At 62.0% G+C, this 53126-nt stretch carries 57 protein-coding genes and 1 pseudogene (1 of these 58 cut by a window edge); 26 read left to right on the top strand and 32 right to left on the bottom strand.

The features are described from left to right. Nucleotides 1-39 precede the first annotated feature (39 nt). A complete protein-coding gene (locus tag OE747_RS19150; protein ID WP_263830109.1) occupies nt 40-1359 on the top strand; it encodes a DEAD/DEAH box helicase in 1320 nt (439 codons plus the stop codon). A gap of 25 nt (nt 1360-1384) precedes the next feature. Here the strand turns inward: OE747_RS19150 and OE747_RS19145 are convergent, their stop codons facing one another. The 4 genes from OE747_RS19145 to OE747_RS19130 all read right to left on the bottom strand — a co-directional run bounded on the left by OE747_RS19145 (nt 1385) and on the right by OE747_RS19130 (nt 4392). Beyond that, a complete protein-coding gene (locus tag OE747_RS19145; protein ID WP_263830108.1) occupies nt 1385-2509 on the bottom strand; it encodes a Fic family protein in 1125 nt (374 codons plus the stop codon). A gap of 120 nt (nt 2510-2629) precedes the next feature. Continuing rightward, nucleotides 2630-2869 (bottom strand): hypothetical protein, encoded by a 240-nt coding sequence (locus OE747_RS19140; protein ID WP_263830107.1) that lies wholly within the window; start codon nt 2867-2869, stop codon nt 2630-2632. A gap of 160 nt (nt 2870-3029) precedes the next feature. Further along, nucleotides 3030-3662: a hypothetical protein gene (locus tag OE747_RS19135; protein WP_263830106.1), complete on the bottom strand. Its 633-nt coding sequence runs from the start codon at nt 3660-3662 to the stop codon at nt 3030-3032. A gap of 10 nt (nt 3663-3672) precedes the next feature. Beyond that, nucleotides 3673-4392, bottom strand: coding sequence for a nucleotide-binding protein (locus tag OE747_RS19130; RefSeq protein WP_263830105.1), 720 nt, complete (start codon nt 4390-4392; stop codon nt 3673-3675). Between the two features lie 552 nt (nt 4393-4944). On the opposite strand from OE747_RS19130, the gene OE747_RS19125 reads away from it, so the two are divergent. The 3 genes from OE747_RS19125 to OE747_RS19115 are packed head-to-tail and all read left to right on the top strand — an operon-like array spanning nt 4945 to nt 9815. Further along, nucleotides 4945-5532 carry a MobC family plasmid mobilization relaxosome protein gene (locus OE747_RS19125; protein ID WP_263830104.1) on the top strand — a complete coding sequence of 196 codons (588 nt, stop codon included), beginning with the start codon at nt 4945-4947 and terminating at the stop codon, nt 5530-5532. After that, the gene (locus OE747_RS19120; protein ID WP_263830103.1) at nt 5519-7867 is read left to right on the top strand and encodes a relaxase/mobilization nuclease domain-containing protein; all 2349 of its coding nucleotides are present in this window, start codon (nt 5519-5521) and stop codon (nt 7865-7867) included. Before OE747_RS19125 ends, OE747_RS19120 begins: the two co-directional genes overlap by 14 nt. Continuing rightward, on the top strand, nt 7860-9815 hold the full coding sequence (locus tag OE747_RS19115; RefSeq protein WP_263830102.1) for a type IV secretory system conjugative DNA transfer family protein: 1956 nt from the start codon (nt 7860-7862) through the stop codon (nt 9813-9815). The genes OE747_RS19120 and OE747_RS19115 overlap by 8 nt, the downstream gene beginning before the upstream one ends. A 171-nt stretch (nt 9816-9986) precedes the next feature. Here OE747_RS19115 and OE747_RS19110 read toward each other — a convergent pair whose 3' ends face one another. The 13 genes and pseudogenes from OE747_RS19110 to OE747_RS19050 all read right to left on the bottom strand — a co-directional run bounded on the left by OE747_RS19110 (nt 9987) and on the right by OE747_RS19050 (nt 17269). Beyond that, on the bottom strand, nt 9987-10697 hold the full coding sequence (locus OE747_RS19110) for an RNA polymerase sigma factor (protein WP_263830101.1): 711 nt from the start codon (nt 10695-10697) through the stop codon (nt 9987-9989). Then, nucleotides 10694-11224, bottom strand: a complete 531-nt coding sequence (locus OE747_RS19105) for a plastocyanin/azurin family copper-binding protein (protein ID WP_263830100.1) — start codon at nt 11222-11224, stop codon at nt 10694-10696. Before OE747_RS19105 ends, OE747_RS19110 begins: the two co-directional genes overlap by 4 nt. Next, nucleotides 11221-11640, bottom strand: coding sequence for a hypothetical protein (locus OE747_RS19100; protein WP_263830099.1), 420 nt, complete (start codon nt 11638-11640; stop codon nt 11221-11223). The genes OE747_RS19105 and OE747_RS19100 overlap by 4 nt, the downstream gene beginning before the upstream one ends. A 93-nt stretch (nt 11641-11733) precedes the next feature. Beyond that, a complete protein-coding gene (locus OE747_RS19095; RefSeq protein ID WP_263830098.1) occupies nt 11734-12060 on the bottom strand; it encodes a DUF6522 family protein in 327 nt (108 codons plus the stop codon). After that, nucleotides 12057-12359: a hexameric tyrosine-coordinated heme protein gene (locus tag OE747_RS19090; protein WP_318527324.1), complete on the bottom strand. Its 303-nt coding sequence runs from the start codon at nt 12357-12359 to the stop codon at nt 12057-12059. Before OE747_RS19090 ends, OE747_RS19095 begins: the two co-directional genes overlap by 4 nt. 22 nt (nt 12360-12381) lie before the next feature. Next, nucleotides 12382-12450, bottom strand: a pseudogene (gene ccoS, locus OE747_RS24600) (cbb3-type cytochrome oxidase assembly protein CcoS); the annotation flags it as partial. After that, nucleotides 12447-13241, bottom strand: coding sequence for a DUF2189 domain-containing protein (locus OE747_RS19080; RefSeq protein WP_263830095.1), 795 nt, complete (start codon nt 13239-13241; stop codon nt 12447-12449). The pseudogene ccoS and the gene OE747_RS19080, both read right to left, overlap by 4 nt. Nucleotides 13242-13254: 13 nt before the next feature. After that, nucleotides 13255-13413: a hypothetical protein gene (locus tag OE747_RS19075; protein ID WP_263830094.1), complete on the bottom strand. Its 159-nt coding sequence runs from the start codon at nt 13411-13413 to the stop codon at nt 13255-13257. After that, nucleotides 13410-14321, bottom strand: a complete 912-nt coding sequence (gene ccoP / locus OE747_RS19070) for a cytochrome-c oxidase, cbb3-type subunit III (RefSeq protein ID WP_263830093.1) — start codon at nt 14319-14321, stop codon at nt 13410-13412. The genes OE747_RS19075 and ccoP overlap by 4 nt, the downstream gene beginning before the upstream one ends. Beyond that, complete coding sequence (locus tag OE747_RS19065) at nt 14314-14478, bottom strand: cbb3-type cytochrome oxidase subunit 3 (RefSeq protein WP_263830092.1); 165 nt, start codon at nt 14476-14478, stop codon at nt 14314-14316. Before OE747_RS19065 ends, ccoP begins: the two co-directional genes overlap by 8 nt. Next, nucleotides 14475-15203, bottom strand: a complete 729-nt coding sequence (ccoO, locus tag OE747_RS19060; protein ID WP_263830091.1) for a cytochrome-c oxidase, cbb3-type subunit II — start codon at nt 15201-15203, stop codon at nt 14475-14477. Before ccoO ends, OE747_RS19065 begins: the two co-directional genes overlap by 4 nt. Nucleotides 15204-15207: 4 nt before the next feature. Next, the gene (ccoN, locus tag OE747_RS19055; protein ID WP_263830090.1) at nt 15208-16833 is read right to left on the bottom strand and encodes a cytochrome-c oxidase, cbb3-type subunit I; all 1626 of its coding nucleotides are present in this window, start codon (nt 16831-16833) and stop codon (nt 15208-15210) included. A gap of 19 nt (nt 16834-16852) precedes the next feature. Next, a complete protein-coding gene (locus tag OE747_RS19050; protein ID WP_263830112.1) occupies nt 16853-17269 on the bottom strand; it encodes an RrF2 family transcriptional regulator in 417 nt (138 codons plus the stop codon). Nucleotides 17270-17397: 128 nt separating this feature from the next. Here OE747_RS19050 and OE747_RS19045 point away from each other — a divergent pair, with 128 nt between their 5' ends. The 7 genes from OE747_RS19045 to OE747_RS19015 are packed head-to-tail and all read left to right on the top strand — an operon-like array spanning nt 17398 to nt 21977. Then, complete coding sequence (locus OE747_RS19045) at nt 17398-17799, top strand: group III truncated hemoglobin (RefSeq protein ID WP_263830089.1); 402 nt, start codon at nt 17398-17400, stop codon at nt 17797-17799. Between the two features lie 15 nt (nt 17800-17814). Further along, on the top strand, nt 17815-18300 hold the full coding sequence (locus tag OE747_RS19040; RefSeq protein ID WP_263830088.1) for a hemerythrin domain-containing protein: 486 nt from the start codon (nt 17815-17817) through the stop codon (nt 18298-18300). Continuing rightward, nucleotides 18293-18637, top strand: coding sequence for a carboxymuconolactone decarboxylase family protein (locus OE747_RS19035; protein ID WP_263830087.1), 345 nt, complete (start codon nt 18293-18295; stop codon nt 18635-18637). Before OE747_RS19040 ends, OE747_RS19035 begins: the two co-directional genes overlap by 8 nt. After that, a complete protein-coding gene (locus OE747_RS19030) occupies nt 18637-19053 on the top strand; it encodes a DUF488 domain-containing protein (protein WP_263830086.1) in 417 nt (138 codons plus the stop codon). Before OE747_RS19035 ends, OE747_RS19030 begins: the two co-directional genes overlap by 1 nt. Further along, nucleotides 19037-20077 carry an NAD(P)H-dependent flavin oxidoreductase gene (locus tag OE747_RS19025; RefSeq protein WP_263830085.1) on the top strand — a complete coding sequence of 347 codons (1041 nt, stop codon included), beginning with the start codon at nt 19037-19039 and terminating at the stop codon, nt 20075-20077. Before OE747_RS19030 ends, OE747_RS19025 begins: the two co-directional genes overlap by 17 nt. Continuing rightward, a complete protein-coding gene (locus tag OE747_RS19020) occupies nt 20074-20781 on the top strand; it encodes a 5-formyltetrahydrofolate cyclo-ligase (RefSeq protein ID WP_263830084.1) in 708 nt (235 codons plus the stop codon). Before OE747_RS19025 ends, OE747_RS19020 begins: the two co-directional genes overlap by 4 nt. After that, complete coding sequence (locus OE747_RS19015) at nt 20778-21977, top strand: NnrS family protein (protein WP_263830083.1); 1200 nt, start codon at nt 20778-20780, stop codon at nt 21975-21977. The genes OE747_RS19020 and OE747_RS19015 overlap by 4 nt, the downstream gene beginning before the upstream one ends. On the opposite strand, the gene OE747_RS19010 is transcribed toward OE747_RS19015, so the two are convergent. From OE747_RS19010 to OE747_RS18995, 4 genes are all read right to left on the bottom strand, one after another. Next, complete coding sequence (locus OE747_RS19010; protein WP_263830082.1) at nt 21978-22667, bottom strand: MOSC domain-containing protein; 690 nt, start codon at nt 22665-22667, stop codon at nt 21978-21980. After that, complete coding sequence (locus OE747_RS19005) at nt 22664-23128, bottom strand: TlpA disulfide reductase family protein (RefSeq protein WP_263830081.1); 465 nt, start codon at nt 23126-23128, stop codon at nt 22664-22666. Before OE747_RS19005 ends, OE747_RS19010 begins: the two co-directional genes overlap by 4 nt. A 53-nt stretch (nt 23129-23181) precedes the next feature. Then, a complete protein-coding gene (locus OE747_RS19000) occupies nt 23182-23922 on the bottom strand; it encodes a hypothetical protein (protein ID WP_263830080.1) in 741 nt (246 codons plus the stop codon). Between the two features lie 76 nt (nt 23923-23998). Then, entirely contained in the window at nt 23999-24622 is a 624-nt protein-coding gene (locus OE747_RS18995; protein WP_263830079.1) for a MarR family winged helix-turn-helix transcriptional regulator, read from the bottom strand. Between the two features lie 167 nt (nt 24623-24789). On the opposite strand from OE747_RS18995, the gene OE747_RS18990 reads away from it, so the two are divergent. From OE747_RS18990 to OE747_RS18970, 5 genes are read left to right on the top strand one after another with little or no spacing between them, the layout of a single operon-like run. Further along, nucleotides 24790-25407, top strand: a complete 618-nt coding sequence (locus OE747_RS18990) for a TetR/AcrR family transcriptional regulator (protein WP_263830078.1) — start codon at nt 24790-24792, stop codon at nt 25405-25407. After that, entirely contained in the window at nt 25404-26708 is a 1305-nt protein-coding gene (locus tag OE747_RS18985) for an efflux RND transporter periplasmic adaptor subunit (protein ID WP_263830077.1), read from the top strand. The genes OE747_RS18990 and OE747_RS18985 overlap by 4 nt, the downstream gene beginning before the upstream one ends. Further along, nucleotides 26705-29839 (top strand): efflux RND transporter permease subunit, encoded by a 3135-nt coding sequence (locus OE747_RS18980; protein WP_263830076.1) that lies wholly within the window; start codon nt 26705-26707, stop codon nt 29837-29839. Before OE747_RS18985 ends, OE747_RS18980 begins: the two co-directional genes overlap by 4 nt. Beyond that, a complete protein-coding gene (locus tag OE747_RS18975) occupies nt 29836-31464 on the top strand; it encodes a BCCT family transporter (protein WP_263830075.1) in 1629 nt (542 codons plus the stop codon). The genes OE747_RS18980 and OE747_RS18975 overlap by 4 nt, the downstream gene beginning before the upstream one ends. Next, nucleotides 31454-31927: a hypothetical protein gene (locus tag OE747_RS18970; RefSeq protein WP_263830074.1), complete on the top strand. Its 474-nt coding sequence runs from the start codon at nt 31454-31456 to the stop codon at nt 31925-31927. The genes OE747_RS18975 and OE747_RS18970 overlap by 11 nt, the downstream gene beginning before the upstream one ends. 126 nt (nt 31928-32053) lie before the next feature. Here OE747_RS18970 and OE747_RS18965 read toward each other — a convergent pair whose 3' ends face one another. The 4 genes from OE747_RS18965 to OE747_RS18950 all read right to left on the bottom strand — a co-directional run bounded on the left by OE747_RS18965 (nt 32054) and on the right by OE747_RS18950 (nt 35519). Then, nucleotides 32054-32521, bottom strand: coding sequence for a group III truncated hemoglobin (locus tag OE747_RS18965; RefSeq protein ID WP_263830073.1), 468 nt, complete (start codon nt 32519-32521; stop codon nt 32054-32056). A 143-nt stretch (nt 32522-32664) separates the two neighbouring features. Then, a complete protein-coding gene (locus tag OE747_RS18960; protein WP_263830072.1) occupies nt 32665-33153 on the bottom strand; it encodes a cytochrome c in 489 nt (162 codons plus the stop codon). A gap of 36 nt (nt 33154-33189) precedes the next feature. Beyond that, nucleotides 33190-33606, bottom strand: coding sequence for a hypothetical protein (locus tag OE747_RS18955; RefSeq protein WP_009573807.1), 417 nt, complete (start codon nt 33604-33606; stop codon nt 33190-33192). A gap of 38 nt (nt 33607-33644) precedes the next feature. After that, nucleotides 33645-35519 (bottom strand): PHA/PHB synthase family protein, encoded by a 1875-nt coding sequence (locus tag OE747_RS18950; protein ID WP_263830071.1) that lies wholly within the window; start codon nt 35517-35519, stop codon nt 33645-33647. Between the two features lie 173 nt (nt 35520-35692). On the opposite strand from OE747_RS18950, the gene OE747_RS18945 reads away from it, so the two are divergent. The 8 genes from OE747_RS18945 (at nt 35693) to OE747_RS18910 (ending at nt 45136) form a co-directional block, all read left to right on the top strand. Further along, nucleotides 35693-36100, top strand: coding sequence for a hypothetical protein (locus OE747_RS18945; protein ID WP_263830070.1), 408 nt, complete (start codon nt 35693-35695; stop codon nt 36098-36100). Beyond that, nucleotides 36097-36726: a TetR/AcrR family transcriptional regulator gene (locus OE747_RS18940; protein WP_263830069.1), complete on the top strand. Its 630-nt coding sequence runs from the start codon at nt 36097-36099 to the stop codon at nt 36724-36726. The genes OE747_RS18945 and OE747_RS18940 overlap by 4 nt, the downstream gene beginning before the upstream one ends. Then, nucleotides 36656-38143 carry an MBL fold metallo-hydrolase RNA specificity domain-containing protein gene (locus OE747_RS18935; RefSeq protein WP_263830068.1) on the top strand — a complete coding sequence of 496 codons (1488 nt, stop codon included), beginning with the start codon at nt 36656-36658 and terminating at the stop codon, nt 38141-38143. Before OE747_RS18940 ends, OE747_RS18935 begins: the two co-directional genes overlap by 71 nt. Next, nucleotides 38140-39030 (top strand): LOG family protein, encoded by an 891-nt coding sequence (locus OE747_RS18930; protein WP_263830067.1) that lies wholly within the window; start codon nt 38140-38142, stop codon nt 39028-39030. The genes OE747_RS18935 and OE747_RS18930 overlap by 4 nt, the downstream gene beginning before the upstream one ends. Before the next feature lie 2 nt (nt 39031-39032). Further along, a complete protein-coding gene (locus tag OE747_RS18925; RefSeq protein WP_263830066.1) occupies nt 39033-40079 on the top strand; it encodes an HlyD family secretion protein in 1047 nt (348 codons plus the stop codon). Continuing rightward, on the top strand, nt 40076-42841 hold the full coding sequence (gene rbbA, locus OE747_RS18920; protein WP_263830065.1) for a ribosome-associated ATPase/putative transporter RbbA: 2766 nt from the start codon (nt 40076-40078) through the stop codon (nt 42839-42841). Before OE747_RS18925 ends, rbbA begins: the two co-directional genes overlap by 4 nt. Nucleotides 42842-42843: 2 nt before the next feature. Further along, the gene (locus OE747_RS18915; protein WP_263830064.1) at nt 42844-43968 is read left to right on the top strand and encodes an ABC transporter permease; all 1125 of its coding nucleotides are present in this window, start codon (nt 42844-42846) and stop codon (nt 43966-43968) included. A gap of 97 nt (nt 43969-44065) precedes the next feature. Further along, nucleotides 44066-45136 (top strand): alpha/beta hydrolase, encoded by a 1071-nt coding sequence (locus tag OE747_RS18910; protein WP_263830063.1) that lies wholly within the window; start codon nt 44066-44068, stop codon nt 45134-45136. Nucleotides 45137-45304: 168 nt separating this feature from the next. On the opposite strand, the gene OE747_RS18905 is transcribed toward OE747_RS18910, so the two are convergent. The 7 genes from OE747_RS18905 to OE747_RS18875 form a co-directional block, all read right to left on the bottom strand. Beyond that, entirely contained in the window at nt 45305-46264 is a 960-nt protein-coding gene (locus OE747_RS18905; protein ID WP_263830111.1) for an FAD:protein FMN transferase, read from the bottom strand. Beyond that, nucleotides 46245-48452 carry a PepSY domain-containing protein gene (locus tag OE747_RS18900; RefSeq protein WP_263830062.1) on the bottom strand — a complete coding sequence of 736 codons (2208 nt, stop codon included), beginning with the start codon at nt 48450-48452 and terminating at the stop codon, nt 46245-46247. The genes OE747_RS18905 and OE747_RS18900 overlap by 20 nt, the downstream gene beginning before the upstream one ends. 11 nt (nt 48453-48463) lie before the next feature. Beyond that, the gene (locus tag OE747_RS18895) at nt 48464-48934 is read right to left on the bottom strand and encodes a DUF2271 domain-containing protein (RefSeq protein WP_263830061.1); all 471 of its coding nucleotides are present in this window, start codon (nt 48932-48934) and stop codon (nt 48464-48466) included. A 63-nt stretch (nt 48935-48997) separates the two neighbouring features. After that, entirely contained in the window at nt 48998-49372 is a 375-nt protein-coding gene (locus OE747_RS18890) for a PepSY domain-containing protein (RefSeq protein ID WP_263830060.1), read from the bottom strand. 148 nt (nt 49373-49520) lie between these two features. Next, a complete protein-coding gene (locus OE747_RS18885; RefSeq protein ID WP_263830059.1) occupies nt 49521-50027 on the bottom strand; it encodes a hypothetical protein in 507 nt (168 codons plus the stop codon). Nucleotides 50028-50194: 167 nt separating this feature from the next. After that, nucleotides 50195-50860, bottom strand: a complete 666-nt coding sequence (locus OE747_RS18880; protein WP_263830058.1) for a cytochrome b/b6 domain-containing protein — start codon at nt 50858-50860, stop codon at nt 50195-50197. Beyond that, entirely contained in the window at nt 50853-51179 is a 327-nt protein-coding gene (locus OE747_RS18875) for a PepSY domain-containing protein (RefSeq protein WP_263830057.1), read from the bottom strand. The genes OE747_RS18880 and OE747_RS18875 overlap by 8 nt, the downstream gene beginning before the upstream one ends. Nucleotides 51180-51324: 145 nt before the next feature. Here OE747_RS18875 and OE747_RS18870 point away from each other — a divergent pair, with 145 nt between their 5' ends. Further along, entirely contained in the window at nt 51325-51984 is a 660-nt protein-coding gene (locus OE747_RS18870) for a response regulator transcription factor (RefSeq protein WP_263830056.1), read from the top strand. Next, a protein-coding gene (locus tag OE747_RS18865; RefSeq protein ID WP_263830055.1) for an ATP-binding protein crosses the window boundary here: on the top strand, nt 51981-53126 show its 5' portion. The gene runs 213 nt beyond the window's last position; 1146 of the gene's 1359 nt are visible here — the first part of the coding sequence; it begins with the start codon at nt 51981-51983; its stop codon lies beyond the right edge, outside the window. The genes OE747_RS18870 and OE747_RS18865 overlap by 4 nt, the downstream gene beginning before the upstream one ends.

The following is a 53126-nucleotide window of genomic DNA, read 5'->3' as shown; positions in this document are numbered from 1 at the left end:
TACGCAAGCTTGAACGCTGACGAAAAAGCAGCCTAATCATTGAACCACAAACTCTCCGGTAAACCCGGGGCGGTTCAGTTTGACGGCGGAGAGAAGGACTATGCTCGCTTCACGGCGGGAAAATATGAGCATGTCATTTTCAATCTTGGTCTCCAGGAAGGCTGGGATGATCCCGCTTGCTGCTTTGCCTACATCGACAAGGAAATGGCTTCGGCGCGGCAAATCACTCAGGTAATAGGCCGGGTTCTGCGCCAGCCAGGGGCTGTACACTACAACGATCCAATCCTGAACACGGCGCACTTCCATATCCGAACGGATGAGAAGGGGGTCTTTGACGACATTCTGAGGGATATCCGCAAAGACTTGGCCTCTGAGCACCCCTCTATCGCGCTGGTGGTCAAGGATGAAAAGACGCGCGGTAAGCGCGATCGGATAGACCCCCAACCTCCGCGAACCATTCCTACGGTTGGAATCGAGAGCAGTCGCGCTCTGGACCCAATTTCGCGCATCGTCAAATCAATCATGGACTTTCGTTCGGACGCGCAAAATACTGTGGGTCAAGGAAGCCGGATGCAGGTGCTCCAAAAGGTAGGGGAAGAATCCGACGCTCAATTTGAGTGGGTTGATGTCGAGCATTCAAACCGCGTCACGGCACGCTCTGTCTTCCGGCGAGAGATTCTGCGGAGCTATCCTGGCGGCCTTCGAAGGGCAGGGGGTCCTGTGAACCTCGTGGATATCGAGGAGCCAAAGTTCGATGCGATGATTGAGCTGAGCAGTCCTGCGGCGGATCATCTGCGAACCAAAGCTCAAGAAGTAGTTGCCGCTTATATCCAGCACTCAGTCATCTTCCAGAACGATGTAGATAGTCCCTATTCTGTTGGCCCGGTGGCTATCGATCCAAACTCCAATGAGGAGTTCAAGCGCTCACTCCACGGAAAGTATTCGGGCTTGAACCCGCTTGAAGCAAAGTTCGCGCGCGCTCTTGATCGAACGCAGCGGGTTTGGGCGCGAAACCCGGTTGGCAGCGGCTACTCTCTTCCCCTTCTTCACGAGGGCAAGGCCTATTGGCCGGATTTCCTTGTATGGGTTGATAAGGCTGTAGTCGTAATAGACACCAAGGGAGACCACTTGCTTGTAGAGGCTTCAGCTTCGAAACTTTTTGAGATTGATGGAGCGGAAGCTGGAAAGCGTGTGGTGCTCCGGCTCGTGTCTGAGGGGCACGTCGAAATACAGAATGGTACCGTGCATAAGCGGGCCAAGACTGGCTTTACAGTTTGGGCATGGCGAAATGGACGGCTTCAACCCACGCATTGTGAGACCGAGAAAGAGGCGGTAGAGGCGGTACTCGTTGTTGATTGAACGGTAGCTCCATAATCTCCAGGTATCATTTCTTGAACAGACCTTCAGATCTTAGCTTCAGCCAGTACCTCGTATGCCGTCGATCTCCGGTTCGGCTGAGCGCACCTTTCTCGACTAGATCCTGCAGATCGCGGGTTGCAGTTGCGCGTGAAGTTCCGGTGATCTTGAGATAGTTGTCGGCGCTGAGGCCGCCTTTGAAACCGCCAGGGCCTTCCCGAAACATTCTAGCGATGGCCTTGGCCTGGCGTTCGTTCAATTGGTCTCTGTGACGATCGTAGAAGTGTGCCTTGCTGATGAAGAAGCCGACGCGGTCGAGTGTGACCTGTTGGGCCTTCAAGACAACTTCCGCGAACCAGACTAGCCAATCGGTCACGTCGAGCGTTTTTTGATGCTGCTCGAGTTGGTCATAGTAAGCCTTGCGCTCCTTCTCGATGGTAAAGGCGAGCGAGATGAGGGTCGGCTGACCGATGTTTTGCGCCAGCGACTTTTCAGCGAGGGCGCGACCCAATCGGCCGTTGCCGTCCTCGAATGGGTGGATGCTCTCGAAATAGAGGTAGCTTAGCCCTGCGCGCGTCAGCGCTGGAAGCGGCTTTGCTCCTCCCGGCCCGGTCTTGTTGAACCAATCCGCGTATCGCTCCATCTCAGGCATGACCCGCTCCGAGGACGGCGCTTCGAAATGGATCGTGGGCCGGTCAAGGCGGCCGGAAACGATTTGCATCGCCTCGGCGTGTTGTCGGTAGGCCCCGATGGTTTCCAATCGACGGTCATGGGACAGGAGCATCCGATGCCAGCGGTACAATGTCTCATGGGTCAGCGGCTCTGCAAAACTGGAATAGACGTCGACCATCATTTCCGCGATGCCCTGTTCGCGCGGTTTGGCAGGGTAGCTGTCCGGATCGAGGCCCAGATGGCGGCGCAGCGAAGATTGCACACTGAGCCTATCGAGGATTTCACCCTCGATGGCGCTCGTCTGCATCGCTTCCTCGCTGAGCAGTTCGATCCGGAGTTGCTCGCGTTCCGGCTGGCTGACATGATGGACCGCGCCGAGGATTTCTCCGGACGACAGCAGGAACGTCTGCTCAAACGGCTCCAGAGCGGAGGCGTCATACCGGAAATCCGGCCAATCAGGCAGCGTCCAGTTCCAAGCCATGAGTTATAGGCATCCTTTCTATAACTCATATCTAGACCACTTCTGAGGCATAGAAGTCAACTCTATCGCTCAAAGGACCTGCGGGATGGGGTGACCCACAAACCGACGCGAGGCCTTGAGCTATGCCTTTTCAAGGTGCGTCAGACCTTGCTGACGCGGTCTGGGGGCCTTCGGATCGGCGGGGTTTTGTTCCGGCGCTTGAATGAATGGTTCATAGCGAACGTCCGCTATGGCGCCGTCGAACCAGGCAGGCTGCACGTCACCATTGTTCCATTGGTAAAGGTAGCCAACCAGATTCTCAGATGTCTTGCAGAGGATGCGCATGATCGGTTCGCCAGTCAGGCGGGGCTTCATATTCATAATGCGTTCCTCCTAAATGGACCTCGCAACTCGTCACTACTGAGGTCTGAAATTCCTGTTAGCTGGTGTTAGGACTAGGTTTCTGCAACTGCAAGATGAACCGTTCCGGGTGGGCGAAAATCCACCGGCGAAATGCAAGTTATCTTTTCAGATAGGTAACTTACGGTTCATGCGGCGATGCAGCGCGAACCACAATTTCTTCCAAGATTTTGTCGATCTCGCCCCATATGCGTGGTTCCACTTGGCCGCGGATCAGAGCCCATTTACTCAAGACGTCGAGGGGGTCGTGGTCCCGGAGGAGGACACCCAGGCTGGCCGCATCGACTGCCAGAGATGTACGGGCCTGCCACTGCGTGTTTCGAGTGCGCCGCTCCTCAGCAATTGGCGCAAAGACCGGCGACAGTTGCCAGCCTTTGACTGCACGGCGCAGGGCGGCACGCACCACATGTGCTGGGTCAACACCACAAGTTTCTAGCGCAGCTTCCTGTCGTTCGAGTGCGTTGACCCTGATGTCGATCTTCCGGGTCGGGCTCAATGCGCGCGCCGATACGGGAGCTCTCAGGCTGGTATGCGGGTCAGAGCTTTCCGCGGTGACTTGGTGCGGCGCCACGGTACCTCCCGGCACAAGCTCTGACTCGTGCCGATCAGCGTCAACGTCAGTGGCTGGGGTGCCTGTCTTTGTTGCTGTGACCTGTGCCTCATCTTCCTTCCCGGGAATCTCGCGGTCACCCTGTTGCAGGGTGGCGGCGTAGGCTGGGTCTGGCCTAGTGATGGTCGGGATCTTCTTGCGCAATCGACTGTCCTCACGCAGCAAGAATATTGTTGAGGATGTCCGTCGCCTCCTCGAGCGCCTCGACGACATGACGTACATGTGGACGCATCAGAGGGTTTGGATCAGATTGCTTTTCCAGCGCCAAGGCGTGGAGAAGCCCCTTCTGATCCATTTCCTTGTAAGTGTTTCGTCGCATCATGACGGTCTCAATCACCGGAAAACGGGTGAGCGCTTCTTCAATCAGGGCGGCGTCAGCACGGGTCGTTTTCGGGTCGACCATGTTGAGGACGACGTGGTGGCGCGGAAGGCTGGAGGGGTCGTCAACACGGGATTTCAGTTTCTCAAACCAATCAGAAGTCTGCGCTCCGACATCGAAATCAGACGTTGACAGCATGACGGGCGTCACAATGTGGTCCGCAAGCACCGCGATGCCGTCTGACCATTCGGCACCGACCCCTGCGGTATCGATGAAGATGAAGTCTGCTGTGCCTGCCATGTAGACCTGATCGATCTGGTCCTCGACACCCGCCACGGCTTCGACGGTGGCCGAGCAGAGAAGCGGCGAACTCAGCCCACCGGCTTCCGCCCGAGCATGCCATGCCCCGAGTACTCTCGTGCTGTCGGTGTCGATCAACATCGCTCTGCGTCCGGCGGCGATCGCGGCGCTGATCAAGGCGCGCGAAAGCGTCGTTTTTCCACTGCCCCCTTTCCGGGCCATCGCTGCGATCACCACAAGATTTTCGTTCGGCATTCTGATCCTCCGCAAAAATAGTGAATCGCAACGATAATACTAAAATGCCGCTAAACGTATGAGGCGGAGGGGTCAAGCAGAAGTCGGGATGCGACCCGCGTTTGGCATGCAGCGGGCGGCGTTGTGCGATGACCGTGCGACGTCTGCCGTGGCGCCTTCAGCATTCGTCGCGGGGCACGACACACCATCCAAATGTCGGGATGCGCTCGGCGATGTACTGCGGACGGAATGCAGGTGACGGATAGCGCGCTCCAGACGACGGGAGGCAGTCTCGCGTATGTCGTTCTGCGGGTGACGCGAGACGGTCAGCACGAAGCAAAACCCGTCTTGCGGGGTGCAAGAGACGGGGCGCGAAAGACGCGATGCGCGATGCGGAGACCGCATCGCGGGGTGCAATGAGCGCGACGCGCCATCCATTTGACAAAGGACGGGAAATCGCCTCTGCAGGGCGATTTTCTACATTGAGTACAAGCCCTTATGGCCGACTCCACTTGCGTTGGGAGTCGGCGGGCTTGTACGAAGTTGGCAAGAAATAGGAACGTTAACTTCAAAATGCCCCGCCGTCGTAGACTGTCAGAGATTGAGCGATCGACCATCGCCCAGGACCGCCGGAACGGCGTCTCCGCGGCGTCATTGGCCGCGCGCTACGATGTCAGCCTGAAGACGATCTACAACGTGGTGAACCACCGGGATGAGCGTCAGACAGCGAACGGCAGCCGATCGCGGGTTGTGGGGATCCGGGTCTCGGACGACGACCTGCGCCGGTTCGACGCGGCGCTGTCGCGGCGTGGGATTGCGCACCGCTCGGATGCAATGCGCCGCCTGATGCTGGCGGCCGAAGGTGTCTTCCTGCCTGACGACGAGATGTGTGACGAGTTGCGCAGCCTCGGCGCCGCGCTCAACCGGGTCGGCAACAACGTGAACCAGATCGCGCGACGTCTGAACGAGGCCAAGGTGCGGGGCGAGAGACTGTCCTACCCGGCCTCAAGTCACCGTGACGTCCGCGCCCTTGCGGGTCTGGTCTTCGATCTGGCCGACCAGGTCCAGGAGATGTCGCGTGCGCGGCGCAGCCTGCTGGACCTTGAGATCAGCTCTGCCCTGGCGGGCCTCGCCGAGAGGGATGAGAATGGCGCGGAGTGACCGGGTCCGTGGCATCGACCCGGCGCTATTTGACCGAGGCTGGAGCCGAGTTTCGGGATCCTGGCAGGGGCTTTCCAAGGGCGCGCAGATGGTTCGGGCCGCGCGCGGCTATTCGCCAGCGATCTTCAAGGCTATCTCGAAAGGGGGCTGCCACACCGGGGCGCAGCTACGGGCGCAGCTCACATATCTCACAACAAAGTCGACCCATATCCTCGACAGTCGCGGCACCCATGACGGGAAGAAGCAACTCTCGGAAGCCGAGATCAACCGAGTGGCGCGGCGGTTCGAGAACCAGTGGAACGAGCGCTACAGCCCCAAGCTTGGCCATACGTCGCATCTGCTGATGGCATTCCCGGTTGGGACCAGTGGTGAAGAGGTGCGCGATATCACCCAGGCCGTCTGCGAGAAGTTCTTTCAAGGTGAGGGCTCGCAATTCGACTATATTGCTGCAATACACCAAGATCGCGCGCATCCACATGCGCATATCGTTCTGAACCGCCGCAGCAAGGATGGCGAAATGTTCTTTCTCGGGAAGGATCATCACTTCAACTATGACGCCTTTCGCGAGGCGATGGTCGAAGCGGCCAGAGGACACGGGATCCGGCTCGAGGCAACGCGTCGTCTGGATCGCGGCGTCACGACCTACCGCGCCGAGATCGATGAAATCTACAAGGCCCGCGACGAGGGCCGTCCCCCAGTTGAGCGCCAGAGAACCGGCGCTGACCTGGCGGCCGCTCTGGAAACCGTCAGGCACAACGCGTTGATCTACCGCGGGCTTGCGGCGGAGGCGTCACTCTCGAATTTCGACGACGTGGCCGAAGCTCTCGAGAAGGCCAGCACCATCCTTGCGAGCGGCGGTCAGATTCAATCTGACGGAGCCATCTACATGTCCCAAGACGAAGCAGCGTTCGACACGCTGATCACCGAGTTTTCTCAGAACATTCGCCAGATCGAGGCGGCGATCGACAGGGCGCCGGCGGCCGAGAGGCCGGTGATCGAGCGCAAGCTGACCGACGTATTGGCCTCGGTCGCGCATTTGAACCCACTCGGGGATCGCTCCGCCGCCTTGATCGATGCCCCGTCGCGGGACGGCATCTATGCAAGGCCGAACTTAAGTGAAGGTCACCTCGCGCGCCTTGACGATGGAGAGGTTGCACCAAAACTGGCCGAGGCGTTGAAAGGCACTGGCATTGAAGCCGGAGCTGTGGCCGCGCGCCTCCGGGAAGGGGCAGGAAATGCCGCATTGGAACGCCAGTGGCTGGCACAGGATCTTCAGGCGATTGCCAAAGAAGGTGGCCTCGATCTGGAGAAATCTGCGGACCGGGAAGAAGCGCTCGACCGGCTGGAAGCCGTGCATGTTCGGTTGGGCGATGGTTTGACCGATGTACGCGTCCTGCGTGCGCCAACCGAGGTCGACGAGGTGGATGACGCTGAGGCAGCGCTTGGTGAGCGGTTGACGACACCTGGGAGTGATCTCGCGCAAGATGGGTCCGACATTTTTGCCCCATCGGAGCGGCAGGCGTTCAGGGCGCTGGTGGCGCAGTTCCGCCGGACGGATTTCGATCATCCGTTCTCCGACGACCCGTCTGTAAGGCGGGCCGGCGCCGTGGAGGTTGAAGAGGCCCGCGTCGCGTTCGGCGCCTATGCGCAGAGATCTCCGCAGCATGCCGAATTGGCCTCGATGGCTTGGGAACAGATGACTGACAGTCGAATGCCGCCGCAATATGCGGTATCGGAGCAGGACCGCACGCTTCATGCTGGCGACATGGACCTCGCCTTGCGGGATCCTTCGGATCATTTCGGTCCGATTACCGAAGAGCTCCGCACCCTCGCCCGCTATCGCACGGAGATGCCGGATGATGAATTCGGGCAGGCCGTTAGGGGCGAAATCAACCACCTTCGTTCGCTCGGCGCGTCGCGTGCCTATATCAGCGAACGCAGTTTCGAGATCGAGGACCAGGCGCGACAAGACTACGCCGAGCGCCGGTATCTGGAAGAGACAGCGCCAACCGTCATGGCCTTTGTGCGAAACGCCGACGTCGAGGGCCCGCTCTCCGAGTCAGAGCAGCAGGACATCGTCCGGCAGATAAACGAGCGACTAAGCCCCGGCGCAATCGACGCGCTGCGGGCCGGTAACGCGGACGTCCTGGACACATTCACCGAGGATCCGCTGCGGCAGCTGGAACTCGCCAGGACCTATCTCCAGAGCAGCGAGGTCACCGCGCATGGCCCGGCCATGGAGCGCGTTCTCGATGCTCTGGCCGAAGAGCAGATCGAGGCGCAGCGCGCGCGCCACGCCGCGGCACATGGTGAGAAGGGGATCACCCATGGATAAAGGCAAGATTGCCTTAGGAGTGTTGAGCCTCGTGCTGGTCGGTCTCGCCATGGGCTATGTCGTGGCGACCGGCTTTGTCATGTTCCGCTATGGGATTTCTCCTACGCGTTTCGACGTCACCCTGCTTGCCCGCGAATATCGGGGTCTGTCTCAGTCCGCACCAAAAGACTTCCTCTGGGTGAACCTCATCCTTGGCGGCTTCGGCCTGGCATCGCTGATGCTGAGCGTCACGCTTCTGGGGGATGCATTGACCCGCTTCGGGACGACGCATTGGCAGACGCGCAGCGAGATGAAGAGGAACGGTTTCTTTGCCAAGCCCGGCGGCGGCTTCCTTCTGGGCAAGCTCGGCTCCCCGAAATCCAAGCGCCCGTTCCTAGTCTCAAAAACCTTCCCCCACGCGCTGATCGTGGCGCCTACAGGTCGGGGCAAGGGCGTGGGGTTCGTGATCCCGAACCTGCTGACCTACAAGGGCTCCGCCGTGGTGCTCGACGTGAAAGGTGAGAACTTCCGCGAGACCTCGCGCTTCCGCGCCAGCATGGGGGACAAGGTTTTCCGCTTCGCGCCGACCGACTGGGACCGACCGACACATCGCTATAATCCGCTGGCGCGCATTGCTGCCATGACCAACCCCGACCGGCAGCAGATGGAGCTTAAACTCACCGCGAAGCTCTTTCTGCAGACCGACAATGAAAAGCTGAGCGGGCTTTTGGCCGGGGGTATCGACCTCTTCGTGGCGGCCGGTCTTCTGGCCTTCGAGCGCGGCGTTCCGACCATCGGCGAGATTTACCGCATCACAGCCTCGGGGGGCGACAAGCAGAAGGAATACCTGAAGCGTTCGCAGGAGGTGAAGAACAAGTCGGCCAAACTGATCTTCGAGCGTATGGCATCGACCAACAACGACACCCTCACTTCCTACCTCTCCCTCCTGATGACATCGGGTCTCGACACTTGGGACAACCGCGCGATCGACGCGGCCACCGCGACCTCTGACTTCTCATTCCGGGATATCCGCCGCCGCCCACATGCGATCTATCTTGTGGTCGAATCCGAGATGATCCGACCGCTTGCCCCGCTGATCCGCCTCTTTTTTTCGGACCTGATTGCCTCGCTGCAAGTACAGGAACCCGGCGATGAAGAGCCCTGGCCGGTGATGATCATGCTCGACGAGTTTGACCGGCTCGGGAAGATGCCAATCGTCGCCGAGAGCATCAAGACGCTGCGCTCCTTCGGCGGCAACCTCGCCATCGTCACCCAGACTATTCCGGCGCTGGACGAGATCTATGGTGAGAACACCCGCAGATCGCTGCAGGGCGGCGCCGGCGTGAAGCTCTACCTCACCCCGTCCGAGCAGAAGACCATCGAGGAATTGAGCCAGGCTGTGGGCAAGACAACCAAGCGCGTGGTGACCCGCTCCCGCGCGGTTGGGCGCAATCCGTTTGAGGGGCGCAGCGTCTCGGAGAGGACCGAGGACACCCCGCTCCTGACAGAGGATGAAGCCCGGCGCATGGACCTCGACGAGGTCATTCTCGTGATCGACGCGCAGATGCCTATTCGCGCACGAAGGGTGAAGTATTTCGAGGACCCGGCTTTGAAGGTGCTGCACGCCGGGCAGTCTGGGAGTTTCCCGTATCCGGACGAGGACGGGCTGCGGCGGGATCGGCAGATGACCGAGACCCGGGAGACAGTGGAGAAGCTGAAGCAGGAGCTGCAGGAGGTGCGGGCGGCTGCGGGACCGCGGGAAGTCGGCCCGAAAGCTCCTAATGCGGCAAAAACTGACCCTGTCAGCGCAGCGAAGGCCCGCGGCCGCGCGGCTCGGGCTGCTGCGAGTAGCGGTGGCCAGGGTCAACTGGCGCTGAATTTTGAAGGATTGGGGATCACGAGAGCGGACCGAACGATGCTGGCTTCGGCAGTTCAGACGACAAGGGCGATTATTGCCGAGCACGCATGAGTTTCGCAGAAGTAAACGTTTATGTTCCGCACGGCGAATGCTGCTGAAGAGTCCACTTAGGAAGCGCCTAGGTATTGCTGAGTGCGCTCACAGCGCGAGAAATGCTGTGACTGTGGAAACCTCGGAGCTGTAATGCCGAGCGGAAACCGGCTAATCAAATGGGCGTATTCCCTAAAGAAACCCCTGCTTGCTCAAATCCAGCACAACACGTTCGGCCATATTTGCACAACGGACGCCGTCGAAGGGAAAGATGGCGTCAAATCCGCCCTTTACCCGGCGCTCCAAATCAGTTCGCAACCATCGGCGCGCCCGGAACAACCGCGTCTTGACGGTGATCGGGTTGAGTTCCAGGTCGCGCGCGATCTCCTTGTTTGTCATGCCTTCTGTTTCGCTCAATACAAAAACGAGGCGCAACTCGGGTGGCAACCCGTGCACCACCTCCTCCAGAATCCGTCTGAGCTGATTTCGCCCAAGCTGTGACTCGGTGGTTTCCGGCAACTGCCCGGGGAAAGGCAGGACGGATGTGTCGTCGCTCTCACTCACGGTATCGTACTCCTCCAGCGGGTATTTTCGGCGCTGGTGCATCAAGGCGTTGTTGATCGCGATGCGTGTTATCCAGGTCGAGAAGGCGGAGGCGCCGCGGAAACTGTCCAGACGCTGGAACGCCGCAAGATAGGTTTCTTGCACCACATCCTCGGCTTCGGCATCCGTCGAAACGATTCCTCTCGCGACCCTGAACAGACGAGGGTTGTTGCGCCGGATGAGTTCCCGCACAGCGGGTTCTGAACGTGCCACCGCGGCCGCAACCAGGTCGCCTTCGCTGGTCGTTCGGTCGATGATCGGATGCAGTTCATCGGCTTTTTGTCGGTATCGGGAACTCATTCGTGTTCCTCCTGAGCGATCCGGCCCTGGGCAAGGATATCCTCTACCGACGGAAACCCCGCGAGGGCTTCGGGTTCCAGATCTCCGCTGTCGCCTGCCGGGCCCTCCCATCCCCGAGTTCCGGGTTGTCCCACCACGATCCGGCCAACCATACCGGCCATTTCATGCGGGACGCAGTAGTAGTCATAGACGCCGGGGACGGTTAGCGTGACCTCGAAGCTCCCGTCTGGCAACAAGAAATCGCTGTCCCACGGCGCGGCCTTTGCCGGTATGCGGCGATGTCGGCTAAAAATGTCGGGGTGATAGGCCGTGGCCGTATGACTGTTGCCCGGATCACGGTTGATGAAGCGCAAGGCCGTGCCCGGCTCGACGGCCAGACCGATTGGAGCGAACCAGACATGTTCGCCCCGCGCGGTTCCCTTCATCTCAATGATTTCAACCCGGCCCGCCGACACTGCGCGCGGGAACCCGAGGGTGGCGATCACGCCACCCCCGACCATCAGAAACTCTCGGCGTCCCCGTATCATTCGGCGAGCCTCGATTTGGCGTCCTCGTCATGGAACAGCACGACATGAGCATGCGGCTTGTCCACGCCGGGGTGTCCGGCATTGTAGTAGATTTCGACGCCGGACACCGTGTGATTGCCGATCCCCAGACCGTCATAGGCGGTCCCGTTCTGCAGTTCTTCGAGCGGGGTCATGTAGACGGTTGCCGAGAGTTTGCCGTCATGATCATAGGCCAGGAACGGGCCGGCCGGCAGCGTGCCGGGGTCCACGAAGAGCGTCCCGAGGCCAGGAATGAACGCCGGCAGGGGCAGGACATCGCTGATCTGGATATAGGGTTCTCCAGGGGGCGACATCTGCAGCGCTTCCTCGTCATGAGCAAATACATTGCCCGCAGAGGAGATGAGCGCGATCGCGGCGAAAGTGAAAGCAGATTTCATGTTGCGTCCTTTCAAGTTCTGTGGCGCCACAGCCGTGGCCACCTGTCTCTTTGATGCGCCAGAGCCAGAAGGGTTCGCAGAAAAGTTCTGCCGTCAGGTTTTGTCGCGCTTGGTTGGCGCGGGTTCTTCGGGTGTCGCCGGTGATCTTGTTCGGGTCGCTATGTTCGGGTGACCGACTGGAAACGTGCTCGTGCTCAGAATTGCGCCCTGCGTATCAACGATCACCCGCAAGGCGCGGCCTTGGTGCCGGAAGGTCAATCGCCAGCGGTTCGCATCCTCGCCTTCGCCTGCCTCGCAAAGCGACTTGATCTGTCCGTCCTTCATGCGGATACGTGTTTCCTCGGCGGACAGGTCAAACGCTTTCGCAATCATCTGCGCGTCCACGATGAATTGGTCCCCGTTTCGCTCGACGCGGCTCATGCCTTGCCTCGCCAGTAGTCATTTGCCGCGGCGACAGTGGCGAAATGCGTCGCGACAACCTGGCTGACAGCAATCAGAGCATCGGCGTCTTCAGCGTATTCGGGTCGCAACCGGTCGCGCACCTCTGCGTCGGGTTGGGTCAGCTTCACGGCAACGCGTGCAAGTTTAACCGCGAGTTCATAGCCCTCTTCGGGCGTTGCCGTCTTGAGTGTCGGGAGCCAGCTTGTCATCGGGTTTTCCTTCCATTTCGAGTGGGTGATGAGGGGGGATGATGCGCCACGCGGCACCATCAGGGTCATCGAACTGTCCGTTCTTGAGCGCCCAAAAGAAGGCGCAAAGACCGATCAGACCGAGTCCGATCGAAAGAGGTATGAGCAGTAGGAGGCTCATTGCCCATCGGCTATCGCCTGACAGGCATGCCAGGTGCCATGACCGAGAACCGGAAAAAGGACGATCAGCCCAACGAGGCCGGTAACCGCCGACAGACCTATTCCGAAGACGACGACCACACCCCAGGCCAACATGGGGCGCAGGTTCTGCACGGTCATGACAAAGCTCAGCCCCATCGCGGTCAGCGCATCGGACTTACGCGAGACCAGCATAGGAATGGAGAAGGCGCTGATCGCAAAGGCGAAGGCTGCGAACAGCCCGCCCACCAGCGTGCCTGTTGCGATCAGCGCCCATCCCCGGGGCGTCGTCAACACATTGGTCAACGCCTCCTCCGCGCCGGGGAACGGGATAAGGCCAAAAAACAGTGCATAGAGAAGATCTGCCGCCCGGAGCCAGAACAGGATGAGAAGGCCAAGCAGCAGTCCGGCATAGGCCAATTGCCCTCCTGACGGCGGCCGGAATGCCAGCATATCGGAAAACGCTACCTGTTGACCCTGCGCCTGCCTGCGGCTCTTTTCGTAGAGCCCGATCGCCAGGAACGGACCGACAATCAGGAACCCTGAGATCGCGGGCAGCGCGAGATACAAAAGATGGCTTACGTGAAGCGCCCAGAGGACCGCGTAGGACACCAATGTCAGGAATAGCCCATAGGCAAGGCTTGACCAAGGCGCCTGCCGGACATCACGCCATCCTGCCTGCAACCAGTCCGCCGCCGAAGATGCTGGCAGGTCGCGCGCATAGGGTGAGGCAGACCGGTCCGGATTGCGAAGGGTCGGTAGTGGTTCCAGCATCCCGTTCTCCTTTTCAGCAGGACCGCCTGGCCGGCATCGCTCCGGCGGTTTCGCGACAGTCCGGCTGTGATTGCAGGGCTACGGCCAGCAGATGCGCATTCGCACCGAGAAAAAGCAGAACTGCGGCCAGAGCGGCGCTGATCGCCAGCCGTTTTTGTACGGCCGGCTTCATTGCCCGCCCCCTGCTGGCTGGCCAAGCCGGGCCACGTAAAGCGCCAGAAGGTTGATTTCGGCCTCTGACAGTCGGCCATTCCAGGCCGGCATCACCCCGTGGCGGCCGCGTCGGAGCGTTTGCATCACCGTTCCCGGGTTCTGTCCATAGATCACAGCCTCATCCGTGAGGGACGGTGCGCCGATTTCGAGACCGCCTGCCCCTGTCGAACCGTGGCACGAACTGCAATTCTCTGCGAAGACCGTGCCCACGGAGCTTTCGAAATCGACAGCTCCACCGGGCATCTCGGAAACGAATTCGGCCAAGGCTAACCGATCAGACCGCTCCATCCAGTCAAAGGCCGGCATTTCGGCATAGCGGGTGTCAGGATCTTCGGTATTGATGCCGTGGCGAATGGTCGTGGCGATTTCTTCCGTGTCGTCACCCCACAGCCATGTTTCGTCCGACAGGACCGGAAAGCCCGGCCCTCCCTGCCCGTTCGTGCCGTGGCAGGCCGCGCAGTTGTCGGCGAACAGGCGCGCGGCGGCGGGCATTGCGGTCGCCATCAGTGTCGCGTCGGATTGCAGAGCGACGAAATTCTCGCCCTCGAAGCGCGACAGCCAGTCCTGCCGCACCTCGGAAAGATCACGAAAGTCAGAGACCGCTTCTTCACCCTGATTCAGCCCGAGTAAGCCGCGTGTGTAGTCACGTCCGGTCGGCCAGGCGGGTAAGAGAATCCAGGCGATCACCGAATAGAGGAACGTCAGCACCAGCGCCCAGATCACGACCTTCGGGAACGCGGTATTGAGCTCGGTGATTCCGCCCCAGTCGTGCCCAGTCGTGTCATAGCCGGTGACCGGATCGATCTTGCGATTGCCCGTATGCGGATCGGCGCCCAGCAATTGCCTCGGATCGGTCGGGTTACTCATCTCCGCCCTCCTTTGAAGGCAGCACAGAACGGGCGGCGGCGTCATAGGCCTTGCGCCGGGACGGGCTGTAGGCGCGGATGAGGACAATCAGGAAAAATCCCATCAGCCAGATCAGGCCAACGGTCTTGGACAGATAGACCAGGATGTCATGGGTCATTGGTTGCCCTCCGCGAGGGTTCGATAGGGCGCATCGGTCAAGGTGCCCAAAGACTGGAGATAGGCGACGAGAGCATCCATCTCTGTCAGGCGAGACGGATCACCATCGAAGACACGGGCCGCAGGCCGCTCGCCGTAGCGCTCCAGAAATCCGTCCATCGCGTCGCTGTCGGGGCGGCTTTGCGCCAGCGCATCGGCTTCCGCTGCTGCGATCATGTCCTCGTCATAGGGTACGCCAAGCCGGGCCAGCGTGGCCAGCGAATCCGACAACAATCCGGTATCGAGTGGGTCCGTCAGCCAAGGATAGGATGGCATAATCGAGGCCGGTACCACGCTGCGCGGGTCGATCAGGTGTGCCACATGCCAGTCATCGGAGTATTTGCCGCCCAGTCGGGCCAGGTCCGGGCCGGTCCGCTTCGATCCCCAGAGCATCGGGTGATCATAGGCACTTTCCGCAGCCAGCGAATAGGGGCCGTAGCGGTCCAGTTCATCGGCCAGGCTGCGCACCATCTGGCTGTGGCAGGCATAGCAACCCTCGCGGATGTAGATCTCGCGCCCGGCCAGTTCCAGCGGGGTGTACGGGCGAAGGTCGTCGGGCATTTCGACGGTTTCGTCGATGGTGAACAGCGGCGCGATTTCCACGATACCGCCGATCGAGGCCGCCACGATGATTGCAGCCACCAGCCCCATCGAGATCTTTTCGAGATTGTAGTGCAGTTTCAGCATCGGGTCACTCCGCCGGCTGCGCGACAAGAGGCCGGTCGGCGGCATGACCTGCTGCTCCGCGCATCGTCGCACGGCAGTTCCAGGCGCAGACCGCCGCTCCGGTCAGGAACAACCCGCCTCCGATGGTGCGCAACAGGTAATAAGGGGCCATCGCCTCGACCGACTGGACAAAGCTGTAGGACAGCGCGCCATTCTCGTCATAGGCGCGCCACATCAGCCCTTGCGTGATGCCGGCGTTCCACATCGACACGACGTAGACGAGCGTGCCCGTGACGGCGAGCCAGAAGTGCCATTCGACGGCGCGCAGTGATGCCATCTCCGTCTTGCCATTGAGTTGCGGCACCAGCGTATAGATCGCGCCGAAGACGATCATGGCGACCCAGCCAAGCGTGCCGGAATGAACGTGGCCCACGGTCCAGTCGGTATAGTGCGACAGTGAGTTGACGGGGCGAATGGCGAGAAACGATCCTTCGAAGGTCGACAGCCCGTAGAACACCGCAGCCACGAACATGAAACGCAGCGTGGCGTCATCGCGCACCTTGTGCCAGGCGCCGTTCAGCGTGGCGATGGCGTTGCCCGCCGAGGCCCAGCTCGGCACCAGTAGCATCACCGAAAAGGTCATGCCCAGCGTCTGCGCCCAATAGGGCAGCGCCGTATAGTGCAGGTGGTGCGACCCCACCCAGATGTAGAAGAAGGTGATGCCCCAGAAACTGACGATGGACAGGCGATAGGACCAGATCGGCCGCCCCGACCGCACCGGCAGGAAGTAGTATAGCATTCCGAGGAACCCGGCGGTCAGGAAGAAGGCGACCGCGTTGTGGCCGTACCACCATTGCACCATCGCATCCTGCACCCCCGACCAGACCGGAAAGCTTTCCGCTGCCGTCCAGCGCACCGGCAACGCGAGATTGTTGACGATATGCAGCATCGCCACAACCAGGATGAAGGCCAGATAATACCAGTTGGCGACGTATATGTGTGGCTCGTTCCGGCGGGCGAGTGTTCGAATGTAGAGTGCGAAATACGTCACCCAGATCACCACCAGCCAAAGGTCCGCGTACCATTCGGCTTCGGCATATTCCTTGGATTGGGTCGAGCCCATCAGATAGCCGGTGACGGCCCAAGCGCAAAACAGGTTGTAGCCGATGAGCACGACCCAGGGACTGACAGAGTCGGCCAGGCGAGCGCGGGAGGTGCGTTGCAAGACGTGGAAAGACGTGGCGATCAGCGCGTTGCCGCCAAAGCCGAAGATAATCCCGGTGGTGTGCACGGGACGCAGTCGACCGAAGCTGGTAGCCGGCCAGGGTGGCGTTGCATCGGGCCAGTAGAGCAATGCAGCAACCCATACACCGATACCCATTCCGATTATCGCCCAGATCAGAGTCATCACGATTCCGAACCGGGTTGGCGCATCGTAGTATCGGCGCAGGCGATCCGTCGGAGGCTCCGGGTCATAGAGTGCGCCAGCAAGCAGGAAAGCCAGTCCGATTCCGAGCCCGAGCGCCATGAAGCCATGTGTAGACATGACCCCGTGACGAGCTGCTGCCGCCATAACGAGCCCCATCAGGGCTAGCAGAACCGATAGAACCACGCCGATCCTGCGTTCGGAAATGGACAGCGTTTCGGTCATCTTGGTCTGCCTTTCTTCGTCATGCTGTTGCGTGTTGCGGAAGGGCAATATCGGCAAGTGTCGATCTGTTCAGATCCTCGATGAACCGAGCCTCGGCCTGCCGAAGCCGGGACTTCAGACGGCAGCAGCCTTCTATCGTGCACCCTCCTGCGGCCGGCCCGAAACACTCGACCAGCGCCTGCCCCTGTTCGAGCAGCCGCACGACGTCGCCAAGCCGGATCTTGGCGGGGTTGGACCGCAAGACGGCGCCACCGTTCACCCCGCGCCGGGTCTCGACGATACCGCCCTGTGCGAGCCGCTGCATGATCTTTGTCAGGTGGTTGCGGGACAACTCGAACTCCTCGGCCAGGTCAGCCGTCGAGAAGGCCTGACCGGGCGCGCTTGCCATCCGCATCAGCATTCGGAGCCCATAATCTGTAAAGGAGGTGAGGTTCATGTCGTCTCGCATTCATTAAATTGGTATTTACAATACCTATTTAACAGAGATAGCATCAGACTCAAGCTCAAATTCTTGAGGATTCCATGTCATCTGCCGATCCCCAGATCATTTCCGTCCGCCCACAAATGACCGCCGAGATCATGGCGCGGACCGGGCTGGACGAAGACAAGCTGACCGAACTGGTGCATCGCTTCTATGACAAGGTGCGCACCGACGCCGTTCTCGGGCCGATCTTCGCGGCCCGTATTACCGACTGGGGCCCGCACCTGGAACGCATGGTGGATTTCTGGTCCTCGGTCGCGCTGATGACCGGCCGCTATCACGGGGCACCTGTGCCGGCCCATGTCGGCCTGCCCGTGGACTGGGATCATTTCGCCCGCTGGCTGACGCTGTTCCGCGAAACCGCGACCGAAACCTGCCCGCCCGAAGGCGCGGCGCATGTCATCGAACGCGCCGAGCGTATCGCGCGCTCGCTGCATATGGCGGTCGAGGATGCGAAGCCCCGGACAATTCCATCACTGCTCTGACCCGAGGATACGAACATGACAAAACCACTGCCCCCGCAAGACCCGAGCGAGCTGACCAGTTTCATCGAGACCGAGTATCACGCAAAACACCGTGCCCAGCTTCCCGAACTGGCAACCCTGTCGGAAAAGGTCGAAGCGGTCCATGCCGGGCAAACGGATGTTCCCGCGGGATTGGCCGACCTTTTGCACCGGATGATCGGTGATCTGGAAGTTCACATGAAGAAAGAGGAACTGATCCTGTTCCCCGCCATTCGCAACGCGGCGGCGGGGCTGGATGCGCCGATTGCGGCGATGCGCACGGATCATGACAACCACGAAGCCGAAGTCGGCCAAATCCGGCACCTGACCAACAACCTGACATTGCCGGACGGCGCCTGCCGAAGCTGGACGCGGCTTTATACCGGGGTCGGTGAATTCCTTGACGACCTCGAAGAGCATATCCGGCTGGAAAACGATGTGCTGTTTCCGCAATTCGAAACGCGGGAGACAGGCCATGTCTGAGCTACACCTCCCAAAACCCACCAGGGACCTTGTCGACCGGCGTCATGCCCTGGCACCCGATACCGAAGACGCATTCCGCGCGTTCTCGAAAGCGGTGTTCGCCCAAGGGGCGCTCGATACACGCACCAAGCAGCTCATCGCGGTGGCCGTGGCGCATGTGACCCAATGCCCGTGGTGCATCGAGGGCCATGTCAAGGCGGCCAAACGTGAGGGGGCCTCGGGCGAACAGATCATGGAAGCCATTTGGGTTGCGTCCGAAATGCGCGCCGGGGCGGCCTGGGCACATGCGCTCAAGGCGGTAGATCTGATCGACGACGCGGGCCAAAGGGACAGCTGATGCCGCCCCGACCGTCCGTCTCCGACACCCCCGCCGGGCGCATCCGCATCAAGCGGATTTATCGCGCGGCGCGGGTCTCGGACGGCAAGCGGATTCTGGTCGATCGTCTTTGGCCACGCGGCGTGGCGAAGGACCGCGCCCGGTTGTTCGACTGGTGCAAGGACATCGCGCCGAGCGATGCGTTGCGGCTCTGGTTTCATGCCAATCCCGATCAGTGGCAGGACTTCATCACGCGCTACCGGGCGGAACTCGCCACGCGCGAAGATTTGGTGTGCGAGCTTGCCGGATACGCGCAGAGCGATGTCGTCACGCTGCTGTATGCTTCGAAGGACGAAGACCACAATAACGCCATCGTGCTGCGGGACTACCTGCGCCAATGGTTGGAAAGGGAGGGGAAAAATGACGGGCCAACATAGTAACGAGCCTCTACGAACGCCGCTTTGCGATCTGCTTGGATGCGAGGTGCCCATTCTGCTGGCGGGCATGGGCGGCGTTTCCCGATGGGAACTGGCGGCGGCGGTGGCCAATGCGGGCGGCTACGGGATGTTGGGGATGGTGCGCGAACCCACCGACCTGATCACACGGGAAGTCACCGCGATGCAGGCGGCAACGGACCGGCCCTTTGCCGTCAATATAATCCCGGCGGCGACCGACCCGCAGTTGCTTGAGGCACAGATCGCCTGTTGCCTCGATCTTGGCGTGACGGCCTTCTGCTTTTTCTGGGATGTGATGCCGGATGTAGTGGCGCGGGTGAAAAACGCGGGATGTCTCGTATTGCATCAGGTCGGCACGGAGGCCGCCGCGCGACTGGCCGAAAAGGCCGGGGCGGATGTGATCATCGCACAGGGGATCGAGGCGGGCGGCCATGTGCACGGGCGAAGTCCGGCCTTCGGGCTGGCGGAACGGATACTGGCCGGGACGGCCCTGCCGGTCGTCGTCTCGGGCGGGATCGCGACGGGTGAAGGGCTTGCCGCCGCGTTGGCGATCGGGGCCAGCGGTGTGCAATGCGGAACGGCCTTTCTGGCGACCGACGAATCCTTTGCGCATTCCTATCACAAATCCCGCATCGTCGAGGCCAAGGGCGAGGATACGGTGCTGACCGATGTGTTCGTTCTGAACTGGCCCAAGGGCGCCGCCGTGCGGGTGATCGGCAACAGCGTGACGGAGGGTCTCAAGGGACATTACCTGGGCCACGACCCGGACAGCCTGCCGCGCGAGACCATCGCCCATGACGACGATCAGCCCCGCCTGCGCTTCAGCACGGATTCGCCATTGCGCACCACAACCGGCGATCTGGAAGCGATGGCGCTCTATGCCGGTCAGGGCGCGGGAAATATCCCCGATATCGTCCCTGCGGCCGCACGTCTGAACGCCATGGTCGCGCAGGCCCGGCATATCTTGAAGGGCACGGTGCGAAACGGTTTCAAGGCGATGTCATGAGCGACGAATTCAAGAGCTTCCGCTGCCAAAGCGGCTTTTCCTCACCGCCCTGCTATGTCGCCGAGGTCGCACCGGAGTATTTCGATCCGCTGGCTGTCGATCCCGAGCAGGCACGTGATGTCGCGCATTGGCGCAAGGCCGAACGCACCCGCCTGCGCGCCGCCCGTCTGGCACTGTCGGTTGGTGAACGCAAGGAGATCGGCGAGGCGCTGGCCGGGCATCTGCGACAGGTGTTGAAAGACCGCTTCGGCGGGGCACCGGGCAAGGTCTTTTCCGCCTATTGGCCGATCAAGGGCGAACCCGACCTGCGCCCGCTGATGGCCGAACTTCACCAGGCCGGTATATCCGTCGCCCTGCCACTGGTCGAAACCAGGGCGGCCCCGCTCATCTTCCGCCATTGGACGCCCGAGACACGCATGCAGCGCGGCGACTGGAATATTCCCGTCCCGCCCCCGGACGCACACGTCGTCACACCCGACATCGCACTTGCCCCGCTCGTCGGCTGGACGACGGATGGCTATCGCCTCGGCTATGGCGGGGGCTATTTCGACCGGACGCTGGCGGCGCTGACCCCGAAACCTTTTGTCATCGGCATCGGTTTCCAGGCGGCACAGCTCAAAACCATTTATCCGCAACCCCACGACATCCCGCTCGATCTCATCCTGACCGAGAACGGGGTGCAAGCGGAAGAGAAAGCGATATGAGCACCACGGCGGAGCGGATGCGCGCTTGGCGCGGCCCGGCGATCCTCAGCTTCGGGTTCCGTCCCTTCTTCCTCGGGGCTGCTATCTGGGCCGCGGTTGCCATGGCGCTCTGGATTCCGGCCCTCACCGGAGCCCTCGACCTGCCTACCCGGTTCGACGCGGCAAGCTGGCATGCGCATGAGTTTCTGTTCGGCTATCTGTCGGCGGTCATCGCCGGATTCCTGCTGACAGCTGTTCCCAACTGGACCGGGCAACTGCCGATTGTCGGCTGGCCGCTTGGCGGGCTTTTCGTGCTCTGGGTCGGCGGGCGTGCAGGAGTCCTCTTGTCGCATGGTCTGCCGTCCCTTGCCGTGGCGCTTGTCGATCTTGCCATGCCGGTGGCACTGACCGGGTTCCTTGCACGCGAAATCATTGTTGGGAAGAACTGGCGGAACCTGATCGTACTCACGATGCTCGGCATCTTCACGATCTCCAATGCAATCTTCCACTGGGAAGCGGCGCGTGGCGACTATGCGGCGCAGGGTTATGGTCTGCGGGCTGGCCTCGGTGCGGCGCTGATGATGATTGCGGTCATCGGCGGACGGATCGTGCCGTCCTTCACCCGCAACTGGCTGGCGCGTCAGGGTCCGGGGCGTTTGCCCGTGCCACCGATGCAGCGCTTCGACAAGATCGCGCTCCTGACGCTTCTCGCCGCGCTTTTTGCCTGGATTGCGGCGCCGGAAGCGCAGGCCTTGGCGCCGCTCCTCCTGGCTGCCGGGGCGCTGCATTTGGTGCGGCTCGCAAGGTGGGCCGGGGACCGGACACTGGCAGAGCCGCTTCTGTGGATCCTGCACTTGGGCTATCTCTTCCTTCCGCTCGGCGCCATCGCGCTTGGCGTCTCCATCTTCGTGCCCGGTCTCTTCGGCGGGGCGTCGGCACAGCATCTCTGGATGGCCGGTGCGGTAGGCTTGATGACCCTGGCCGTGATGACCCGTGCCACGCTTGGCCATACCGGACAGGAACTGAAAGCGGGCCGAGGCACCCTAGCGCTCTATCTCGGGCTGCTGACGGCGATCCTCGCGCGTCTCGCCGCAGGCCTCTGGCCCGATCAGGCACCGCTTTTGCACATTCTGTCGGGTCTTGCGTGGATCGCTGCTTTCGGTGGTTTCGCTATGCTCTATGGCCCGGCGATGATGCGACGGCGGGTCCGAAAGTGATCAGCCCGGCGTTTCGAGGCGCGGTCGCCAGTCCTCGACCGTTCCCCGCGCCAGCCGCGCATCCACCATACGCCGCCAGTTTTCCGGCAAGCCCGGAAGCGCGGCGAAGGCGGTCAGTGCGTCATGGTCCGAAATGTCGCGGTAAAGCAGCTGCCAGACACGGGTGAGTGGCCAGTTCGGGCAGGGTCGTGCGATCAGTTCCGCCCGGTCGCCGGCCGTGATGAGTCCTTCCGAGACGACGCGGAAATACCAGCCGGTGCGGCCCGTTTGCTGCACCCGCGCCGCCATGTCACGCAAATCGAAGCGCAGGTTGAGCCGCCAGCAGGGTTGGCGGGTCTGGCTGACCTCGACCATCGCGCCACCCAGCCGGTAGCGGTCAAAAAGGCAGCAATCGTCCTCCGTCGCACCCTCGATCACAAGGTTCTCGCCAAAGGCGCCGGGACCGAACTGCGCCGCGTGTTCGGGCAGATCGTTTGCCCAGGCCGGATAGTGCGCTACGGGATAGGCATGAAGGGCCTTGTCTGCGCCGCCGTGATGACGGGTATCCCCCTGTTCGTCGCCCTCAAACCCTTTGCCCCGGGCCATGAGCGGCCCGGCGACAGCCGCCTTGTCGATGCCGGAGGGAACGGCATTCGGGCCGAGCGGCCGGACCTTGCCAATGCGCAGTTCGGCAATCCGGAATGCCCTCATCCCGCTTCTCCCTCTCCGATCAGCCCCATCACCTGGGCACCAAGCGCCATGTCCGCGACCTGCCCGAAATGGCGCGCCCGCATCCTGCCCGTTCGGTCGAAGAGGACGAGGCTCGGTGTGCCTTGCAGGCCCCAGGCCCCCATCGTTCGGGGCAACGGACCCTCTCCCTGCATGTCGATAGCGACGGGGAAGGGGATGCGCCACTCATGCAGGAAGGCGGCCAAGCTTTCGCGGCTGTTGCCTTGGTGATGCTCGAACACGCTGTGCAGGCCGATCACGGCGAGGTCCTTTTCGTCGAAGGTCTGCGCCAGGCGCTGCGCCTGCGGCAGGCCGTTCAGCACGCAGCCGGGGCAGAGCATTTGAAAGACCTCGACGGCCAGCACCCGGCTGGGGAAATCTTCCAATGTCAGCGGGCGGTCTGTGTTGAGCCAATGGGCGGCGTGGAAGGGAATGTCGTCCATGCGATGCTGCCTTTGCGTTGGAGGGCGCGGGCACCAGCCCGCGCCCCGATCTGTCATTCTCCGACCTTGCCTGGCAGGCTCAGATCGCCCGAGGCGACGTCGAACACGTCCGTCACGCAAAGCAGCGGCGCATGGACATTGGCGTTGACCCGCAAGGCCGCTGTCACGCCGTCGAAGCGCGCCGCGTCCACCGCACCAATATCGGCGAACGGCACTGTCACGCTCAATGTCGGCCCGGCAAAGACCGGCGACCAACCGGGAGAATCGATCAGGATCGGCAGGCCCGGCCAGGTCAGGGGCAGCGCCGGTGAGGCCCCTTCGGGGATGTCGATGACCTTGAGCGCGCCGGGCCCGCAGGCCTCATCGGGGCCAAGCACGACCCAATGGCTGTGCCAGGCGCCGCCATCGCCGTCCGTCGTGCCGGAGCCGGTTTCGTCGAACAGAGGGGTGTCGTCGAAATCGGGGTGGATCGTGACGGCGAAGGCGAGGATGCCCGCGCCAGCCTCGAAGCCCACCTCGGCGGGGTCAAGCGTCGTCGGCCAGACATAGGAGAAGACCGGCGCGCCGCCGAGAGCGCCGACGGGGTCCGGCATATCTTCGCCCGGCGTGCCCGCGACCGACATGGTGAAGACCGCGTTGCGGCCCTCAGTGGTGATATTCGCGGCGACGATGTCGAAGGCGGTGCGTTCTGCGTTGCCCGTTGCCCCCGGCAATTCATGCCCGCTCGCTACGCCGGCGGCAAGCGCGACACAGGCTGCGGTGGCATGGTAAAGTCTTCGGTTTCGTGTAATCATGGGAAGCTTCCTTTCGTGACAGAGGGGTTGCATTCGGGGCGTCCGGGCCGTTGCAGCGGTTATCCGGGCGCCCCACTCACCCCACGGCAGACAGGCGCGCCCGATTGCGGGCGGCCTCCTCCTCCGTGGCGGTCTCGTGATCCGCACAATCGAGCCTCAGGCCGCCATCGCCGAAAGCGGCGTCGACGAAGCGGCAATGGTGCGGTCGTGCCGGGTCGGAATGGACATGCGGGCGGAAATGGCGGCAGGTGAGACACATCCGCTGCACCGGGATCGCCTCTGCCTCCTGAAGCGAGCGGATGATCAATGACAGGCAGCGCAGCAGCCCTGCCCGATCCTCCTCGGCAAGCCCGGCGATCGCATCTCGCATCGCCGCGGGGGCATCCGGCATCCGCTCGGCCAGGGATGTGCCCGCCCGCGTCGCCTCGATCGTCCGTGCGCGCCCATCGTCGGGATCGCGTCGGCGCCGTACAAGCCCCTTGCGATCAAGAGCCGCGATGCTGTCGCTCAGGCTGGCCTGCGAGATTCCAAACGCATCCGCCAGAACGATCGCTCGTTCTGGCTTCGCCGCCACGCGCGTCAGGACTTCGCATTGGGTCGGGTTCAGGGCGAAATCCTTGGCCACGAGCCACTGGTTCGCGCGCCAGAACATCGCAAGTCGTTGCAATGCCGTGATAATGTGCTTCGAGTCTGAATCCATTTCGATCCTCCAAGCATATTAAATAGGACTCCTACGTATTAGGCAACTGCATTTTCATCCTGCTCGTACCGCTCACCAGTTTCGAACCCGTTTTGTTGTCGTTTCTAAACGCTATTGCATCTGGGCAAATAAGATAGTAATTAATCACTATCTTTAGAGGTAACCAGATGACCACTGCCAGGAAACCAGCGGCTGAGCGTCAACAGGAAATCGTGGAAATGACCCTTCGTCTGCTGTCCGAATTGGGTGAAGGTGGTTTGTCCGCTCAGACGATTGCCGATCATATTGGCATCACCCAAGCCGGCCTCTTCCGGCACTTCCCCACCAAGAATGATCTCTGGATTGCAGTTCTGACGGAAATCGAGCGACTTGCCCGCCACTCCTGGGAACGTGCGAGTCAGGAAGGCGACCCGGCAGTCGTCCGAGTCCGCAAGACTCTGTTGGCACAACTTAAGCTGATCGAAGATTATCCGGCGATCCCGACACTGCTGTTTTCAACCGGACGTCTCGCCGCCGAAGAAGTCGTCCATCCGATACATGTCCGTATCATGACGGCGCTCCGATTGCGCATCACGGAAGAACTCTCCGCAGCGGCGCAGGAATGCGGCCGCCTCCTTCAGATCGATACACTCGATATGGAGTCCTTACTACTCGGAGTGGTTCAGGATTGCGTATTGCGCTGGTCGCTGACCGGACGCGGTTTCGATCTGGTGGCAGAAGGTGATCGGCTGATCGGGCTGCAGCTTCGCCTGTCCGGACTGGAAGCCGGGGGAGACAGATCGTGAAAATTCCAAGCCTATTGAAACTCGCACCACCGGTCGCCATCGGCGTCGGCGCCGCTGCATGGCTTATCTCAACGGCGGAACCTCCGGCGCGGATAGACCAATCCGAGCGCAGCGTCGTTGCCCGCATTGTGATCGCTGAGATGACGCGTGTGCGGACCACCGTGCGGGGGTACGGCAATGTGCAGGCGGCGCGAAACTGGGAAGCGGTGGCCGAGGTTGCAGGAACGATCGTCTGGCGTCATCCCGATCTGGAGACCGGCAATGTTATCGGTGAAGGGACAAAGGTTCTCCGGATCGACCCAACGGGTTACGAACTGGCCATTGCTCAGGCCGAGGCCGATCTGGCCGCATTGGAAGCGGACACCGCGCAACTGGGCGTTGACGAGGGAAACACCAGCCGTCTTCTGGCCCTGGAAGAAGACCGGCTGACGCTGGCAGAGGCCGAACTGGCGCGGGTGCGCGACCTGTCTGAGCGTGGAGTCGCAGCCCAGTCTACGCTCGACGCCCAGGAACGCACCACCTTGCAGGTGCGTCGGGGTGTGGAGGAGTTGCGCAATGCCAATGCGCTGATTCCCTCACGCCGCGCACGACTTGAGGCCCAGGTTGCGCGGACGAGAACCATTCTGGCCCGCGCAGCGCGTGACCTCGACAAGACTGATATCTCGGCACCATTCGATCTCCGGATCAGTGAGGTGCATGTCGAGCACCACCAGTTCGTGAGCGCCGGTCAGTCTCTGGTCGCGGCCGACGACATCGGCCAGGCCGAGATCACGGCACAGATTCCGGTAGACTCGTTCCGCCGTCTGCTGAGCGGCGCGACCGGAAACGGCCCAATGACGATTTCGGATCTTTCCGAACGGTTCGCAGACATTGTCGCTGAGGTGCGTCTTGTGTCCGACCCATCCCAAACATGGACGGGCCGGTTGGTGCGGGTGGAAAGCGCACTCGATCCGCAGGCCCGGTCGGTTCCCGCTGTCATCGCTGTGGATAATCCCTATGCCGGGGCGAACCCGCCGCTGCGCCTGCCACTGGTGCCGAACATGTATGTCGAGGTCATCCTCACCGGGCCCGAAGAACCGGCGCGCATCACTCTGCCCGATGGTGCAATCCATGAGGGCGACGTGGTTTATCTTCGAAACGAAGAAGGCCGCCTAGAGGAGCGCACGGTATCGGTAGACTGGCGGCAGTCGGGCATTGTGGTGCTGGATGGTGGCATCGCAGCGGGCGAAGACGTTATAGTCGATGATCTGATGCCGGCGATCCCGGGCATGATCGTCGAACCGGCGGAGGGCTCGGAATGATCCGCTGGTTCGCCGGGCACCCCACGGCCGCCAACCTGTTACTCGTGCTTATTTTCGCGGCCGGTCTGATGGCTGCGCCAACGCTGAAGCGTGAGACCTTTCCTGATTTCCGTCCTGTCGAGGCGGAGATCAGCGTGGTCTATCGCGGCGCCACGGCCGAAGAGGTCGAGGACGCCATCTGCCGACGGATCTGGGATGCGGTCGAAAGCGTCGAGAATCTGGACGAATTGACCTGCACCGCGCAGGGCGGCGTTGGGCGAGCCATCGCCACGATGGCCCCGTCAGGCGACAGTGCCAGATTCGTGAATGATCTGCGCACCGAGGTGACGGCGATCGACGATTTTCCCGACCAAGCCGACCCGGCAATCGTGCGCGAGCTTCACCGCACCGACAACGTTACCTCGGTTGCCGTGGCGGGCGATTTGCCGGCCGCGCATCTGGAACGTTACGCTGCTGGTCTTCAGGACAAATTGTCGATCCTCCCCGGGGTGGCGAAGGTCACGATGTCCGGCTTCGGAACGCGCCAGTTCCGGATAACAGTGCCTCGGGCGGTGCTGGAACAACACGGCCTCACCGTCACGCAACTTGCAGGAACAATCGGCGCACAGAGCCTCGACCGCCCCCTCGGTACGCTTGAGACCGCCGACCGTGAGATCAGCCTCCGTTTCACCGATGAGCGGCGCAGCGCGGCCGGCCTCGCCGGCCTTGTCGTTCTGTCCCGGCCGAACGGCGCCGAGCTTACCCTCGGACAGATCGCGTCGATCTCCGAGCACTATTCGCCAGAGGAGGAACGCGCCTATCTCGACGGGCAACGCGCAGTCTACCTGCAAGTGGACAAGGCGCTTGGAGCCGACGCGCTGGAAGTGTTCAGCAGCGTCGAGAAGCTCGTAGCTTCTGAGCGTCTGGCCCTACCCGACACGCTGCGGTTGGACGTCGTCAAGGACATGACCAGCATCGTGCGCGACCGGCTGACGATGCTTGTGGAAAACGGTGTTTTGGGACTGATCCTGGTCGTCGCGGTGATGAGCCTCTTCTTTCGCCCCGGCTTCGCGATTTGGGCGGCCATGGGCCTTCCGGTGGCATTCATGGGTGCGTTCGCCGCGATGGCGCTTCAGGGGCTGTCGCTAAACATGATGACACTGGTGGCTTTGTTGATGGCTATCGGGATCGTGATGGACGATTCGATCGTCATTTCCGACGCCATCGCCGAGGCCGCGGCGGACGGCGCCTCGCGCACCGCGGCAGCAGTGAAAGGCACTATGGCGGTGATGCCGGGGGTGCTCTCGTCCTTTGCCACCACCATCGCGGTCTTCGGCCCGCTGGCCTTCCTGGTGGGCGAACTGGGCGCCATCCTCGAGGTGATCCCCATGGTGCTGATCGCGGCACTGGCGGCAAGCCTGGCCGAGGCTTTCTGGGTGCTGCCGCATCACCTGAGCCACGGATTGAAGGGGGCGGAAAAGCCGCCATCGCGGTTCCGCGCGGGATTCGATGCACGTTTCGAACGGTTTCGCGAGAAGCGGATCGGCGCCATGGCGGACATGGCAATTCGGAGAAGATACCTCGTTACCGGCGCGACGATCGCGGCCCTGATCGTCACCTTCGGGCTTCTCGGTGGCGGGTATCTCAAGCGCGAGGCGATCCCGGCCATCGACGGCGACGTGCTGGAGGCACGCATACTCATGCCGCAGGGCACGCCGTTTGCGCGCACCGCAGAGGTGGCCGACCGGGTGAGCGCCGCATTGGGCCGGGTGGATGCCGCCTTTGCGCCCGATCAGCCGGGCGGCGCGGCACTGGTGAAGTCCGTCCAGACGCGCTTCAACTACAATCCCACCGCCGGCGAATCCGGCCCGCATGTTGCCACGATCAGCGCCGATCTGCTGGGCGCCGAGACACGCACCGTTACGCTGGATGAGATCGTAACGCTTTGGCGCGAGGAGATCGGAGATGTGCCCGGTGCCCTGACGATCCTGCTGATGGAACCGAGCATCGGTCCACAGGGGATCGCCATTGAGATCCGGCTGTCGGCACCGGATCTGGAGAAACTGGCCAGGGCCGGCAATAGCCTTCTTGCCGAGGTCCAGACCTATTCCGGAGTATTCAATGCCACCCATGACCTGCGCCCCGGCAAGCCGGAACTCCGGTTGCGTCTCGCCGAGGGTGCGACCGGGCTGGGACTGACCGCACGCGACGTGGCCGATCAGATCGGCGCCGCCTATCTGGGTCGGGTGATAACGACCGTGCAGCAAGGCGATATCGCCCACGAAATCGAGCTTGAGCAGGCTGAGGAAGATCGCGACTCCCACGATGATCTGCGTGATTTCACCATCGCCCTACCGGACAGCCACACAGTGCCTCTCTCAACCGTTGCGGTGGTCGACGAGGCGCGGGGCTGGTCCTCCATTACCCATGTAGACGGGCAGCGCACCGTGACGGTGCAGGCCGATGTCGATACGCGCATCGGCAATGCCGACGCGATCGTATCCGAATTGTCGAACAGCTTTCTGCCACGGCTCGCTGCTGAGTTCCCGGGTCTTGGTTTCGAGGTTGCCGGGCAGAGCGCCAATTCGGCGGAAACCGTCGCGTCGATCCTGCGTGGTTTCCTCATAGGATTGATCGGTATCTACGTGGTTTTGTCCTTCCAGTTCCGCAGCTATGTGGAACCCGTAATCGTCATGCTGTCGATCCCGTTGGCCTTCATCGGCGTGGTGCTGGGGCACCTGATCATGGGCTACAACATCTCGATGCCATCGCTGATCGGCGCCGCGTCGCTGGCCGGCATCGTGGTCAACAATGCTATCCTGCTGGTGCAGGTCATCAAGGCGCGCGCCGCGGAGGGCATGGACCTGGCCCGCGCCGCGGGACAGGCCAGTCGCGCGCGGTTTCGCCCGATCCTGATGTCGGTCTCGACGACGATGATGGGGCTTGTGCCACTGCTGCTTGAAACCAGCACTCAGGCCCAGACGCTGAAACCACTGGTGATCTCGGTCGTCTTTGGCCTGCTTTCGGCCACCGTCCTTGTTCTGATCGTCCTGCCAGCCTTCTACGCCATTCTCGGCGACCTCGGGCTGGCGCGGGCGAAGAATGACGAGAACCCGATTGCGTCAGACGAGAAGGAGGCGACGTCCCCATGATTGAGACATCGCCGGTCCGGCGCCCGCATGTCTTTCCAAAAGGACCGTTTCGAGGGTTGAACACTCGCGCGACCACCGCGGCCACGGGACTGGTCGGGCTTTGGGTCATGCTGGGAACGTGGCGCCCGGATCTGGTTGCAGAGGCTCTGTCCGATGTCCGATCCGCAACCGGGCCCACGCTCGGATGGTACTATGTACTGCTCGTCACGGTCATCCTGGTAATCGTTCTATGGCTCGGTCTAGGGCGTTACAGAAACGTGCGCCTGGGTAAGGATAACGAGCGTCCCGAATTCGGGATGGTATCATGGATCGCGATGCTTTTCGCGGCCGGCACCGGGGTTGGGCTGCTGTTCTGGAGCATCGCCGAACCCATCAGCCATTTTCAGGGCAATCCGTTCAGCGGCAAACCCGGAACAGCGGAAGCAGCGGTGGACGCCGCGCGGCTGACGTTGTTCCACTGGGGCCTGCACGGTTGGTCCATCTTCGCCCTGATGGGCGCAATGCTGGCTTATTTCAGCTATCGCGGAAACCTACCGCTGACAACGCGGTCTGCTCTCTATCCGTTGATCGGCGAACGTATCTACGGCTGGCGCGGGGATCTGGTGGATACCTTCGCCGTCGTCAGTACGGTTTTTGGAATCGCCACGACGCTTGGGCTAGGAGCCGCGCAAATGAATGCTGGACTCCACTGGCTGATTGGCATCGACAATTCGGTTGGCCGTCAGTTGACGATCATTCTGTTTGTAACGAGCTTGGCGATCTTTTCGGTGGTTTCCGGAGTACGCCGTGGTGTGCGCTGGCTCAGTATCGGAAACATGTGGCTCGGTGTCGGGTTGCTTATGTTCTTTTTGATCGTCGGACCGACGAGTTGGCTTCTGCGCTTCATAATCCAGACCGCCGGCAGCTACGGGCAACACCTCATTGAGATGAGCTTCTGGACCAATGTGACCGGTACGTCCGGGTGGCAACAGTCCTGGACCGTGTTCTACTGGGGCTGGTGGCTTTCATGGACACCGTTCGTCGGGATGTTCATCGCGCGGATCTCGCGCGGGCGCACCTTGCGCGAGTTCGTGTTCGCCGTGCTCCTGGTGCCGACCTTGTTCAGCCTGATCTGGATCGGTGGTCTTGGTGGCACGGCATTGCACTATGAACTCTATGGACTCGGAGGAATAGCCGATGCCGTCACCCGCGACGTCACCTTGGCGCTGTATGAAACCATCGATGTCATCGCGACCCCCGGTCTTTCGACCGTGGCGGCCATCATCGCGACAGTTCTGATTGCGACGTTCTTCGTCACATCGGCGGACTCGGGCATTCTCGTGATCACCACAATTCTTACGCTCGGAGAATCTGACCCACCGGTCACACCTAGGATTGTCTGGGGCGTGGGCATTGGCGCATTGACGGCCGTCTTGTTGGCAGGCGGCGGCGTGACCACGCTGCAGTCAGCCGTCGTGATCGCGGGGCTGCCATTTTCGCTCGTCGTTTTGGCTATGGTAATCGGATTCCTGAAAGCTTTGCGAAGCGAACCTCAAGCTCCACGTGATCCCGAGAAAACACGCCTGCCCATCGAGCCATGGACAGGCATCGATACGAAGCAGGAAGGAGAACATAATGCCGGTTGAAGCATATTGCAGACTTCATGGGCGTTTTGCCGACGGACTTTCTTCAAGGATGCCCCTTGAGGCCGAATCCAGAGTCGGGCGACGTCCAGCCAACAGGGGATGCCCGTTACCGCAATACCTGAAAACCGGCCTCCTGGCGGCCACCATTCTGATCGCACTCTGCATGAGGAGCGATGCGCAGGAAACGCTATCAGCTGCAGCAATCGAAGATCGGATTATCGGTCACACCTTCCAGGGACGGAAGGGCATCCTGTCGGTTTCGTTGCAGTATGGCATCGACGGGACGGTCACGATGCGTTCGCCGCTTGGCACCGGAACGGGCCGATGGATGATTTCTGGCGACCGGCTTTGCGTCAAACTGGAGACCGGACCGAGAAAAGCGGATGAGTGCCTGACATTTGTAACCGAACCGGAACGCACATATCGTGCCTCCAATGGCATGTGGTTGATCCCGGTAGAATGATGTTTTTACCATTTGTTGGGTCATCAACCCAATCCATCGCGATGCCGCACCCGGACGTTCGGGCGGTCAAATCGGCACCCTGCCTTGGAATGGGCCCTGAATCGTTTCGTTGTTCCGCTAATCGACCTATTTCGCGTCAGTGTGAGTTTTGGGTTCACGTGGACATTCGAATAGCATCCGCTCCAGTTCTCTTGCGATAATCTCGGTACGCGACAGGAGATAGTTGGCCGCATCCACCGTTGGCGCCGTCTCTTCAAGCGTGGCTTGGAAAAGCTCCAGCCACTGGTCGAAGTCCTGCCTTTGGAGCCCGCTCAGGTTTCGATGGGCCGTGACCAGATCACCGGAATAGACGTCCCTGTGCAGTGCGATCGAAGACCAGAAAGCCACCATCCGTTCGACTTGCCGGTCTTCATCGTCCGCCGTCCCAGTCGCACCTATCCGCCCCAACCGCTTGTCCGCACGGATGCGTGCCACGAAGAATTTGGTCATCCGCCGAAGGTATTCCTCGTCGATCCCCAATACTTCGGCCGCCTGCCTCAGTTGGGCGCGGGTTCTTGGAGAATACTCCTGTTCAACAGTGAAAACGCCGGACATGTCGCGCCTCCTTCGCGATCCGACGGACATTTGTCGCAAGAACTGGACGGCGCCGACGACCTCGTTCTCTCTGTCGTCGGCGCCGTCCATACGATCCGCAGGAGATCGGGTGAGTATCGCGTATCCCTGCGGCCGCAGCCCGTCTATTCAGCGAGCATCGGAAAGCGATCCGCTGCATAGCGTACGTGGCAGGCGGTACAGGCCTCCATCATCCGACCGAAACCTGCATGTTGCGCTTCCCTGTCGCCATCGCGTCCGGCTTGTGCCAGATCGGCCGAAAGCCGGTGAAAGGCTTGATCCCGGGTTACGAAATCCTTGGGTACCGCGGCCATCAGATCCTGTTTGTCATCGGGCGTCATGGATTGCTGCAGGATGAAACTGTCGTAGATCTGTTGCGCCAGCCCCGCGACGCGGGCGTCGTCTCCGGCGATCAGCGCCGAGAGGATATCCTTGCTGGCCTGTTCGATCGACAGCATCTCCTGGCGCAGCAGATCGCGCAGCTTCGGCGTCAGATTCGGGGAAACCGGCCCCGCATCCTGTCCCGTCGCTGGCACACCAAATCCCAGCCCGACCGCTATTGCCAACGCAACAGCAATGAACGGGAACTGGTTTGTCTTTCTGTAGTGTGACACTTTCAGACCCTCCTGGTCCTGCATCACTTCACTGAATCAGGGACGTTCGTCTAGCGGCTCTGGCGTGGATCCGTCCGGATTGCGGATCACGAGGCCGACAACGACGCCCCAGACGACGGTCCGCAAGCTCATGGCCCAGACCGTCCGCATCTCATAGGCGCCGCCAAGCAGAACGTGGACTCCGAAGGCGATCATCACCAGAACGGTGGCGACGAGGATTGCGATCGAGAGCTTGGTCGCCCAGTTTGTCTGCAAAATGAGCCCGATACCTGCGGCAACATAGGCAAAGCCGGCCAGGAAGTTGAACCATAGAACGAAGGGGACCGCATCGCCGACCGCCGCACGGGCCTCCAGGCCACCGAAGAGTGCGCGCCCGCCTGACAACACCGTCAGCAAGCCGAAAAGCGTGACGACAACCGCCGCAATCAGGATATCCCATCGCCTGTTTTGCATGTTTCTCACTCCAATTCTGCTCAGCGTCTGCTGATGCGTTATTTCTGAAACACATTAGTCCCCGGCGCGTCTTCGAGCGGCGGATGATCCTTGCACCCCATCGGCGGCGGGCCGCTCATGTCGCCCGAGTGCGCGGTCAGCCAGTCTACCCACGCAGGCCACCATGACCCCTCCCGCTCGGGCGTCTCGTTCAGCCACGTGTCGGGATCCATGTGCAGATCCTCGGCCTTGCGGTGCCGCACCCGGTAAGTTCGGCGCGGGTGGCCCAGCTCGGAGACGATCCCGGCATTGTGCCCACCGCTGGTCAGCGCGAAACTCACGTCGGTGTCACTGAGCATGTCGATCTTGAAGGCTGATCGCCAAGGTGCCACATGATCTTTTACCGTGCCCACGGCAAAGATCGGCACCCGGATATCCGAAACATGTACCGGACGGCCATCAACCTTGAGCCTACCCTCGGCAAGGTCGTTGTTGAGATAGAGCTTGCGCAGGTATTCCGAATGCATTCGATACGGCATGCGTGTCGCGTCGGCGTTCCAGGCCATAAGATCATTCATCTGGGCGCGTTCTCCCATCAGGTATTCGCGCACAATCCGAGACCAGATCAGATCGTTCGAGCGCAGCATCTGGAAGGCGCCGGCCATTTGCGTGGTATTAAGATAGCCCTGCTTCCACATCACGCTGTCAAGGAACGCGAGCTGGCTTTCGTTGATGAATAGTGCCAGTTCGCCCGGTTCGGTGAAATCGACCTGACTGGCTAGCAGTGACAGCGAGGCCAGCCGCGCATCGCCATTGCGCGCCATCGCGGCGGCGGCGATGGACAGGAGCGTACCGCCGAGGCAATAGCCGACGGCATGAACCTTCTGATCCGGGACGATCCCGCCGATCGCTTCGAGGGCCGCCATCACCCCCAGCCGGCGGTAGTCGTCGAGCGTCAGGTCGCGGTCGCCCGCATCGGGGTTCTTCCACGAGATCATGAAGACGGTGTGGCCTTGCTCGACCAGATAGCGCACCAACGAGTTTTGCGGCGAGAGGTCGAGGATATAGTATTTCATGATCCAGGCCGGGACGATCAGGATCGGCTCAGGTCGTACCTTGTCCGTGAGTGGGGCGTACTGGATGAGTTCGATCAACTGATTGCGGTAAACGATGCTGCCTTTCGTTACCGCCACGTCCCGGCCTGGCTGGAAGGAGTGGGCGCCATCGCGTGCCTCTCCTGCCATGAGATCCTGCAGGTCCTCCATGTAGTTCTGGAACCCCCGGATCAGGTTCAGACCTCCGGTCTGTTGCGTCTTTTTCAGAACCTCGGGGTTGGTTCCGGGAAAGTTGGATGGAGAGAGAACATCAAGCATCTGGCGCGTCAGGAATTGCAACTCTCGCTCGTGCTGAGCGGTCACACCGGGTACATCAGTGACCACGTTGTGCCACCATTGCTGCTGCATCAGAAAACCTTGCTGAATCAGATTGAAGGGGGGCATTTTCCAAGCATCGCCGCGAAACCGGTTGTCTTGCGGCAGGGGATCAATGCAGGGCGCCACCGCGTTGGTCGAACCTGTGCATGCCATTGCATAGCGCATGTACCGACCGAACTTTTCTCCAGCCTTTTCGGCGATTTCCAACTGTTTCCCCGGAGCAGCGACCATATGCGTCGCCCAATCGAACCATGCGTTCATGAGGGCGGCGGGCGACAACCCATGCGTGAAGCGCGAAAGCCAAACCTGCGCCGCATGGTCGAACGCTTCGTGACGGGTATCATGTGTATCCGGACGATCATAGGTGTCAGACGTCATCGCCGCATCCCGTTCCGGCTCAGCCTTAGCGTCTGACATGTCGCGCGTAGAGCGGTCAGGCACCGCTCGCGCTGTCCCCTGCTTTCCTTGCGCATTGCGCAGTTTTACCACCTGGTCGGACATCTGCGGCTCCATCGATATTGCCTGATGTCCGGCCGGCGATCTCGAGACGATGGTCAATGGCATCGGCACCGCTGGACAATCTCGAATCAAGATAGTAATTGATTACTATATTTAATCAAGCCATGATGCACGGCAAGGCAGGTAAGTGCCGCGATTGACCGAGGAGGAGACCCATGCTGACGGGCAAAACGAATGTCGTGACGGGCTTCGCGTTCCTGGCGCTTTTCATGCTGTACGGGTTCGTGCTGATCTTCTTGCGCGATTTCGCGCCGGGCAAGGAGCAGTGGATCGCTGACTATGCGGTGGGTGCGCATTTCGAATCGCGGCTTGCGCATGTTCACGGCAACCTGTTCGCGCTCATCAATATTGCGGTCGGTCTCGCCCTGTCGCGCGCGCCGGACACCCGGACCGGGCGCTGGATATCCGCGTTGGCACTGCTCGGGCTGCTGATGCCTCTGGGCATTCTGGCAGAGGTGCTTTTTGGTGTTCCGCCGGTCCTCGTTGTGGCCGGCGGCATTTCAATGGTGGCCGCGATGATATGGACGGCTGCATATGTATGGCAAACGGAGACGTTTCATTGACCAAGACGAAACCAAAAAAGATCCCGGCGGAAGAGCGCCGCAACATTACGGTCGAAGCGGTCATCGACCTGGCCGGATCTTCCAACCCGGACAGCATTACGACCGCGGCCATTGCCAAGCACATGAAGCTGACACAGGGCGCGATCTTTCGCCACTTTCCGAACAAGGATGCGATTTGGAAAGCGGTCATGAACTGGGTGGCCAAGAACCTGATGGCCCGGATCGATCGCGCGGCCAAAGACATCACTTCGCCTACGGGAAAGATGGAGGCGATGTTTCTCGCCCACATCGCATTTGTTGCCGATCATCCGGGTGCACCACGCATGCTGTTCGGAGAGCTTCAGGGCGCTCGGCAGACGCCGGCCAAGCGTCTCGCGCAGAGCATGATGAAACAATACGCGGCACGCCTGCGCGACATGATTACGAGTGGCAAGGAATGCGGCGAATTGCGCGACAATCTTGATGTCGAGGCGGCGGCCACGCTGTTCATTGGCACCATTCAGGGCCTCGTGATGCAATCCCTGATCGCCGGCGACATGGATAAAATGCGCGCCGATGCGCCACGTGTTTTTGACATTTATCTACACGGCATTTCTAGGGCGGGCGATACCGAGGAGCAGGAGTGACATGGCGCCGAAGATCAGCTTTCTGGGCGCGGCGCGCGAAGTCACCGGCTCCTGCTTCCTGGTCGAAACCGGCGAAGTCCGGTTTCTGATCGATTGCGGCATGTTTCAAGGCGGGCGGGAAGCGCCTGCCCGCAATCGAAAACCCTTCGGTTTCGACCCGGAATCAATTGATTTCGTTCTTCTGACACATGCGCATATCGACCACAGCGGTCTGCTGCCAAAACTAACCAAGGCTGGGTTCACCGGGCCGATTTTCGCAACCGAAGCGACAGCGGATCTGCTAGGCGTCATGCTGCCAGACAGCGCCCACATTCAGGAATCGGACGCTCGAAAGCACTGGCGCAGATCCAAGCGCGGTGCAGCCTCTTCGACAGAGCCAATCTATACCATGAACGATGTCAGGCTTTGTCTGCAACAGGTTCACGCGATCCGCTACGACACCAAGCTCACCCCGCATGGAAAAGTGTGCTGCCGGTTCCGCGACGCCGGCCATATCCTCGGCTCGGCGATCATCGAAGTCTGGATATCCGAAGGGGACGGCGAAACAACTAAGATCGTGTTCAGTGGCGATCTGGGGCAGCCCGGGCGGCCAATCCTGCGGGATCCCACGCCCATTCCCGATGCTGATATTCTGGTGATCGAGTCGACCTATGGGAACCGCGAGCACGAGGATCTGAGCACAACTCTGGACGAGATGATCGAGATCGTCGAACGCACCCGCCACGGCGACGGCGGAAATATTATCGTGCCCGCCTTCGCAGTCGGTCGCACGCAAGAGGTGCTCTACCATCTGCATCGGCTCACCTGCGAAGGACGACTTCGCGACTTGATGATTTTTGTGGACTCGCCGATGGCGACCGAAGCCACAAGGATCACCCGCCGACATCTGGAGTTGTTCGACGAACAGGCGAAGAACCTCGCGGGATGGCACAAGGTGGGTGCGGACCTCCCCTATCTCAAGTTCACATCGAGTGTCGACGAATCGAAGGCACTCAACCAGATCAGCGCAGGGGCGATAATCATCTCGGCCAGCGGTATGTGTGATGCCGGGCGCATCCGTCACCATCTGCGACAGAACCTGCCCCGACCCGAGTCCATTGTGATGATCACCGGGTTCCAAGCCAAGGGATCGCTGGGTCGGCGGCTTGTGGATGGCGTCCGGCGGGTCCGCCTGTTTGGAGACGACATCCCGGTGCGGGCCGCCATTCACTCGGTCAACGGGCTGTCCGCGCATGCGGACCGGAAGGCGCTCATGGCTTGGGCGGATGGTTTCAGAGCGCCACCGCATCAGACCTTCATTGTGCACGGCGAGGAGACAGCGGCACTGGAATTCGCGCACGCGCTTCGAACCGAGAAGGGCTGGACGGTGACAGTTCCTGAACCGGGTGCATGTTTCGAAATAGGCCCAAGCCCATGACCATCGACCGGACAAGCGAAAGAGAACTCACCGAACATATCCTCGTCGGGCCCGCGTATCGATTGGCGCACGAGGACTTGGATTTTCTGGCCGAGGACGATCTGCGTCCGGTGCGCCTGCAACTCGAACTGGTCAAGCCAGAACGCGCACTGCGTCACCATGAAATCCACTCGACTGTGGTGGTATTTGGCAGTGCCCGTATCGTCTCGCCGGAAGTCGCGGAACAGCAGTTGGAAGAAGCTCAACAGCTCCACCGGGAGGACCCGGCATCCGAACGACAACTTCTGGCAGCCGAACGCCGGGTACATTGGTCGCGCTACTATGAAGAAGCGCGGCGTTTTTCCGAGCTCGTCTCGCACCAGTTTCAACGGGCCGGACGCCGGGATTTCGTTATCGTCACGGGCGGCGGCCCGGGCGTGATGGAGGCTGCGAACCGCGGTGCCTTCGATGTCGGAGCGCGCTCGGCCGGTTTGAATGTCACCTTGCCGAGCGAACAGAGGCCAAACCCGTTCATCACACCGGACCTCGCATTCCGTTTTCGCTACTTCGCCATACGCAAAATGCACTTCCTGATGCGGGCGAAGGCACTCGTGGCCTTTCCCGGCGGCTATGGCACCCTCGATGAACTGTTCGAAGTCCTGACCCTTGTGCAAACCCGAAAGATGCAAAGCCTTCCGATCATCCTGTTCGGACGGGAATTCTGGAACCGGGCGATCGATTTCGACTTCCTGGTCGATGAGGGAATGATCTCTTCGCAGGATCGCGCCCTCTTCCGCTTCGTCGAAACAGCAGAGCAGGCCGTGTCGGTCCTGAAAGATTTCTACGGCGGTCACCCTCCTGACGAGCCGATGATCGTCCAAGGACATGACATGAAGGGAGACCGATAAAGATGTCACGCAAGATTTCAATCGCGCTTGTTCTCGCTGTACTTGCGGGATTCATGGGCTATGCCCTTTGGTCGATCTTCTTGGCACCGAGCGGCCTGCCGCCAGAGGGGTTCGCGCGGGGCAACGGCAGGGTTGAAGCCGATCTCGTCGATGTCTCGACCCGTCTTCCCGGACGTGTGGCCACGATCGCGGTGCAGGAGGGCGATCTCGTCGCCGCGGGCGACGTTCTTGCCGTCATGGACACAACCGAACTCGAAGCGCAAAAGGCGCGCGCCGAGGCGGCGGTGGCCAGTGCAGAGGCCGCAGTAGCCGTGGCACAGGCCGGCATAACCAAGGCCGAGGCGAGCCTCGCGCTCGCCCAAACCGAGCTCGCGCGCGCCGAAGAGCTAAGCGGGCGTGACGTGATCTCCAAGGCGAACTACGACATCCGCCGGACCGAAGCTCAGGTGGCCGAGGCCAGCCTCGCCGCCGCACAGGCTGAAGCGCGCGCAAAGGAACGCGCGGTCGATGCCGATATCGCGAACCTGCGAGAGATCGAGGCGCGCATCGCCGACAGCACGCTCCATGCGCCCGAGGCTGGTCGCGTCCTTTACCGCCTTTCGCAGCTCGGCGAGGTTCTGGGCAGCGGCGGTAAGGTGCTGACGCTCGTGAGCCTCGGCAATGTTTACATGGAGTTCTTTCTGCCGGCGACTTCGGCGCCGCGCGTCCGGCTGGGCGATGAGGCACGTATCGTCGTCGATGTCATGCCCGATGTCGCTGTCCCCGCCACCGTCAGCTTCGTCGCACCACAAGCCCAGTTCACGCCCAAGCAGGTTGAGACCATCGAAGAGCGCGAAAGCCTGATGTTCCGGGTTCGCGTCCGTATTCCGCAGCACCTCGTTGAAGCCCGTCTTGCCCAGGTCAAGACAGGTGTGCGCGGGGTCGCCTGGGTCCGCCTGGTCGGCCCCGATGGCAACTTGCCCGATTGGCCCGATGGGCTGACACCGCCCGTGGCGGCAGTCTTGCCCGCACCGGTGACGGGTGACGGCGCAAGCGAGACCGGGCAATGACAGGCTCTGAGAACCCCGGGCCCGTCGCTTCTCTGGCGGCGGTGAGCCATCGCTATGGCAAAGTGATTGCCCTCAGCGATGTGACGCTGAGGATCCCGATGGGGCGCATGGTCGGCCTGATTGGGCCCGACGGCGTCGGAAAATCGACCCTGATGGGCCTCATCGCCGGAGCCAAGAAGCTGCAGACCGGTCGAATCGAGACGCTGGGCGGGAATATGTCCAGTGCCGGTGTCCGAACTGAGATGGGGCGGCGCATCGCCTTCATGCCGCAGGGCCTAGGCAAGAACCTCTACCACGATCTGAGTATCCGCGAGAACCTCGAATTCTTTGGCAAGCTCTTCGGCCAGGGCCGAGCCGAGCGTGCCATGCGCATAGACCGGCTGACCCGCGCCACCGGCCTCGCGCCGTTTCTCGACCGCCCGGCGGGCAAGCTCTCGGGCGGCATGAAACAAAAACTGGGACTGTGCGCGGCCCTGATCCACGATCCGGATTTCCTTCTGCTCGATGAGCCAACCACCGGCGTCGACCCGCTGTCGCGGCGCCAGTTCTGGGATCTGATCGCCGCGATCCGCAGGGATCGTCCGCAAATGAGCGTCCTGGTCTCCACCGCTTACATGGAGGAGGCGGAAGGTTTCGAGCATCTGATCGCCATGAATGACGGCAAGGTGCTGGCCGAGGCGAACCCGAGCGACATGATGGCTCAGACCGGAACCGCCACCGTCGGCTCCGCCTATGTCGCGCTTCTGGGCGGTGATGTGACTGCGCAGAGTGAGGCACGTGTCGCACAGGCCCATACCACCGCTCGCGATACCCCGCCAGCAATCCGGGCCAGCGGCCTGACCAAACGTTTCGACAACTTCACCGCCGTGGATGCAGTCAGCTTCGAGATCCAGCGCGGTGAAATCTTCGGCTTTCTCGGCTCGAACGGCTGCGGCAAGACCACGACGATGAAGATGCTGACAGGGCTTCTGCCAGCTACCGAGGGCGAGGCGTGGATTTTCGGACGACCGGTCGACGCACAGAACCTCGAGGCGCGCCGTCGGGTCGGGTTCATGTCGCAATCTTTCTCGCTCTATGGCGAGTTGACGGTTCGCGAAAACCTGTTGCTGCACGCCCGCCTCTTTCATCTCGGCCCCGACCTGACCGAACAGCGCATGGCCGAGCTGGTCCCGCATTTCGGGCTTGTTCCTTACCTCGATCAGACCGCCGCTGCGTTGCCGCTCGGGGTTCGGCAACGCCTGTCGCTGGCCGTCGCGGTGATCCACAGCCCTGATATCCTGATCCTCGACGAGCCGACCTCAGGCGTCGATCCGCAGGCGCGCGATGCGTTCTGGGACATGCTGACGGAACTCGCTCGCAAGGACGGGGTGACGATCTTCATCTCGACGCATTTCATGGATGAGGGAATGCGCTGTGACCGGATATCTTTGATGCACGCCGGAAAGGTTCTTGTTACGGGCCCGCCGCGGGAAATCATCGAGGATCGCGGTGCGGCAACACTTGAAGACGCCTTTATCGGCCACATGTTGGACGCTATGCCATCAGAAGCATCGGGCAGCGGCACCGCACTGACGTCAGAAACGGTGCCGCCCGCGACCCACCCGGCATCCCGCTTCAGTCTCGGGCGGCTTTTCGCCTTCACCACCCGCGAGGCGATGCAGGTGCGGCGCGATCCGGTCCGGCTGGTTTTTTCCTTCGTCGGCAGCGCCGTCCTGCTGCTGATCATGTCTTTCGGCATCTCGCAGGAGGTGCGCGAAATTCCCTTCGCCGCCTTCGATCAGGACCGGAGTCCCGAAAGCCGCGCCTACCTGTCGGGCTTCGAGCAATCCGAATGGTTCCTCGAACGCCCTGCCATTGCCAGTGCCGAGGAACTCGACCGCCGCACGGCCAGCGGAGAACTTGCACTTGCGCTTCAGATCCCGCTCGATTTCGGGCGGTCCGTGCGGCGCAGCGAGGCGACCGAGATCGCGGCGCTGGTCGACGGCTCCGACACCAGCCGCGCCGGTACGGTGGAAAGCTATGTCGAGGGCGCGCATTTACACATCCTGACCACAGGAGCGCAGTCCGCGCTGGCCTTGACCGGACTTGGTGCTTCAGCCCGGCAGGACCTGGCCCCACCCGCGCAACTGGCGCCGCGGTTTCACTACAATCCGGCGATGGAGAGCCTGCCCGCCATCGGGCCCTCGATCCCGCCGCTTTTGCTGCTTCTCTTCCCCGCAATCCTGATGGCCGTCAGCGTGGCGCGGGAAAAGGAGATCGGGACGATCACCAATTTCTACGTCACCCCCACCGGTCGGGCCGAGTTCCTGATCGGCAAGCAACTCGTCTATGTCGCCATCACGCTCCTGAACTTCGTGATCCTGACGGTGCTGGTGGTCACGGTATTGGGCGTACCGCTCAAGGGCAGCCCGGCGGCGCTGGTCATCGGCGCGTTGGTCTATGCCTTCGCCGCCACAGGGTATGGCCTTCTGGTTTCCATGATGACCAGCACGCAGGTCACCGCCGTTTTTGCTGCGGCAATCCTGTCGGTGATGCCGACATTGCAATTCTCAGGCATGATCACGCCTGTCTCATCGCTCGAAGGCCCCGCGCGCATCCTCGGCACGTTCTGGCCCACGACCTGGTACATGGGCCTGAGCGTCGGAACCTTCACCAAGGGGTTGGGCCTGTCGGACCTGTCCGGTCATCTCTTGCGTCTTGCCGCGTTCGGTCCGGTACTGACCGCGTTCGCGATCATTCTTCTGAAGAAGCAGGAGAAGTAGCGGTGCGCAGTGTTCTCAACATCTTCTGGCTTGCGGGAAAGGAACTGAAGAGTGTCTTGGGCGACCCGGTGATGGTGGTGTTGATCCTGTGGTCGTTCATCGTCGCCGTTATCCTGGAGGCCAGCGGCGCGGGCGATACGGTCTACAATGCCGCCGTCGCGATCGTCGACGAGGACGGCTCCACTCTCACCCGGCAAATCGCGGATGCGCTCGATCCACCCTGGTTCCAGCAACCGCTCTTGCTGGGTGCCGAAGAAGCGGCGGCGGCGATGGACGAAGGCAGAATCATGTTCACCCTCGGCTTCCCACCGGGTTTCGAGGCCGATGTGATTTCTGGCGTGATGCCTGTCGCTCAACTTGAAGTCGACGCGACCGCCGTCAGCCAGGCGCAGCTTGGAACCGACTACATCGCCAATATCCTGGCTGCGGAAACGCGCGCTTTCCTAACCGGCAATCCGGATGCGCCTACCCCACCACTGGCGTTGGAGCTCCGCCGCGCTTTCAATCCGAACGGTGATCCGGTCTGGTTCAAATCCGTGTCTTCGCTTCTTAACCAGCTATCGCTCCTGACCATCGTGTTGACCGGCGCAGCAATGTTGCGCGAGCGCGAGCAAGGCACGATCGAGCATCTCATGGTGATGCCGCTGACGCCATTGGAGATCGCACTTTCAAAGGTTTTGGCCAATGTGATCGTGGTGCTTGCCGCTTTCACGCTATCGCTTCTGTTCGTGGTTCAGGGATTGCTTCACGTACCTATGCAGGGGTCTGTCGCACTGCTTTTGGCAGGTACCACGGTCTATCTGGCCGCTGCGGCGGCCATTGGTATGTTCCTCGGCACAATGGCGCGCAGTATGGCGCAATTCGCGCTGCTGGTCATCATGGTGATCATTCCGATCATCATGCTCTCTGGCGGGATGGGTGCAATCGAAAGTCAACCCGACCTCGTCCAACGCCTCACTCTGGCGCTTCCCTCGCGCCATTTTCTGGCTTTCGCAAAAGCCGTCGTCTTCCGCGGCGCTGGTCTGGGTTCAGTCTGGGTCGAACTTGCGCTGATGGCGGGGCTCGGAACCACATTCTTCGTGGCCAGTCTTCTGCTGTTCCGCCGATCCATGAGCTTGGCAGGGTGAAGCGATGTGCGCCCATTTGCCTAAACCCACGAGCCATGTGCCAGAGCGGATCGCTGACGTTGCGAGGGAGATGGGGCACCTTGGAGGTTTGCCCCTGTTGCTCGTTCTGACCTTCTTGGCTTTGCCGGGTTGTGCACTGCGGCCTGGTCCCGAGGTCCTTGCCGTTGTGCCAGACGAGAGTTCCGCTGCCAGCTTCGTGACAATTGACGTCGTCACCAATCGGCGGTTCGACGTCATGTCTCACAGCTATTCCGATCTGCGCTCTCACAAGCTGCAACTCGAGAGGTTCACGTTATCCGTCCCGCCCAATCACAAACTCACCCGTATCGAGTGGTCAAAGGGCGACCCAGATCCGGCCAAAAAATTCGTCGTGACAGAGCGTGAAATTCGACCGACTTCAGAATTGGGCACTGCAAGCGTCGCGGCCGGTGCCGTACGGCTCAAGCCGGGCAAGCGAGACGTCGTCATATTCGTCCATGGTTACAACTACAACTTCCAGGAGTCGCTCTTCCGTTTGGCCCAACTTGTGGCCGATGGTGGATTGGATGATGCGCCAGTTCTCTTCGCGTGGCCCTCGGCGGCATCTGTCACGGGCTACGTTGCCGATCGAGATGCGATCACCTATTCACGAGATGATCTGGTGCATGTCCTCAACACGCTTGCGGGTCAGCCGCAAGTGGGGCGCATTACCCTTTTCGGACACTCCATGGGGGCAATGCTCGTCGTCGAAGCGTTGCGGCAGCTACGGCTTACAGGTCAGGACCGGACGATTGAACGTCTGGGAGATGTAGTGCTCGCAGCACCAGACATCGATATCGATGTGTTTCGGAGACAGATGGAGATCATCGGACCTCTCGATCCACCGTTAACATTACTCGTCGCACCAGATGATCGTGCTTTGACGATTTCCGCCCGCCTCACCGGATCGCGTAGCAGGCTCGGCACCCGCGACGTGCAGGATCCACGAGTACAGGCCTTGGCGAAAATCAACGGGATCCGAGTCATAGATATATCTGACGTAACATCACCAGACGCGACGATGCATAGCCGGTTTGTGGGATTGGTCACGGTGTTCCCAAGAATGCGTGGCGAAAGAGATCCCGTATTGGTCCAGGCCGGGGCATTCGTTCTCGAGCCTTTGGCCGCCGTACTGATTCCTGCGCATTGAAGATGGAGTTCTGCGGGCAATTCCTGACCGGCAAGGCGATGCGCAAGGTTAGTCGCTGGCAGCCGGCGTACGAATAGAGCCAATCAGCCTGACAGGATTGATCGCAAAGGTCATCGGAGGTGCTTGTTAAAGCGACCAATATCGGCTGGCCCTAAGCGGATCCGGCAATCATCGGCCCTGGCTCTCCGAAAAAAGTCGTCCGACTCTCACGCCCCTTGCGTGGCCCGCATCATCGCGCATCAGGAACAGGACGTCGATTCCGCATCTTTTTGCAAGCTCGGCTCCTCTCTCAGGCCCGGCCACCATCAGGGCCGTCGCCCAGGCATCGGCCTCGGCACAGGTTTGGGCCACCACGGTGACGGAGGCCGGCGAGACGATCAGCGGCGCACCCCGCCTCGGATCCATGGTGTGGGACAGGCGGCGTCCCTGCACCTCGACCCAGTGGCGGTAATCGCCCGAGGTGGCGACGGCGGCATCCTGCAGCGCGAGGATCGAATGCGGCGTCCGGCGCGCAGAGTCCGGCGCCTCAACCGCGATGGTCCACGACTCGCCATCCGACCGGAGCCCCATCGCCCGCATCTCGCCGTCGATTCCGACGAGGGCGTCAGCGATTCCGTAGTCGCGCAGGGTTTCGGCCAGCCGGTCGACGCCGTAGCCCTTGGCAATACCGTTGAGATCGAGCGCAATGGGCGCATACTTGCGCACACGGGCGCCGTCGATTTCCAGAACCTCATGCGCCGGTCGACGGCATGCACCCTTCGCCGCGCGGATGGCCTCGGGTGTCGCCGTGTCCGGCCCGAAGCCCCAGGCCGTCACCGCGTCGCCCATGCCAATGTCGAACGCCCCGCCCGAGGCGCGGCCGATCTCGAGGCCGAGACGCAGGACCGCGCGCAGGCGTTCGGGAACCGCAACCCAGTCGCCCACCGGCGCCGTGTTGAGACGCATCAGGTCGCTGCCCGCGTTCCAGGTCGACATTTGAGTGTCCACCTCGTCCACGGCCGCTTGCAGCGCCGTACTGAGCAGATTGGAGTTGAAACCCGGTTCCGCGAAGAGCAGCGCGGACCAGCGCGTGCTCATAGTCGGGCCGTTCAGGGCGATGCGTTTCAACTCAGTAGACATCTTCGATATAGCGCCCCTCCGCCTTCAGAACCGCGGGCGTGAGTCCGCTCGGGGCGAGAATCTCCGCCAGCGCATCGGCCACCCCCGCCGCCATCTCGCGCCCGCCGCAGACCATAACGCGAGCCCCGTTGCGGATGAGTTCCGCGACCTGACTTGCCTCGGCGTGTAGCGCGTCCTGCACGTAGTGCGGTCGCATCCCGCGCGAGACGGCCGTGACCAGCCAGGTCAGACGCCCCTCTTCCTGCCAGGCGGGCAATTCCTCGCCATAGAAGAAGTCGCTGTCGGGATGCCGCATGCCGAAGAACAGGTGGACTGGCCTGCGGCGCGCATTGCCTCGTATGAGGCCCGCTAGCGGCCCGATGCCGGCCCCGGCGCCGATCAGGATCAACGGCGTCCGGCCCCGGCCCGGACGGAAAGCGGGGTTGCGGCGGAGGAAGGCGGTCACCGTGTCGCCCGGCTGCAGTGCCACAAGCTGGCCCGAGCAGAGGCCGCCGGGATGCTTTCTCACGACGATCTCGATGAAGCCATCGCGCCGCGTGGAGGCAAGAGAGTAGAGCCGCGGCACGGCGCTTCCTTTCGGCAGCACCCCGATCAGGTCGCCGGCCTGGAACCGGGCGAACCTGGCCCCGGTCAGACGCTGCCAGAGCGAGACGCGCGGCAGAGCGAAGCGGAGGATCGCGGTCGGGGCCTGCACGGCGGCTCCGTAATCCCGCCTTGAGATGAGGGTCAGCGTCTGGGTTTTTGGCAGGCCCGGTTGATGCGACAGAGCAAGATCGAGTCCGAGAGCCTCTCCGAGCAGGTTGCCCCAGCGAGCGAAATCCTGCGGCGACTGGCGATCGATCATGTCGAGTGGCAGGAGCTCCTGCCAGCCCGTCGCCTGTGCCGCTATCGCAACGGCCTTGGCGAAGGCGCAGTAGGCCGGGAAGCTGCGGTCGCCGAAGCCAAGCACGGCCAGAGGCATGTCCGGTGCAGCGTCAAGGGCGCCCAATCGATCGAGGAACCCTTGGGCCGATGCCGGCGCCGCGCCGTTGCCATAGGTCGCCGCCAGTACGATGATCCGTTGGGCTGCAGCGTAGCGGTGCGGCGCAAAGGCCGACATCGGCCCGACATGGACTTTCTGCCCGGTCTCGGTCAGGGCAGCGTGCAGGGTCGCGGCGAAGTCCCAGGTGCTGCCGCCCTCGCTGCCGACGAGCAGGATCGTCTCGGCGCGCCCCGCGGGCTGGTTGCCCCGAATGCGCGGCCGCCCCCGCCGCCCGGCCAACCAGATCAGAACGCCGGTCGCGCTCATCGCCGGCACGCCGAGCGCCATGAGCCCTAAAATCAGCCCTAGCGTTGCCGCGCCCTGGCCGGTGTGCAGCATGTAGACGGTTTCCGAGACGCGCTCCCACCCGGTCAGATCGGACCAGGCCAGCAGAGCGCCGGTGCCCTGATCGAGATAGCCGGTCCCCCGCTCGGTCTTGAGCGTGAAGACGTCCGTCGAATCGCCGGGATAAGGAAAGCTCAGCTCGCGCAGCTCGGTGACGGGCGTTTGCTGCAAGGTTCTCATCTGCTTGAAAGCAGTCCCCGTCTCGCCACTCACTTCAGCCGGGAAGGCGGGCATGGTGCCGCCGTCAGGAAGCAGATCGAAGGTCGACGCCGTCATCCAGAGGGCTGTGGTTGAAGACAGAATGAGGCCGATGACCGCGTTCCGCGCGATCTCGACATGCAATCTGCCCACGAATGAACCCCGCAGAGGCGCGAACCAGCGTCGCCAACCGCCCGTCCGACGCAAGACCAGTGCCGCGCCTGTAAGCGAAAGGACCAGCATCGCCGCCGCCCCCGCGGCCATGGCGATGCGGCCGCCATCCCCGAGGAACAGCGACCGGTGCAGGTTGGTCAGCCAGCGTTCGGCCTGGTTCGGGTCGGCCGAGGCCACGCCCTCGCCCGTCGCCGGGTCGATCACGGCGGCGCCCGGCGCACCCTGATCGAACCAGTAGGCGGTGATCCGACCTGAGGGCGACCGGCGGATCTGCTCGACGCCCGGATAGACGGCTTGGATGCGGTCCGCGAGTGTGGCGACGGACAGACCAGCCTCTGCCTGCGGCGCGGCGATGCGCTCGGCCGCAGGAAAGACCGACAGCGCCGCGCCACTCAGGGCGAGCACGGTGACGAGCGCGAGGGCCAGCAGTCCCGGCCAGCGATGGAGTGCACGAACCATGGCCCCGCTCCTCACATGTCGTAGGTGAAGCTGGCGATGTAGCGCCGCCCTCTCACCGGTGTGCTCGCGCCATCAGTGGTGAGCAGCACTGCGACCTCGTTCGGGCTGTCGCGCATCTCCTCGACGGCGGCGTCGACATGCAGTGTGTAGCCCGCGTCGAAGAGCGCATCGGCCAGGTCAAGCGTGATCTCGAGCGTGCGACCAGCCCCGACGCTGGCACCGGTGATGCCGTTGATCTGCGCGGGATCACCGCCGGTGGCACGATACCAGTCGCTCAGATGTTCATAGTATTTCGACTTGCCGCCAGCCATCCAGAGGCTTCCGACATAGGCGCCCGAGGCATCGGTGACGTAGAGCGCGAGATAGGCCCCGTCGCCGCCATAATTGTTGAGAGTCGTGGTGAGCGTCACCGGCCGTGCCATCGCGAGGCCGGGAAGCGTCAGCGCGGTGGTGAGCGCGAGGGATGCAAGCAGGGATTTCATGGTCTCTCTCCCGAGGATACGAACAGGAACGGCGCGGCGGGACCATCCCGCCGCAAGGGTGGGTCAGTTGGATTTCACCTGTGGCGGGGTGCCGCCCTCGAAGAGCCCGTTTGCCGGCGGCGCGACAGCGCCCGCTGGCGCGGGGTTGCGGGCGCTGCGGTTGTAGTCATCCTCATATTCCATCTCGACGACCTTCAGCGTCGCCGGGTCGAGCTTCACCTCGATCTCCCGGCCGTCGCGGTCACGGCCCTCGATCTCGTAACAACCATCGTCGACCTCGAAGTCCTGCACGGTCCAGCCGTTCGCCTTGGCCAGCTGCATCGCCGCCTCGCGCGGCTGCCAGGTGTCGCGGGGCGCCTTGCAATCGTCATCGTCGGCAAGCACGGCGCCGGCGGGCAGAAGGGCTGCAAGAGCAATTGCTGTCAGGGTGGTTTTCATGGCAGGGTCTCCTTTTATCTGCTGAGACCTATCTGGAGCGCCGACCTGAGGGCTTCCTGACGCCACAGCGATTTCGGCTTCAGCTTGCTGTCAGAAATGAAAAGGCCGGCTGCGTCAGCCGGCCTTGCTTGGCTCCGTCCCGCTCCGTTTAGTCGTCTGTTGTTGCCGATCTCATGGCCGCCTCGACAAACAGGGCCGCGGGGTAAAGCACTTCGACGTCGCTGGTCTGGTGCCAGATCATTCTCTCAGCGAGCCGCGCGGTTTCCGCGTCTCCGGCCTCATCCGCCGCGGCGTAAAGTTCGACCAGCGCCGTGACGAGGTCCACGTCACGGTCGTAAAGTTGCGACAGCTCTGCCTCGATGCGCGTCCGGTCGGGAAGGTCCGGCATCTTTGCCTCCCGCCCGCTGGCGACGGTATCTGCCCAGCCGAGCAGCGGCAGAACGAGTCGCTCTTGCGCCGCGTTATGCGGTGCCATGAGGTCGGCGGTAACGCCCGCTGCCGCACCGACCTCGCCCGGAAGTCTTGCCGTCCGTTCGAGTTCGGCCTGGAAATCGGCGTGCACTGCACTCAGGGCGTAGGGGGTTTCATTGGGTGCCGCATGGGTCGGAATTGCAAAGGCCGACAGGGCTGCAGCGACGATCAGGGTCTTTTTCATTTCAGCCTCCTCTTGATTGATGTGCCCAATGTCACAACCTTGCCTGAGGCCTTCCTGACGGAACCGCGATTCATGCTTCAGTTTGTCGTCAGGAAGAAAAAAGACCCCGCCGGGGAAAGCGGGGCCAGGTACGGCCGACGGGACGACGGCGCAGGGGTCTGCGCAGGTCAGACGATATCGCCGGAGCCGGGCGCGCGCTTGTTGCCTGTGACCATGGCGCGGGGCAGGTTCTCGTGGTGCCGGAAGGACGCCAGCACGACCCCGGCCACATGCAGCGCCACGAGCAGGAGCGTCAGGTTGGCCAGCGTTTCATGCACCTCTTCCAGCGCGTCTTCGGAATCGCCACGCTGACCCTGCGCGTCCTCGTCGTCATCCGCCCATGCCGGAGCCACGATGGACGGCATGGCTGGCAGCATCGCCACGCGGGTTTCGTCCTCCATGAGCCAGCCGGTGAAGGACGTGCCCGAGAGCGTCACCAGCAGCGCCACGACCATGGCGGCACCCGCCGGATTGTGACCGAGGTAGCGCCGCTCGCGCCCCCGCATCATGTCACTGATATAGGCGAGCGTTTTACGAGGCCCCCTCACGAACCGGGCAAACCGAGCATGGCGGCTGCCAACAAGGCCCCAGACCAGCCGGAATGCGACGAGGCCCGCGACGGTATAGCCCGCGACCTCGTGCGTGGTCTGCCATTCATCCGCCGTCAGCCAGGCGACGGTGAAGGCGGCGACAAGGCCCCAGTGGAAGATCCGCAGCAGCGGGTCCCAGACGCGGACGGTGCCGGTCGGCACGGTTTCCATTTCAGGGTTTTCATGCGTAGTTGCGTCAGTCATCGTCGCCTCCTTCGCGAGTCCGATTCCGGTCACGCCGACCGTCGTCGTCCTCGTCTTCGTATTCGTACTCGATCACCTCAAGCGTCGCGGGATGAACGGTGACCTCGATTCGGCGCCCCTCGGCATCGCGGCCGTCGATCTCGTAGCAGCCGTCGTCGATCTTGATCCGGCGCACCGTCCAGCCGTTCTCCTCGGCCAGCAGGGCGACGGCGTCGCGCGGCTGCCAATTCGCCATCGGCACGAAGCAGTCGTCGTCCGCCAGTGCGGCACCGGCCGGGAAGACGGCCAGAAAGCCGAGAATTGTCAACGTCTTCTTCATGGGTCAAACTCCTCCATGAGGCCATCTTGACACCGTTCATGCACGACGAAGCTGACGGGAGCCTGAAGGGGTCTGGCCCACCGGCTTCAGCTTCGTGTCAGCCACGCGGATCATGGAGGGTTATTGGAACAGTACAGGACCGAACATGCGCATTCTGCTGATCGAAGACGACACGGTGCTTGGTGCCGCGGTGCGCGACCAGATCGCGGCCGATGGCCAGACGGTGGACTGGGTGACACGCCTTGATTCCGCCGGCGACGCTGCAAGGACGACGCCCTACGACCTGATCCTCCTTGACCTCATGCTGCCGGACGGGCGCGGCATCATGTTTCTCAAAGACTTGCGCGCACGCGGCGACGTGACGCCGGTGATCATCCTGACCGCGCTCGACCAGGTCTCTGACCGGATCGAAGGGCTGAACGCCGGCGCCGACGACTACCTCGTGAAACCCTTCGACCTTGCCGAACTGTCGGCGCGGATCGGCTCGGTCGCGCGGCGCTACAGCGGCAATCCGAACCCCTTAGTCGCGCATGGATCGCTTGTGGTTGATCTCGCGGCACGGAATATTCGCCGCGACGGCAAGCCTGTCCAGCTGACGGCCCGCGAATGGGCACTGTTCGAGGCCTTCCTCTCGCGTCCCGGGCAACTCCTCTCCAAGGCGCAGTTGGAAGAGAAACTCTATGCCTTCGATACGGAGGTTGAGAGCAACACGATCGAGGTCCATGTCAGCCGCCTGCGCAAGAAGCTGGGGAGCGCGATCATCGAGACCGAGCGCGGCATGGGCTACAGGCTGGGCCGTCCATGAGATGGCCCGCGAGCCTTCAGGGCCGACTCGGCCTGTCGCTTGGCCTGGCGCTGACGGTGTTTTGGCTGCTCGCGGCGACGGTGACGGCCGTGATTGTCCGGGGCGAGCTCGACGAGGTCTTCGACAGCGCCTTGCGGGAGACGGCAGAGCGCATCTTGCCGCTGGCCGTGACCGACATCGTCGGGCGGGAAGATCAGGGGGTGACGCAGCGGCTCGCGCCGATTCGGGAGCACGACGAGTTCTTCACCTACCTCGTTCGAGATGCCGAGGGGCGTATCCTGCTGCAGTCGCATGCCGCAGACCCTGCCCTGTTCCCGCCTTACGACGGACCGGGGTTTCGGCAGACCGCGACGCACAGGCTCTACAGCGACGCGGCGCTGCAGGGTACAATCCGGATTACCGTGGCCGAGCCGCTGGCGCATCGCGCGTCGGTCGCGCGGGAGATTCAGATTGGCCTCGGCCTGCCGCTGCTGATCGTCCTGCCGGTCGCGCTTGCAGCTATTTTCCTGGCGGTCCGCTTTAGCCTCGATCCGCTGCGCCGGTTTCGTGAAAGACTCGGCGCTCGAGGCGCGCGCGACCTGTCAGAGGTCCCCGCCGACGACTTGCCGATAGAGATCGCCCCACTAGCCGGAACGCTGAACGGTCTGCTAAACCGATTGCACGACGCTTTCGAAGCCGAGCGGAGTTTTGCAGCAAATGCGGCTCATGAGTTGCGGACGCCGTTGGCGGGCGCGATAGCACAGGCGCAGCGGCTTCGGTCGGAGACGGGTGAGCCAGCTACCGAAGCGCGTGCCACTGAGATCGAGGCGACGCTCAAGCGCCTGACGCGTCTTTCCGAGCGCCTCCTGCAGCTGGCGCGTGCCGAAGGCGGGCGATTGCGGATGGACCGGAGCGCGGACCTGAGGGTGATCGCCCGCGTTGTGGTGGACGATCTCGAGCGCGCCAGTGCGAAGGACCGCATAGTGCTGACGCTGCCGAGTACAGCCGTCATGTCCGACATCGACCCCGACGCCTTCGCCATTCTGTGCCGAAACCTCGTGGAGAATGCCCTCCGTCATGGGGCGGAAAATGCGCCGGTCGAGGTGATCCTGACGGACGACGGCCACCTGATTGTCTCAAATGACGGTCCGGTCCTGCTGCGC

The sequence above is a fragment of the Ruegeria aquimaris genome (assembly GCF_025751555.1).
GTDB lineage: Bacteria > Pseudomonadota > Alphaproteobacteria > Rhodobacterales > Rhodobacteraceae > Ruegeria_B > Ruegeria_B aquimaris.
This window is presented reverse-complemented; position numbering and strand designations above follow the sequence as displayed.

Bases quoted from the DNA above. Each gene is read 5' to 3' on its own strand.
- OE747_RS19145 (WP_263830108.1), bottom strand. From the start codon at position 2,509: ATGGCTTGGAACTGGACGCTGCCTGATTGGCCGGATTTCCGGTATGAC.
- OE747_RS19140 (WP_263830107.1), bottom strand. From the start codon at position 2,869: ATGAATATGAAGCCCCGCCTGACTGGCGAACCGATCATGCGCATCCTC.
- OE747_RS19130 (WP_263830105.1), bottom strand. From the start codon at position 4,392: ATGCCGAACGAAAATCTTGTGGTGATCGCAGCGATGGCCCGGAAAGGG.
- OE747_RS19125 (WP_263830104.1), top strand. From the start codon at position 4,945: ATGCCCCGCCGTCGTAGACTGTCAGAGATTGAGCGATCGACCATCGCC.
- OE747_RS19120 (WP_263830103.1), top strand. From the start codon at position 5,519: ATGGCGCGGAGTGACCGGGTCCGTGGCATCGACCCGGCGCTATTTGAC.
- OE747_RS19115 (WP_263830102.1), top strand. From the start codon at position 7,860: ATGGATAAAGGCAAGATTGCCTTAGGAGTGTTGAGCCTCGTGCTGGTC.
- OE747_RS19110 (WP_263830101.1), bottom strand. From the start codon at position 10,697: ATGAGTTCCCGATACCGACAAAAAGCCGATGAACTGCATCCGATCATC.
- OE747_RS19105 (WP_263830100.1), bottom strand. From the start codon at position 11,224: ATGATACGGGGACGCCGAGAGTTTCTGATGGTCGGGGGTGGCGTGATC.
- OE747_RS19100 (WP_263830099.1), bottom strand. From the start codon at position 11,640: ATGAAATCTGCTTTCACTTTCGCCGCGATCGCGCTCATCTCCTCTGCG.
- OE747_RS19095 (WP_263830098.1), bottom strand. From the start codon at position 12,060: ATGAGCCGCGTCGAGCGAAACGGGGACCAATTCATCGTGGACGCGCAG.
- OE747_RS19090 (WP_318527324.1), bottom strand. From the start codon at position 12,359: ATGACCCTGATGGTGCCGCGTGGCGCATCATCCCCCCTCATCACCCAC.
- OE747_RS19080 (WP_263830095.1), bottom strand. From the start codon at position 13,241: ATGCTGGAACCACTACCGACCCTTCGCAATCCGGACCGGTCTGCCTCA.
- OE747_RS19075 (WP_263830094.1), bottom strand. From the start codon at position 13,413: ATGAAGCCGGCCGTACAAAAACGGCTGGCGATCAGCGCCGCTCTGGCC.
- ccoP (WP_263830093.1), bottom strand. From the start codon at position 14,321: ATGAGTAACCCGACCGATCCGAGGCAATTGCTGGGCGCCGATCCGCAT.
- OE747_RS19065 (WP_263830092.1), bottom strand. From the start codon at position 14,478: ATGACCCATGACATCCTGGTCTATCTGTCCAAGACCGTTGGCCTGATC.
- ccoO (WP_263830091.1), bottom strand. From the start codon at position 15,203: ATGCTGAAACTGCACTACAATCTCGAAAAGATCTCGATGGGGCTGGTG.
- ccoN (WP_263830090.1), bottom strand. From the start codon at position 16,833: ATGACCGAAACGCTGTCCATTTCCGAACGCAGGATCGGCGTGGTTCTA.
- OE747_RS19050 (WP_263830112.1), bottom strand. From the start codon at position 17,269: ATGAACCTCACCTCCTTTACAGATTATGGGCTCCGAATGCTGATGCGG.
- OE747_RS19045 (WP_263830089.1), top strand. From the start codon at position 17,398: ATGACCGCCGAGATCATGGCGCGGACCGGGCTGGACGAAGACAAGCTG.
- OE747_RS19040 (WP_263830088.1), top strand. From the start codon at position 17,815: ATGACAAAACCACTGCCCCCGCAAGACCCGAGCGAGCTGACCAGTTTC.
- OE747_RS19035 (WP_263830087.1), top strand. From the start codon at position 18,293: ATGTCTGAGCTACACCTCCCAAAACCCACCAGGGACCTTGTCGACCGG.
- OE747_RS19030 (WP_263830086.1), top strand. From the start codon at position 18,637: ATGCCGCCCCGACCGTCCGTCTCCGACACCCCCGCCGGGCGCATCCGC.
- OE747_RS19025 (WP_263830085.1), top strand. From the start codon at position 19,037: ATGACGGGCCAACATAGTAACGAGCCTCTACGAACGCCGCTTTGCGAT.
- OE747_RS19020 (WP_263830084.1), top strand. From the start codon at position 20,074: ATGAGCGACGAATTCAAGAGCTTCCGCTGCCAAAGCGGCTTTTCCTCA.
- OE747_RS19015 (WP_263830083.1), top strand. From the start codon at position 20,778: ATGAGCACCACGGCGGAGCGGATGCGCGCTTGGCGCGGCCCGGCGATC.
- OE747_RS19010 (WP_263830082.1), bottom strand. From the start codon at position 22,667: ATGAGGGCATTCCGGATTGCCGAACTGCGCATTGGCAAGGTCCGGCCG.
- OE747_RS19005 (WP_263830081.1), bottom strand. From the start codon at position 23,128: ATGGACGACATTCCCTTCCACGCCGCCCATTGGCTCAACACAGACCGC.
- OE747_RS19000 (WP_263830080.1), bottom strand. From the start codon at position 23,922: ATGATTACACGAAACCGAAGACTTTACCATGCCACCGCAGCCTGTGTC.
- OE747_RS18995 (WP_263830079.1), bottom strand. From the start codon at position 24,622: ATGGATTCAGACTCGAAGCACATTATCACGGCATTGCAACGACTTGCG.
- OE747_RS18990 (WP_263830078.1), top strand. From the start codon at position 24,790: ATGACCACTGCCAGGAAACCAGCGGCTGAGCGTCAACAGGAAATCGTG.
- OE747_RS18980 (WP_263830076.1), top strand. From the start codon at position 26,705: ATGATCCGCTGGTTCGCCGGGCACCCCACGGCCGCCAACCTGTTACTC.
- OE747_RS18975 (WP_263830075.1), top strand. From the start codon at position 29,836: ATGATTGAGACATCGCCGGTCCGGCGCCCGCATGTCTTTCCAAAAGGA.
- OE747_RS18970 (WP_263830074.1), top strand. From the start codon at position 31,454: ATGCCGGTTGAAGCATATTGCAGACTTCATGGGCGTTTTGCCGACGGA.
- OE747_RS18965 (WP_263830073.1), bottom strand. From the start codon at position 32,521: ATGTCCGGCGTTTTCACTGTTGAACAGGAGTATTCTCCAAGAACCCGC.
- OE747_RS18955 (WP_009573807.1), bottom strand. From the start codon at position 33,606: ATGCAAAACAGGCGATGGGATATCCTGATTGCGGCGGTTGTCGTCACG.
- OE747_RS18950 (WP_263830071.1), bottom strand. From the start codon at position 35,519: ATGTCCGACCAGGTGGTAAAACTGCGCAATGCGCAAGGAAAGCAGGGG.
- OE747_RS18945 (WP_263830070.1), top strand. From the start codon at position 35,693: ATGCTGACGGGCAAAACGAATGTCGTGACGGGCTTCGCGTTCCTGGCG.
- OE747_RS18935 (WP_263830068.1), top strand. From the start codon at position 36,656: ATGCGCCACGTGTTTTTGACATTTATCTACACGGCATTTCTAGGGCGG.
- OE747_RS18930 (WP_263830067.1), top strand. From the start codon at position 38,140: ATGACCATCGACCGGACAAGCGAAAGAGAACTCACCGAACATATCCTC.
- OE747_RS18925 (WP_263830066.1), top strand. From the start codon at position 39,033: ATGTCACGCAAGATTTCAATCGCGCTTGTTCTCGCTGTACTTGCGGGA.
- rbbA (WP_263830065.1), top strand. From the start codon at position 40,076: ATGACAGGCTCTGAGAACCCCGGGCCCGTCGCTTCTCTGGCGGCGGTG.
- OE747_RS18900 (WP_263830062.1), bottom strand. From the start codon at position 48,452: ATGGTTCGTGCACTCCATCGCTGGCCGGGACTGCTGGCCCTCGCGCTC.
- OE747_RS18895 (WP_263830061.1), bottom strand. From the start codon at position 48,934: ATGAAATCCCTGCTTGCATCCCTCGCGCTCACCACCGCGCTGACGCTT.
- OE747_RS18890 (WP_263830060.1), bottom strand. From the start codon at position 49,372: ATGAAAACCACCCTGACAGCAATTGCTCTTGCAGCCCTTCTGCCCGCC.
- OE747_RS18885 (WP_263830059.1), bottom strand. From the start codon at position 50,027: ATGAAAAAGACCCTGATCGTCGCTGCAGCCCTGTCGGCCTTTGCAATT.
- OE747_RS18880 (WP_263830058.1), bottom strand. From the start codon at position 50,860: ATGACTGACGCAACTACGCATGAAAACCCTGAAATGGAAACCGTGCCG.
- OE747_RS18875 (WP_263830057.1), bottom strand. From the start codon at position 51,179: ATGAAGAAGACGTTGACAATTCTCGGCTTTCTGGCCGTCTTCCCGGCC.
- OE747_RS18870 (WP_263830056.1), top strand. From the start codon at position 51,325: ATGCGCATTCTGCTGATCGAAGACGACACGGTGCTTGGTGCCGCGGTG.